The organism is Bacillus sp. JHAA, assembly GCF_036961585.1.
Taxonomy (GTDB): Bacteria; Bacillota; Bacilli; order Bacillales; family Bacillaceae; genus Bacillus; species Bacillus velezensis.
The window spans coordinates 57672-114583 of sequence record NZ_JBAMDE010000005.1 but is presented as its reverse complement, the minus strand read 5'-3'; the positions used below and the strand labels follow the sequence as shown (position 1 = coordinate 114583).

The following is a 56912-nucleotide window of genomic DNA, read 5'->3' as shown; positions in this document are numbered from 1 at the left end:
GTGAGAGCCCTAATTGGGCTGGAAGGGTTGATTCCATATCAGCTGAAATGACAAATGTTAAAGTGCAAGTGCGCCTTTCAAATTCTAAGACGCAAAAGTTGGGGCCAAGTGTATTAACAAACAATATTCAATCTTGCTATTAGAAATGTAGAGTTCTTATCAAAGAGAGCAATGCGACTGGATCTTTTGTAAAGTGTCAAAAAGGTAATTGATCGAGAAATTCTGGTGAAAAATGAAAAAGAGTCCATTAAGATGCAATGTCTGGAGTCAATTCATCATTTGACAGAAGAGAGCCGGCAAAAGTCGATATTGCGTTTGATTTTGTACATAGAAAGACGGCATAAAAAGAAATGGTTAGCTAAAAAAAGGCAAAGAGTCAACGCTCTTTACCATCAGGTGTTTTCCTTAAGCGGTCTGCAATATGCTTAATTAAACTCAGCGCAGCAGTCACTAATCCAATAACTAAAACAATTTCAAGTAAGAGGATAAATCCAAAATTTAAACCGCGACTTTCAAAGTAATCACCAGTAAAAAAGAGCAATTGATAAATTCCAAGCATTAGCACAATAAAGGAAGCGCCTATAATCGCCAGAGACTTTTTAGAGAACTCCTTAGTATGGTTAAAATTATAAACCAATAAGAACAAAAATAGACAAGCCATGGCGATCTTATGAGTCAATGAATCACTTGCTGAGAACCCTTGCACAAGTAAGGAGATAATTAATCCGGTCATTCCGATTATTTTGTTCAATATATCACCTGCTTTGTATAAGTATGACCTTAGATATCAGCTTACCAATTAAAGGTGATATTCTCAACATAATGCAGTTTAAACTTAACTTAAAATCGTAATTTTAAGAACAAATTTAGAGTGGATCATGACATGCTGTTTATTATGCTGTAAACAAACGCAACAATAAATAATGGATAAGAGATAACAGCAATAAACTAGGGAATGTCATATTGAACAGCAATAATGTCTTCAAACCTCACCTCATCCGCTGATCTTTTCTGTTGACGATGTGTTAAAGCTGATGAGCGCTCAATGGGATACTTAGTGAAGAAGTAACGTTCATTGACGGAGGCTCTATATATGAAGCATTCCTGCTCCAAGGTTTATTTGACGATTCAGATGATGAAAAAGACACATTTATATTTTCAAAGGCTGAATGATAATTAGAGAGTAATTGAAAAAGACCACAGGACCGGATACCAAGAACATATTTTTGAATTACTGAGTACCGTTAAAATGGTGATGGATGAACTCAACAAAGTCAAATATAAGATTAGCAAATAAGCATCTTGAGTATTATTCAGTTTAAGCACAAGTCTGCATTATTATTTTAAACAAATATTTTAAAAATAAAAAAGAGAGGGAAACCCTCTCAATGCATTAATAATTGTAGTCCCAGTAAACATCGACATTAACTGTTACTTGGGCTGAAGTGTCATTATTATGAGCTCGGATATACAATTGTTTTCCTGTGATGCTTGATGTGTTGACGCTAAATACTTTGTAAAATTGTTCTCTTGAATAATTTCCTCCGCTCGGTCTAACAGTAGAAACTACAGTTCCATCTGACTTTACTAATTCATACGTCACATCCGCAGAGGCACTGCCCGTTGCGCCTGATTCTTGGAATCCCATCAGAGAGATCTTGGTTACATTGTTTGGTGTGAAGCTGCTGACTACAGTCTTCCATGAGTCTGGCCCTGTTCTAGCTAGATTGACTTTGCCTACACCGTTTTTGCGATCTGTGCCAGTTTTTAAAACATGGAAGCTATCAGTATTTGTTAAGGCTTCAAGATTACTGTGAGGCAGGGAAGCTGGCTCACTTTTAGCAGCAGCGTTCGCTGAAGCAGCTGCACCAGTAAGACCGATAGTTGAAACTAATAAAGCAATTGCTGTTTTTTTCATTAAAAGCATCTCCCTTGGTTTAGGTATGTAATACAACTATATTATAACAATTAATTTTGAAATAAATGGAGAATGTTGTGAATATATGGTGAATTTTCTGAATGGAGTGTAAATTTCTTCGGTGAAAATTTTAAGGAGGCGGTTAGTTGGAAACAAAAGATACAAGAATGATGGGTAAAGAAGGAGATAAAGATTTCGGAATTGCGGAATATTTGTGTTGACGAGGCTGCTGCTGCATTAAAGAAGTACGGGTAAATGAACTGATAATATGGAAGGAATGAACACTTGATGAACCGAAAATATCGAAGGCAGGTCTGAGGAAATTCGCAAAAGGGTGGATATAGCTGCGGATTTTGAATGGTTTAGAGAGCCAGAGAATAAAGTTTATGTCGTACATATAAATGATTTCCTTATGTATAAGAACATAGCTGAAAATCAATTAACACATACCTATATAAAAAGTAAAGCAAGTACAAAACACCGATTTCATCTTTGATGAAATCGGTACTGAACGCTGGATAAAGAAAAAAGTTAACCATACATTTGAACAAGCTTGCGAGGCTTTGATAAAGAAAGAACAGTCAAGAGACGAACCATTACATACATATAATACTCCTGTGAAAGCGGGGGTGTAGTTTTGGAACCTTACCAACGTTATGAGGAATTGAAGAAGAAAACAATAAAGGTTGTCCATAAAGATAATTACAGTATCCGCTATATAGAACAGGATGAAGCCAGTAATGACTTAGATGAATTTTATAAACAATTTGCTCAGCATTTATTGGAGGCTGCTTTGGAAAGGAGTGCAGAGTAAGCTTCTTTTTTTAATTGGTTAGTAGTAAGTATCTTAATAAACGGCTTTATCGGTACTGATATTAATCACATGTGTCACCTCTTGCAGCAAAGCGGCTTCTGCGACATTTTGTCCGCCGATAAGGTTGGTTTGAATGGCTTCAAAGGGATTATCCTCACATGTCGGAACCTGCTTCAGCGCAGCTGTGTGAAAGACAATATCAACACCTTTCATCACTTGGTTGACTCTTCTGTAGTCACGAACATCGCCGAGCACAAACGACAGTCTTTGTTCATCCGCGTATTTTTGTTTCATCACATATTGTTTGCTGTCATCTTTGCTGAACACAATGACTTCTTTAGGGGTTAAGAGCAAAAGGCGTTTTACTATTTGGCTTCCGATTGATCCTGTCCCGCCTGTGACGAGAACAGTTTTATCGTGAAAAAACGGTTGTAGCTCTACTGCTTGCTGTTTAGGCATGGCTTATCCTCCAACTCTCGTTTCTCTACCATGCATCATATGTTGAACAATTTCAGCGAGTTAATGAAAGAAACCAATAAATCAAAAATTAGAGAAAAACATTAATCTGATGCGCTTTCATATCGCTTTACCCGATTAATAGACTAGAAATCACAAATAAAACATTATACTAAACGTTCATTTTAAATATTTGCTCACGTCAATTTTTTCTCTTCATAAATTCTCACATGCGGACAATCTTCACAAAAACTTAACACTGACATTCCTGTATGTATTTTACAATTAAAGTACACTTTCATAAAAGGAGGAAGGAAAATGAATCATTCAAAAACACTTTTGTTAACCGCGGCAGCCGGATTGATGCTCACATGCGGTGCGGTTTCTTCCCAGGCCAAGCATAAGCTGTCTGATCCTTATCATTTTACCGTGAATGCGGCGGCGGAAACGGAACCGGTTGATACAGCAGGTGATGCAGCTGATGATCCTGCGATTTGGCTGGACCCCAAGAATCCTCAGAACAGCAAATTGATCACAACCAATAAAAAATCAGGCTTAGTCGTGTACAGCCTAGAGGGAAAGATGCTTCATTCCTATCCTACCGGGAAGCTGAACAATGTTGATATCCGCTATGATTTTCCGTTGAACGGAAAAAAAGTCGATATTGCGGCGGCATCCAATCGGTCTGAAGGAAAGAATACCATTGAGATTTACGCCATTGACGGGAAAAACGGCACATTACAAAGCATTACGAACCCAGACCGCCCGATTGCGTCAGCAATTGATGAAGTATACGGTTTCAGCTTGTACCACAGTCAAAAAACAGGAAAATATTACGCGATGGTGACAGGGAAAGAAGGCGAATTTGAACAATACGAATTAAATGCTGATAAAAATGGATACATATCCGGCAAAAAGGTAAGGGCGTTTAAAATGAATTCTCAGACAGAAGGGATGGCAGCAGACGATGAATACGGCAGTCTTTATATCGCAGAAGAAGATGAGGCCATCTGGAAGTTCAGCGCTGAGCCGGACGGCGGCAGTAACGGAACGGTTATCGATCGTGCCGACGGCAGGCATTTAACCCCTGATATTGAAGGACTGACGATTTACTACGCTGCTGACGGGAAAGGTTATTTGCTTGCATCAAGCCAGGGTAACAGCAGCTACGCGATTTATGAAAGACAGGGACAGAACAAATATGTTGCGGACTTTCAGATAACAGACGGGCCTGAGACAGACGGCACAAGCGATACAGACGGAATTGACGTTCTGGGTTTCGGGCTGGGACCTGAATATCCGTTCGGCCTTTTTGTCGCACAGGACGGAGAAAATATAGATCACGGCCAAAAGGCCAATCAAAATTTTAAAATGGTGCCATGGGAAAGAATCGCTGATAAAATCGGCTTTCACCCGCAGGTCAATAAACAGGTTGACCCGAGAAAACTGACTGACAGAAGCGGAAAATAAACATGAAAAAAGCAGCTTATCCAAGCTGCTTTTTGATGTGAAGAGCGTTTCATGAGAAAGTCTTGGAACGGATAGCCGCAAGCACAGCCGGAATCTGGTCATACGTGTACGCCGGTACTGTCTCTTGATAATTAAGCGCCGCGGTTTGTTTACGTTCACCCGGGTTTGTCATATAAAAATGGATCTTATCCGCAAAATCCGCAAGCCCGCTGTAAGAAACAAAGGATGAAAACGGGGGCGCGGGAGAAAGGTCTGTCAGCTGAAAGGCCTGACAAGCCGCAATGTCTAAGCTTCTCGTATTTAAACTGATATTTTCGATGCCGCGTACGTTCTGATTGAGCGCAAACCGATAAGAACGGTGAGGGTTTAAGACCACGTCTGCACTGTTGTAATATAATGCGGCACGTTCGGGTGCAATCCATTCATCCATTACGAGCACATTTTGCTGCCTGGCGATTTTTTTAGGCAGATGTCTGCGCCATCCCTTCCCGATGATACGAAGCGTATACGGAAGCTTCGCCGCTGCTTTCACCAGTTCAACGCGGTTCGGGTACGGGTATCCGATCAGAAGCAGATTTGTGTGAAGAGAAGCTTCAGCAGGTTGTTTCTTAAAAAGCCGCTGATTAACGGGGATCGGGACATAATATACGTGCTGTAAGCCCATTTGCCGGTAAGCATCAAGCGCGTTTTGTTCTATCGTTAAAATGGCATCGGCGAAAGGGGCGATTGTCATGCTCACATCGAAATAAAAAGGATCTTCCGTCATCCATAGATAAACGGGAATCTGTTCTGTCTTCAGCCATTGAAGCCATTCAGACGGAATACGGTCTCCCGTCATCATCAGACTGATGTCTGGTTTGAATGCCCGTATACTGCGGATGGTATCTTCCTCAAACTCAGAAACAGAAAAAAAGCGGACGGAAGACTGTAAAAAGCCTTCCTCGATCCAGCGGTCAAAATACGTGTATATGCCTTTATATCCTGAACGGATATATAAAACGTTCATATGCTGTTACGAAGTGAACGTGACACTTTCAACTTTGTCGACGTCAAGCAATGTTGTAGCAGAGCCTGCCGGTGTAACGGAATTTTCCTGCGTAACAAAAACGATTCCGTGAATTTCGTCAAAGGCAACAAATTGAACCGGGCCGATCATGTCTCCTGAATCCATCACAATGCTGATGACAGTGCCGGGCTGAATTCTTGCAAAAATCCATCTCGCCGCTAATGAAATACCGCTTCCCAATACAGATTGTGCGCTGAGACTGTCTTTCACCGCTGCTTCATCTACTTTTGCATCAATTGCCGCTTCCAATAATTCTTTTACGCTGTTTTTCACGTTATCTCCTCCATCTGTACCGCCAGATAAAGCGCTGTTGTCAAATACAGGGGCTAAAAGAGTTTTCAATAAGTTCTTTTTAAGCTCCAAACGATCTTCGCTCATGCGGACATACACCTCCTTTAACAATTTCAACCTCACGTTTATTCATATTCCTGATTGAAGAGATTGGTATAAGTCGAATGCCGTTTTGCTTGTGTTTTTTTCAATATTTAATCAAACAGCTGAATTTTCGAATCAGGCTTTGTTTGCCTATGCGGTTTGTAAGAGTATGACATACGTTGTATAGATTAAAAAATGAAGGAGAGGAATACTTTGGATTCAGAAGAAACTGTAAAACACGGGGGTTTTGAGGAGGACTTTCAGCTCGTACTGCTTCTTCTTCTTTTGTTATCCCGTCAGCCGTCCGGAGATCATTCAGATTTGCGGCGTCAGCTTGTAATGGCAAAAGAGCTTGGGGTTCCTGTATCACGCGTCAATCTGATTAACGGCAGCACACTGCAAAACGTAATTGTCAAAGAAGTGCTGTCAGATTTGGCCGTTTTTCAAAATCCGCTCAATAATACGAGATCAAACGTCGCGATTTCAAGCATCGTCAGCTGGGGTGCTTTTTAATAACGGATATCAGGCTCTGTCTCTTTCGGAGCCGTTTTTTATGTTTTACAGAAGGGGTGATGGGATGGAAAAGAAGATCTCAATTATCTTAACGAGTTACAACAAACCGGATCTTGTGAAACAGGCGATTGAAAGTGTTTTGCATCAAACCTACAGCAATTGGGAGCTGTTTGTAATGGATGATCATTCAAATGAAGAAACCTCGGCTGCCATCAGTACGTATATAAAAGATCCTCGCATATATTATGACAACAGTTTTATCAATCCTGCCGAACGGCTGAAGTCCACCCGGTATGCCGTTTTGATTAATGATGCGCTTTCACGGGCTAAAGGCGAATACATCACTTATTTGACAGACGACACCGTATTTCATCCGGATAGGCTCAGCCGCATGGCGGAAGCGCTTAATCAATACAGCGAGTTTGATGCCGTCTATTCCAGCCAGAAGGTGATACATGTAAACGGGCGCGGAACAGAACAATTCCACTTCTATCGTTTTGCTGAAGAGGTGCTAGATCAGGCCGCTTTTCTCGTTGACCACTGTTCAGTGATGCACCGGAGATCATTGCTTGAGCGTGTGAAAGAGAAGTTCGGCAGCTTTTGGGACGAAGATGTTATGCATTGGAATCACGGAGACTCTGTTTTTTGGAGCAGGCTCAACACATTTACATCATTTCTGCCGATAAAAGAAGTGTTGGATACGACCTATAAAACACCCCACTCATTTCAAAACACGTATCAATCGCTTCCGTCTGTCCTGATCGACGGATCCTTTGTAAAGGGGACGGATCAGAAAGTATATCAGCTTGACCGAAATAAAAGGAAGCCTGTAAACGAGCGCTGGCATTCGTTATATGAAGGCCGAACCGTCGTCATTCCGGATCCGTTTTTATTTCAATATGAGGAAGAGAACTCCGTCAGTATTCCGAATTTTCAGCTCGTCAGGGATCAGTTTCATGTTTATTTTATAGAAGACGGGGAGAAAAGGCTGGTTGATCATAGCGCATTTCGCTTTTACCGATTTAAACGGCATGACATCCCGGCTTTAGAGCGGGCCGAAATACAATCGCTTCCGGACGGTCCGCCGATCAGCCGGGGGACATCGGGCTGTATTCAACATCTGCCCGGGAGAATGCTGTTTCGCATTGAACGGGAATTTTATGTTTATTTGAGAGGGGTTCTCCATCCGATCAGTCATGACGTAGCGAAACGCTTTTTTGCGAATCAGAAGGCGATACCCATTTCCTTTCAGCAAATTAAACAATTACCAATTGGAATGCCGTTCTATCCGGTGTACGATGAAATTATGAGAAATCTCAATATAACAAAAGGTTGAGGGATGCAGTTGGATGTGTAAGGAAAAGGAGAGCTTTTATGACCGATCAATTTGATAAAACCGAGAAGCAGTATATAGAGCTTACTTCCGGCATTCAGAGGTTCGAGCATTTCAGTGTATATACGGACCCTTTTTTGCCGCAGATTTTTTCGCATAACTTTGTTCAGCTGCACCGTACATTTCCGTTAGACAAACTGCTGCCGTTTTTTTCGTCCGTTCCGGGCATGCTTCAAGCCAATTATATTCATGTGAAAGCGGCTCCGGAGCACGCGTTTCCGCTTCTTCTGAAACAAAATCTGGTAAAGCAGGGCTGCGTAGTGGAAGATGAGCTGTTTTTTGCAAGGAAACTGGAAAATGGGGACCTGCAGGCCGGACACCCGCTCACTGCTTGGGGGACGGAAAAAAGCCTCGCCGACGGGTCGTCTATTATGAACATCTATGATGCCCTTTACATTGGCGAGGCGGCGGCCGAACAAAAGCTTGAGCGGAAATATCCTTTGTATAAGGACGGAACGGTTATGCTTGTCGTGTGCTACAGCGACGCCTCGCAAACGATTCCGATCGGCTGCGGAGAGCTTTTCATCAACAAAGCAGATAAAACCGCAAAAATAGAAGAAGTCGCAATTCTGGACCAATTCCAACGAAAAGGCTACGGATCGATATTGATGAATGAGCTGATGGCGGCGGCAAAGCTGAACGGCATGGAAACCGTATACCTTGTGACGTCCGGGATGGACGGTGTAAACCGCTTTTATGAAAAACTCGGCTTCAAAAGATTTCGGCGCGTGCATACAATTTTTCATTATTTTCTTACATAGTTGGGCATTCGCATAAACCAATTGGGAGTTGGCCCGCATACAATGCCGTATATCGTAAGAAGAAAGGATGATTTGCGCATGTACGGATACGGATATGGCTACGGTTGCGGCAGTTTTGGCTATGGTTACGGGCACGGCGGCTGCGGAGGCGGAACCAGCACTTTTGTGCTGATCGTGGTATTGTTTATTTTATTAATCATCGTCGGTGCGGCTTTTATTTGTTAGACTGAAAAAAATCCTATATTGAAAATCAGCCTGCAGAGAACATCACTTTCTGCAGGCTTTTTGTTATACCCATGCTGAAAAATCAGCTTGAAAAACATTTTAATACATATTACCTTTCTGGAGAAGGGGGCGAAAATGTGAACATAACGATTGAAGAATTACCTGAATCCAGAATTGCTTACTTCCGAAACATCGGAGAGTATGGCGGAAAGCAAAACAATGAACTGATGGAGTCATTTAAAAACTGGGCGCAATTGAATGGTCTGCTTTGTCATTCTGTCATTTTAGGAATTCCGCAAGATCATCCGAATCGTACTCCTAAAGAGAAATGCCGCTATGATGTTTGTCTTGTTATCAATCAAGACCATGTGCCTGAACCAGCCCGGATTGGTACATTTTCCGGAGGGAAGTACGCTGTTTTCTTGCTTGATCATACAAAAGAGGCAGTCAGTGGATTTTGGAACACTGTTTTTTCTGAGATCGAAAAAAATAATTTATCAATCAGAGAGCAGCCCATTATCGAAAGGTATACTTTACAAAAGGTGAATCATCATTTGTGTGAAATATTGATTCCCATACGGTAAAGAAGACGGGAATTTTCCGCCTTCTGCTTATACTGATTCAGATCAAAAATGATGGATGATGAGCTGAGCAAAGAATAAAATCAACAATAGGAATAGAATTTCCAGAACGCTCTTCAGGCTGTCGGGACATCTCCGGCAGCCTGTTTTACAGAAAGGTATTTTCTGCAAAAAACTTTCTGAAGGATAAGAATGCGGTTATTCATCTGTTCATACAATGAAGCAAATGGGTTTTCGAGGTGGAAAGATATGGGGAGCTATTTAATCAAACCGGAGCTTGACGGGAATTATCCGTCAGTCAGTCATGGAAAGGGATCATATGTGTATGATCAGGAGGGGAACAAGTATCTTGACGGAGCATCGGGGGCGGTCACTTGCAATATCGGCCACGGCACGGAGGATATTATACAAGCTTTAAAAGAGCAGCTTGACTCCGTTTCGTTTGTGTATCGCTCGCAATTCACCAGTACTCCGGCAGAAGAACTCGCTTTATTTCTGGCGGATCATCTGCCGGGCGGGCTGAATTGGTCATTTTTTGTAAACAGCGGCTCAGAGGCAGTCGAAACAGCGATGAAAATGGCCGTTCAATATTGGCAGGAAAAAGGGCAATACCAAAAATCCGTCTTTCTATCAAGATGGGGCAGTTACCACGGCATTACTTTGGGAGCGCTTTCATTATCGGGGTTCTACGAACGGAGATACCGCTTCACCCAGTTGCTCGAACGGTTTCCTGCCGTTTCAGCGCCTAATATGTATCGTTCAGAGCTGCAGGGAGAGGAATTTGTGAAAGCTGCGGCGGCTGAACTGGAAACGGCTGTTCAGCGGATCGGTCCCTCATTTATCGCGGGATTTGTCGCAGAACCGATTGTCGGAGCAGCCGGGGCGGCCATCACTCCGCCGGCAGGTTATTATGAAGCGCTTGAGGATGTCTGCCGCCGGTACGGTATTTTGTTTATCGCGGATGAAGTCATGACGGGGCTCGGGAGAACAGGGCGGATGCTTGCTTCTGAGCATTGGAGGATCGCACCTGATATCGCGGTGCTCGGAAAAGGGTTAGGCGCCGGTTACGCTCCGATAGCGGCAGCCGTTGCGTCTGATGACATCATTGAAACGATCAAGCGGGGCTCCGGGGTCATTATGAGCGGACATACGTACAGTGCCAACCCATACTGTGCTAGAGCGGCGCTTGAAGTGCTTCGCTATGTTAAGAAACACGAGCTGCTTCGGCAGTCAGAGGAGAAAGGCGTAATGCTGAAGCGGAAATTAGAAGAAATCAAAGAGCGCAGCGGGGTGATTGGGGATGTCCGCGGTAAAGGCCTCCTGATCGGGGTTGAATTCGTTAAGGATAAAACGACGAAGGACGTTTTTTCGAAAAAACAGGCCTTCACCGAAAAAATCATTAAAGCGGCAAAAAAACGGGGCCTGCTTATTTACCCTGCAAAGCCCGGTATTGACAGCGGAGAAGGAGACGCCGTCATCATCGCCCCGCCGTTCACAATTTCATATGCCGAGCTGGATGAGCTGTCAGATCTATTTTCCCAGGCCGCAGAAGAAGTTGAAAAAATGATGAAGAAGGATTGAGCTGATATGTCTATTTTTCATAAAAAAATCGATATTCATGAAGCAATTGCCGATGTCAAGGACGAATCTGTCATTATGTTCGGCGGTTTTGGGGGAGTGGGTTCACCTCCGTCATTAATCGAAGCGATTTTGGAAAGCGGCGTTAAAGAGCTGACCGTCATCTGCAATGATGCCGGATTTCCGGAAATCGGCATCGGCCCGCTTATCGTTCATAAGCGGGTAAAAAGGCTGATCGCTTCCCATATCGGCTCAAATCCTGTCGCGGGCAGACAAATGACTGACGGAGCGCTTGAGGTGGAATTTTCGCCGCAAGGGACGCTTGCTGAACGGATTCGCGCAGGCGGAGCGGGGCTAGGCGGTATTTTAACTGATATCGGCATTGATAACGCAACCGTTTGTGAAAACAAAGAAACCGTAACGATTGACGGAAAGTCCTATTTAGTTGAAAAAGCGCTGACGGCTGATTTCGCTTTTGTGTCGGCACATACTGCTGATGAATTCGGGAATCTGACGTTTGACAAAACGGCGCGCAACATGAACCCTCTGATGGCTGCGGCGGCCGAAAGAACATTTGCTGAGGCGGCAGAGATTGTGCCTGCCGGCGAACTTGACAGCGAGCATATTGTAACGCCGGGCGTTTTCGTGGAGGGTGTCGTGCAAAGTGAAGGAGTGAAGTGGAAATGGGCTTGGGAATAGCGGAAAGAGAGAGTATCGCGAGGCGGGCCGCCAGTGAAGTTACCTCAGGTATGATTGTCAACCTGGGGATCGGCATTCCTTCTTTAGTGCCGAACTTTCTGCCGGCCGGCATGGAGGTCATGCTGCAGGCGGAAAACGGCGTCCTCGGGATCGGCGGCAGTCCGGAGCGCGGAGAGGAGGATGAGCTTTTATGCAATGCGGCCGGGTTTCCTGTCAGTACAGTTAAGGGTGCTTCCTATTTTGATTCAGCTCTGTCTTTTGCCATGATCAGAAAAGGGCTGATAGATATTACCATTTTAGGCGCGCTCCAAGTCAGCAGGACAGGTGATCTCGCCAATTGGCTCGTGCCGGGAAAAAAAGTGCCCGGAATGGGCGGGGCGATGGAGCTTGCCCAAGGCGCGAAAAAAGTGGTTGTCGTCATGAGCCACACCGATCAGAAAGGCCGGCCGAAGCTGGTCGAAAGCTGTTCATTGCCGCTTACAGCAGCGGGCTGTGCAGATCTCATCATTACAGAGAAAGCCGTCATCAGCATAGATGATGGGGCTTTTGTTCTTGAGGAACTGCTGAATGGCACGACCATAGACGATGTCATTCAAACAACGGATGCCGAGATCAGATTGGGAGAATGTTTTCTTAAAAGGGGGCCTGTCCATGGATCAATTAGAAAAGAAAGTCACTGAGTGGGCGGAAGAAAACACAGCAAAAGCGGTAAGCTTGCTGAAACGGCTGATCGGGGAAAAAAGCACGTTCGGCCATGAATTTAACGCACAGGCAGTCGTTTTAGAAAAACTGAGACAGTTTGACATGGATATTGATGTATGGGAGCCGAGTGTCAAACATTTGAAAGAGCATCCTTATTTTGTATCGGAACGCGAAGACTTCCATGAAAGCCCGAATATCACAGCCGTAAAGAAAGGGGCCGGGGGCGGAAGATCACTGATACTGAACGGACATATTGATGTTGTCCCGGAAGGAAATCCCGCCGCATGGACGTATGAACCGTTTACCGCTGTTGAAAAGGACGGCAAAGTTTACGGCCGCGGGTCAACGGATATGAAAGGCGGCAATACAGCTCTCTTGTTTGCGTTAGAAGCGCTTGAAGCCTGCGGGATTACGTTAAAAGGAGATGTCCTGTTTCAAAGTGTCGTAGATGAAGAGTGCGGCGGCGCGGGAACGCTGTCGGCTGTTATGAGGGGCTACAAGGCTGACGGGGCGCTTATTCCCGAACCGACTAATTTAAAGCTATTTGTTAAGCAGCAAGGGTCTATGTGGTTCCGCATTACGGTAAGGGGATTGTCCGCACACGGCGGCACCCGCTATGAAGGGGTGAGCGCCATTGAAAAAAGCCTGCATGTCATCACAGCCCTTAAAGAGCTTGAACACGTCCGCAACGCCCGTATCACAGACCCGCTTTATCGGGACGTTCCGATTCCGGTTCCCATTAATATCGGCACCGTCCAAGGGGGAACGTGGCCATCATCGGTAGCTGACCGTGTGGTGATAGAAGGCAGGTGCGGAATAGCGCCGGATGAAACGCCCGAAGCAGTAAAAGAAGAGCTCGCAAGCTGGCTGAAAGATTTGGAGTACCGGGATGAGTGGTTTAAACACCACCCGGCGGAAATAGAATGGTTTGGGGCTCAGTGGCTTCCGAATGATCTCCCGGATGAGGATCCGCTGATTTCCGCTCTGGAATCTTCTTTTGAGAAAATGAAAGGGGCAAAACCGGTTCGTGAAGCGTCCCCGTGGGGTACGGACGGAGGGCTTTTGCAGCACGCGGGACAGACGCCGGTCATCGTCTTCGGGCCGGGAGAAGTCAAGGCGGCGCATCAGGCGAATGAATACATTGAAATCCGGGCGTTAATCGATGCCGTCAAAATCATTTCTCTTTTTATCATGGAATGGTGCGGGGTGGCAGATGGGGGTGACGGAGCTGATAAAGGAACTGAGGGCTGAAAAGGGAGCGGCCGAGATTGATGCAGACCGTTTCAATGAGCGGCTCAGAGTCATTCGTTATGACGGACAGATCACGGCGCTTATTCCGGCCGTTTTGGCAGAAGCAAAGCAAGAAGGAGCCCAAAAGGTAATTTTCTTTGCCAAGCGCGGCGATGAGCCGGAATTTGTCAAGCATCTTTTTATTGTTGAGGGTGTCATAGACGGGTATTACAACGGGCATGAGGCTGTTGTGATGGTGCGCTATTTATCAGAGGAACGGAGACGGTCAGATTCATATGTATCAGAAGATTCGACTGTTGACCGTTTATATGAGACACCGCGGCGGGGACTGACTCAGACAGAAAGCGCGCTGATGTTCAGAAAAGCGGACGAAGATGATGCAGACCGTTTAACGCACTTATATAAACATGTTTTTCTTACCTATCCGACTCCTGTCTTTAATCCCCTTTATATTAAAAAAACAATGAGAGAAAACACCATCTATTATGCCGCATTCGATCAGGATCGTCTTATTGGGGCGGCAAGCGCAGATATCAATCCGGTATTGGGGCACGCTGAAATGACCGATTGCGCGGTTCTGTCAGATTACAGGGGGAACTCCGTAACGGCACACTTGTTTAAAGCGTTGGAGCAGGAACTCGCGGGCCGGGGAATCATCCATCTTTTTTCCTTGGCCCGTGCAGCGTCTTACGGGATGAATGCCGTTTTGTATCATGCCGGATACGGCTACAGAGGCAGGCTTGTGAACAACTGCCGCATTTCAGAAGGGCTCGAAAATATGAATATATGGTGCAAGACTTTACGTTTGGCCATTCATAAGGAGGAATTCGTTTGACAAACAAATGGTTTCAGCCGAAGCGTCATTGGAAGGAGATTGAATTGTGGAAAGATGTGCCGGAAGACAAGTGGAATGATTGGCTGTGGCAGCTCACCCATACTGTAAGAACCGTCGATGACCTGAAAAAAGTCATTCATTTGACCGAAGAGGAAGAAGAAGGCGTCAGGATGTCTGTAAAAACCATTCCCCTGAACATTACGCCTTATTATGCTTCTTTAATGGATCCCGATAACCCGAGATGTCCGATCCGCATGCAGTCCGTGCCGCTGTCAGAAGAAATGCACAAAACGAAATATGACCTTGAAGATCCGCTGTTTGAAGATGAAGATTCACCGGTTCCCGGGCTTACGCACCGCTATCCCGACCGCGTTCTTTTTCTGGTGACAAATCAATGCTCGATGTATTGCCGATATTGCACAAGAAGGCGTTTTTCCGGACAGATCGGAATGGGGGTGCCGAAAAAACAGCTCGATGCGGCAATCGCTTACATCCGGGAAACGCCGGAAATCCGTGACTGCCTGATTTCCGGCGGAGACGGGCTTTTAATCAACGATCAGATTCTGGAATATATTTTAAAAAACCTGCGTGACATTCCCCACCTTGAAATTATCCGGATCGGAACGAGAGCGCCCGTCGTATTTCCGCAGCGGATAACAGATAACCTTTGTCAGATTTTGAAAAAATATCATCCGGTCTGGCTGAACACTCATTTTAATACGAGCATCGAACTGACGGAAGAATCGGTTGCGGCGTGTGAAAAGCTCGTTAACGCAGGTGTTCCGGTCGGTAACCAGGCCGTTATTTTAGCAGGTATTAACGATTCGGTGCCGATTATGAAAAAACTCATGCATGATTTAGTGAAAATCCGCGTGCGTCCGTATTATATTTATCAATGTGATTTGTCAGAGGGGATCGGCCATTTCAGAGCGCCTGTGTCAAAAGGGCTGGAAATCATTGAAGGACTGAGGGGCCACACAACGGGCTTTGCCGTGCCGACCTTTGTCGTCGACGCCCCGGGCGGAGGCGGTAAAATCGCCCTGCAGCCGAACTACTTGCTCTCCCAAAGTCCGGAGAAAGTTGTGATCAGAAACTTCGAAGGGGTGATTACATCTTATCCCGAGCCGGAAAACTATATCCCGAATCAAGCCGACGACTATTTTGAATCTGTTTTTCCGGGAACGATGGCCAAACACGAGCCGGTCGGACTGAGCGCCATTTTCGCGGACAAAGAGGTTTCGTTCACACCGGAAAATGTATCGAGGATCGACAGGAGGAAAACGTTTACATCAAACCCTGATCATGAAACGCTGAAAGACCGCAGGGAAAAGAGAGATGAATTGAAAGAAAAGAAATTTATTGCACAGCAAAAGAAAGAGCAAAAAGCAGGATCGGAAGTCGGAGGTGAGTCGCCGTGAAGCCATGCGAGTGGTGCGGCAATCAGAAGGCGTCAGCTAGTCAGGCGGCTGTGTACTGGGAGCTTCCTGACGGTACGAGGGCCATAGAAATTACAGAAACACCCGCATTCGCCTGTTCCTCCTGCGGCATGACTTATCAGGAGGAAGCGGTCATAGCGGAAATCGAAAATCAGCTTTTTTTAGTCGAAGCAAAAAAATTACCGGAAACACTCACATATCAAGAGCTGATGGAGACAGAACGGATCTTGAAACGAAATTATTTTGACTTCTCCTAGTCTTCTTTTGTTGTAATTTCACACTTGAATTGTATAATAGTACAACAAAAGACAGTCATCAGGAGGGGAAACCCATGAAATCCTTTTATCACTATTTGATGAAATACAGGCATCCCAAGCCGCAGGACGCAATCAGCCAGTTTGCGAATCAGGCATACGAAGATCACGGCTTTCCGAAAACGTCAAGCGATTATCACGAGCTCAGTTCTTATTTAGAACTGAGCGCCGACTATTTAGAAACGATGGCGACATTTGATGAAGCTTGGGAAAAATATGAGACCGAGGTGCATCACGCCTGACGAAAAACCGCACATTGTGCGGTTTTTTTCTGTTGCAAATATGCAGCCTGAATTGAATCTCCATACACCTTCGATGATTTGTTTCACGGCAAATCTTGAACATCACGGCGGTGATATTGTCAACATGCCTTCGGGCCGGGTATTTACCTTTGCGTCATAGAGAAAAAAACAAAGACTCATAAAAAATAGAAGCTTTTTGTCTCAGCATTGTTACTGCTCATTCGATCGAGAGCGGAATGTCATCGGACGCTTCTGTTACGGTAAGTGAAAAAACGCACAAGCATGTTGCGGTTTTTGCCATTTTGAACAGGTACAGAAATAGATATTTCCTGTGGTTTTCATGCCCATGCGAAATGATGGCGGCCGGCATACGATAGCGTATGACAGTCCGCGGCAAGGGGGAGACAGCATGAAGCCAGATAAACCGAAATTTCAAGTGGGAGACATCGTGGTCGTCGTGATGTACGGAACCGTCGGCACCATTACGAAGGTTCATCAAATTGATAAACATTATCTTTACGAAGTCAATCATAATGAAGTGCTTTATTTTGAATCGTCCATCCAGCTTTATAAAGATTATGAGGGCGTGATCGTCGATATGGAAAAATTGGATATTGAATATGAATTTCTGATCGGCGACGTAGTATATGTAAAGGACTACGGAAAGGAATTATTCCGTGTCATCGGCCACAGAACTGAAATATGGAGATATTTAGAGGATGGCTGGGAGGATATTATTTATGAGCTGACTCGGCTGAAAGACGGAGAGTGGCTTGAAACGGAGGAAGAGGATCTCACGCTGGTTCTGAGAAAATATGAAATGGATCAGTTTGTACATCAGCTGCTGTTTGTCCACTATGTTGGGGAAGCATCTCATGAGATCGGCGAGGATACCGTCGCGTCTGCTCTTCTTCAGTTTGAAGGCGATGCTGATGATCCCGATGCCCTGCATGTGCTGGCGGTATCGATTGTAGATGAGCTGCTTGATATTTATAACGATTATAAGATTCTTTATCATTTGTTCGGTGACGAAGAATATAAAGATATGATGAATTTTGTGCTGGAAAGCCTGCGGGAGCATTTCAGCTAGCCGGCAAAAAAACGGACGGTGACATATAAAAACCAGGGCAGACAGCCGGCAAAGATTACAAACGACATTCCTTTCAGCACTTTTTCCAATACGATATCAAATCCATCTCCGTCCAATAAAGCCATCATTTTCGTCATCATCTTTTCTCCCTCCGGGGCTTGTTTTTTAAAAGTATATGAGCGGACAAAACGTTTAGAACTTTCGGGTATAATTTGAACGGTTTTTTCATAAAACATAAAAAAGGAGGCGGTGTTTGCATGAAAGAAATAGATCTTGTGATTGACACAGAAGAAATAGCTGATTATTTTTACAGTCAGCTTGCTATGCGCGGGTACATACCGAGTGAAGAGGAAATCTTCGAAATAGCCGACATCACCTTTGATTATTTATTAGAAAAATGTATGATAGACGAAGAGCTTGATGAAGACTGAAACTGCGGAACCGAAGTGAAAAAGCTTCGGTTTTTTCAATCAGCTCGGGAGAATGAAACATGGGGGGAAAACGTTGTACAAGCCAGCAAGTCTTTTCGCATTGTTTATTCTGCTCGCAGCAGCGATCCGGATAGAAGCCGTCCAGGTTTTTGATGAGCGTCTCATAGAAGCGGCTGTCAGGATCAGGGCTCCCTGGCTGAATGAATTGATGTTATGGATAACGGAGCTCGGCACGACCGCGGTGCTTTTGCCGCTTCTTCTTTTGACAGGCGCGGCTCTGTATATGTACAAAAAAACGCCGGATGTTGTTTTTTTGCCGCTTCTCTTTCTCATTGAACGGATTGTAAACATAAAAATAAAAGAATTGATTGAAAGAGCCAGACCCGCTTTTGAACCGCTCGTCCATGAAACCTCATACAGTTTTCCGAGCGGCCACTCCATGAATTCGGCAGTGATGTATCCCGTCATCGCTTACTTTTTGATCAAGCATGTTCCGTTTTTCACGAAAAGAAAACGGGCCGTCACCGTTTTTACCGGGGTTCTCGTCATTCTGATCGGATTCAGCAGAATTTATTTGGGCGCGCATTTTCCGACGGATGTGCTTGCCGGATTCAGTCTCGGACTTTGCCTCGTTTCGCTTTTTGCGCTCTTTGACGAAAAGTATCATCCGTTTCGACAAAAATAGAGACAGGAGAAATGAGAAAAAACGCTAATACTATTAAGAAATAAGAGGGAGGGATCTTGATGCTGTTATCGCTGCCCGTGTTTAAAAAAAAGATTTGCGCCTATGATGTGACGATTTTTCAAACACCCCGCTACGGCGAGAAAAAGGGATACAGGGTCGTCTATCGGACAGAGCTGGCCGCTGACAATCATCAAGACGCACTGGAAAGGGCATTTTCTGTTTTTAATGTGCCTGATACGGTCCCAAACGACTATCAAGCCAGATTCATAGCGACCGGAGATGTCATACTCATAGACGAAGGAAGAAAAGGAAAGACCTATTACAGGCTTAACCCTGCGGGATGGAGCAAAATTAACCGGCTGCTCGTCCAGCCGAGGTAAGACGGGGCCGGCTGAATCTTCAGCCGGCTTCCGTATTGTCTGGGAAAGACAGTGTTAAGGCTTCCGTTTAGCGGCGGAATGCTCTTTTCCATGCGCTTCATCAGCTGCAATGACGTCTGAAACGGGCACGTGATTGTTCTTTTTCTGGCCGGTCACCCGGTTGCGCTGTTTTTTGCCCATTATGTTCACTCCTTTTTCTTTAGGCTTGTCATCCCGCATATTCTGCCCAAGATCGCCCTGATCATGCTGATGATTGTCTCTTACCGTTATTCAGTGTACAATGGGTGGGAGTTTGAATAGGCAGGAGGAAAAGGAAATGAGTGTACATATAAACGCAGAAAAAGGCCAAATTGCGGATACAGTGCTTTTGCCGGGAGATCCGCTCCGAGCGAAATTTATTGCGGAAACTTATCTTGAAAATGTGGAATGCTATAATGAAGTCAGAGGAATGTACGGATTTACGGGTACATATAACGGCAAAAAAGTATCAGTCCAAGGCACCGGCATGGGTGTTCCGTCTATCTCTATTTATGTGAATGAACTGATTCAAAGCTATGATGTTCAAAACTTAATCAGAGTCGGCTCATGCGGAGCCATCCGTAATGACGTGAAGGTGCGTGACGTGATTTTGGCTATGACGTCTTCAACTGATTCACAGATGAACCGTGTCGCCTTCGGCAGTGTAGATTATGCTCCTTGCGCAGACTTCGAACTGCTTCATAAAGCGTACCAGGAAGCGCAAAAAAACAATCTTCCCGTAGCGGTCGGAAGCGTATTCACCGCCGATCAGTTTTACAATGAAGACTCCCAAATCGAAAAGCTTGCCAGATACGGCGTTCTCGGCGTAGAGATGGAAACGACTGCTTTATATACGCTTGCCGCTAAATACGGCAAAAAAGCGCTGTCTATCCTGACTGTAAGCGATCACGTATTAACGGGAGAAGAAACAACGGCAGAAGAGCGTCAAACGACTTTTCATGATATGATTAAACTGGCGCTGCATACTGTATCGTAAACTTGAGATGAGGGTTATGCTGATTAAAGCAGCCCTCTTCTTTATGCATCGCCCTGATTCAAAAAAAGAAAGGTAAGTGTAAAATGAAGAAATCCACTAAATGGTTCTCGCTCGCTGCCGCTCTCAGCGTAACCGCAATCGTGGGAACCGGCTGCAGCATTTCAGGCGGCGACAGCCACAAGGACACAAAAACAGCAGCTGAAACAAAACAATCAGATGACACATCAAGCAAAAAAACAACGAAGGCAGAAAACAGCGATTTTGTATTGGAGAGCAAATATTTTAATGATATTAAAGAAGTGAACGGGCTTGAGACCATTCAAAACCCGACAAATACACTTGCGCTCGTGAATAAGACATACACGCTGCCGGGAGATTATAAACCGAATGATCTCGTGATCCCGAAAGTCGAATTTTCTTTTACTGAGAAAATCGAGAAACGATATATCCGCAAACCTGCCGCCGATGCTTTGGCGGAACTATTCAGCGCCGGGAAAAAAGAAGGTTATGACCTGGTTGCCGTTTCAGGATACCGCTCTTATGACAGACAGAAAGTTATTTTCGATAATGAAGTCAGTCTGAAAGGTGAAAAAAAGGCGAAAGAAGCCGTCGCATATCCAGGGCAAAGCGAACACCAGACGGGGCTTGCCATGGACATTTCCAGCAAAAGCAACGGATATGAGCTGAATGAAGCGTTCGGAAACACGGCGGACGGCAAATGGGTGAAAGACCATGCGTATGAATACGGCTTTATCATCCGCTATCCTAAAGGCAAAGAAAATGTCACAAAGTATGAGTATGAACCATGGCATTTACGCTATGTAGGCAAAAAAGCGGCAAAAGCCATCCATGACCATCAATTAACGCTTGAAGAATATTTTAATGAAGTAAAGAAAGTGTAATAAGAAGAAGCCCGCTTGAAAAATAGAAAGCGGGCTTTCTTTATTACCAGAAGAGTAAACCTCCAAGCGCAAATCCGGTAATTAAACCAAGGCCGATACCGTAGGCTGCTCCCCAGCCTCCCCAGCCTCCCCAATAGCCGAACCCGTATCCTCTGTGACGGCCGCCGACAGGGGCGATATACACTTTGCTGTTAGTCACCCGTACGATTCTTCCGACGTGGACTCTGCCGTTTCGTTCTGTAATTCTTGCTACTTTTCCTTGGTGCTGCCGGCAAAGATGATAATAGTTTTGCATCTTTTCTCCTCCTATCCAACCTATCTTTCTATGTCAGCTTATGATAGAGTGCGGTAAAAAGGTTGGACGAAAACAGGAGGACAATCGCCGTTTTACTTGTAAGCGACAAAAGCGCAGTGTCCCATATATTCACGGTACGTCTGCATAAGCTCGTAATGAGCCGTCAGCGTATCGTAGTGAACCGGCTGAATAACGGGCGATAAATCCATTTCTGTAGTCGGCTCCTGCGCATTGTTTTCAAAGACAGCGGGAATGAAATCCGCTTTCTGAAAGCCTTGCTTAAGCAATCTCTGTTTCCATGCCGTTTCATCCTGCAATACGGTAAAACCGTAGAAGTCTTTTATCTGCGTGATGGCGTTTTCCGGCATGGGCTTTTGTAAAGCAGCTTCAATGCCGATCAGCATACCCCCGGGTTTAAGGACCCGCAGGATTTCAGACAGCGATGAATCAAGATTTGAAAAGGTGAGAACTGATTCGGAAAGAACGGCGGAAAATTGATTTTCAGCAAACGGAAGCCGCTCAAGCTCCGCCAAATAGCCCGGAATGGTTAAGCCTTCAGCGGCAAATCGTTTTGCTGCTTTTTCAAGCATAAGGGGATCCTTATCAACACAGGTGACGGGGTACAGCAGGTGGCCGAGATAAGCGGCCGTCTGTCCCGTTCCGCAGCCGGCGTCAAGAATCGGTTCGCCAGGAGGAGGAGCCGCTTTTGTGAGAACGGCTTTGGAAAAAGCGAGCCCGCCGGGGTGAGCCCCTCCGACTCCGAATAAGGACAGCATTTCTAAATATTTGCTCAAAGGCCGAATCCTCCTTTTTTCCTCAGCATATGTTGAGAGAAAAGCATAGGTTTGGGTAAACGGGAAAGAAGGGCGCCTCACGTTTGAAGTTGACGAATGAGCGTTCGTCTATGATAATAATGTAAGAATAAAAAGGTGGTGTTTTCTTGAAGCGGCAATTTAAACTGTTTTTTATTATATTGATCACCGCGGTCGCAGCCTCGGCGCTTACGCTGTTTATCACGGGCAATACGACCATTTTCGGACAAGGCTCGGCTGCTTTGACGAACAGCAAATTTGAGAAATTCAATAAAGCCTACGAGCAGATTAAAAGTGATTACTATCAAAAAACAGATGACAGCAAATTAGTAGACGGAGCGATAAAAGGCATGATCAGTTCCCTGGATGATCCATATTCTTCTTATATGGACCCGCAGGAAGGAAAGTCTTTTGAAGAAACCATTTCCGCTTCGTTTGAAGGCATCGGCGCACAAGTGGAAGAAAAGGACGGCAGCATCCTGATCGTATCGCCGATTAAAGGGTCACCCGCGGAAAAAGCGGGGGTTAAACCGAATGACCAGATCTTGAAGGTCAACGGCAAAAGCGTTAAAGGCCTTAATGTAAACGAAGCCGTCGCATTAATCCGCGGCAAAAAGGGAACAAACGTCAAGCTTGTGCTGCACAGAGCGGGTGTCGGCGATCTGAACCTGTCGATCAAACGTGACACCATTCCGGTTGAAACGGTGTACTCTGAAATGAAAAAAGGAGACATCGGCGAAATCCAAATCACATCCTTCTCCGAATCGACGGCAAAAGAGCTGAATTCAGCCATTGACAGCCTCGAAAAACAAGGAGCGAAAGGATACATTCTCGATTTAAGGGGCAACCCGGGCGGACTGATGGATGAAGCCATCAAAATGAGCAACATGTTTATCGATAAAGGGAAAAATATCATGCAGGTCGAATACAAAGACGGCACGAAAGAAGTCATGAAAGCGACGAAAGAGCGAAAAGTGACAAAACCGACAGTCGTCCTCGTCAATGACGGCACCGCGAGCGCCGCGGAAATCATGTCGGCTGCGCTGCATGAATCATCGGGCATTCCGCTGATCGGCGAGAAAACGTTCGGAAAAGGAACCGTGCAGACGGCAAAAGATTACAGCGACGGTTCTACCGTTAAACTGACAATCGCTAAATGGCTGACAGCGGACGGAGAGTGGATTCATAAAAAAGGCATCAAACCGCAATATCAGGTTAAGCTTCCTGAATATGCGAACCTGCCGTATTTAGATGCGAAAAAAACATACAAATACGGGGATTCCGGAACCACCGTCACCAATGCGCAAAAAATGCTGAAAGCGCTGGGGTACAGCGTGAAAGTAAACGGCACGTATGATAAAGCATTTGAACAAGCCGTTAAACAATTCCAAGCAAAAGAGAAACTGAAACAAACAGGCATTATAAAGGGAGACACAACGGCAAAATTGATGACGGATCTGCAAAAACAGCTTGCGGACAACGATACACAAATGAAAAAAGCCGTTGAAACATTAAATAAGAATATGAAATAGTAAAAAACACCCGATGCGCCGCTCGCGCATTGGGTGTTTTCTGTTTGCGAAAAGCCCGTCTTATGTCGTTTCCTGTTCAAAAAGGTGGCTGTTCGCCTGAATGAAAAACTGTGATTGCTCATAGTGATAGGTGACTTTTGAGAAGTCAAACGGCTGGCCGTTGGTTAAATGAAAAATCGTTTCAACACAAAGCTTAGGCGCTCCTGTAAACAGACCTAAGTACTCCGCTTCTTCCTCATTTAACATCCCCGCGTACAGATATAAATCTGAAAAACCGCGCTTTAACCCGAGACCTTCTCTAATATAATCAAATATTGATTCTGCCACGATCTCTTTATTCAAATACGTAATAATCGATTTGTTGTAAAATGACTCTTCGATACACAATGTCAGCCCATCAATATATCGGATTCGCTTGACATAATACACGTCGCCGTCAGGCGGCATATTCAGATTTTGGGCAGCCTCAGGCGTGGGTTTTCTCACTTCCAGCGCTAATAATTTGGAAGTGACATTAAAATCTTCAAGTGATTCTTTAAATCCCTGATTAGAAAGCAGACTGATATACCCTTTTCTTTTATTCCGTCTGACAAAAATGCCGCTTCCCCTCACTTGAAACACAATCCCCTTTTTTTCTAATAAATCTAAGGACTTGGTGATCGTGCTTTTGCTCACGTTAAACCGGCTCATTAAGGTTTGCAGCACAGGCAGTTTATCCCCTTGCTGCAGCTGATGTTCTTCTATGTATTTTTCAATATCTATCGCGATTTGCTGGTATTTTAACATATACATTCCTCATTCATTTATTGTCCCGCTTCTTCCAGAATTATAGCATAATCGTTTTTAAAAGCCATTTCGTAAATTAACTATAATTGTTTATGTATTGATAAATTATACCGGTACAATTATAATGTAAACGTATAATATGAAAATAAAGGCAGGCATTCTTCTGCACTTGCGAAGCGGATGCTTGAAGCGGCTGCAGTGCATTTATTCGGCATGCAAGCGGCAGTCAAATAAAGGAGGATATAAACGATGGGGACATTGCCAAAAGATTTTTTATGGGGAGGCGCTCTGGCCGCCCACCAATTTGAAGGGGGATGGAATAAAGGCGGCAAGGGGCCGAGTGTAGTAGACGTCATGACGGCAGGCGCGCATGGTGTGCCCCGGAAAATAACAGATACAATTGAAGAGCGGGAATTTTATCCGAATCATGAAGCGATCGATTTTTATCATCGTTATAAAGAGGACATCGCATTATTCAGCGAGCTGGGCCTGAAATGTTTAAGAACGTCCATCGGCTGGAGCAGAATTTTTCCTAAAGGTGATGAAGCCGAGCCCAATGAGGAAGGATTGGCTTTTTACGACCGGGTGTTTGATGAATTGCTGAAACATGGGATTGAACCGGTAATCACGTTGTCACATTTTGAGATGCCGCTGCATTTGGCGAGAGAATACGGCGGTTTCAGAAACAGAAAAACAGTCGGACTTTTTGTAAAATTCGCTGAAGTGTGTTTTGAACGCTATAAACATAAGGTGAAGTATTGGATGACGTTTAACGAAATCAATAATAAGATGGATGTGAATAATCCGATCTTTTTATGGACGAACTCGGGCGTCGCCGTCAAAGAAAACGAAAACGCAAAAGAAGTCATGTATCAGGCCGGCCATCACGAACTGCTGGCAAGCGCATTGGCTGTTTCGAAGGGAAGAGACATCAATCCTGAGTTCAGGATCGGCGCGATGGTATCACATGTTCCGATTTACCCGTACTCATCTCACCCCGACGATGTGATGCTGGCTGAAGAAACGATGAGACAGCGTTTTTTCTTCCCGGACGTGCAGGTTCGCGGATATTATCCAAGCTATGCGTTAAAAGAGTTTGAAAGAGAAGGCTATCAGATACACTTTGAAGACGGTGATGAAGAGATTTTGAAAAACGGCCGAGTGGACTACCTCGGATTCAGCTATTACATGTCTACAACCGTAAAAAGTGATGTATCAAACGATAATACCGGAGATGTCGTAAACGGAGGATTGCCAAACGGCGTGGAAAATCCTTATATTACAGCGAGTGATTGGGGCTGGGCGATTGACCCGACCGGTTTACGGTACACATTAAACCGCTTATACGACCGCTACCAGATTCCATTATTTATCGTGGAAAACGGATTCGGCGCCATCGACACATTAGAAGAGGACGGTTCAATTCATGACACTTCAAGAATTGAATATTTATCGTCACATATAAATGCTTTGAAAAAAGCAATCACATATGATGGTGTGGATGTAATGGGCTATACACCATGGGGAATTATTGATATCGTGTCATTTACAACCGGAGAAATGAAAAAACGCTACGGCATGATTTATGTTGATCGGGATAATGAAGGCAACGGTTCAATGAGGCGGCTTAAGAAAGACTCATTTGAATGGTATAAAAAAGTGATTGAAACAAACGGCTCATATGTATCTTAAAGGTGTAAAAAGGGAAGGCTTCACCGTTGTGTGAAGCCGGCTTTTTATCAGTAATTTCGAAAGCGTATTCATTCGAGTGGGAAGGAGGTGAGTGTCCGGCTTTTCATTTACAGATCGCTTATAAAAATAAGGAAAGGGATGGTGGTTCATGTTTTTTAAAAAAGGTCTGCACATGACGCTGGTTTTTCTTATGTTTTTCTTTTTCATATCAAGCAGCATGGAAACCGAAGTGTATGCGGCTGATCGGAAGGCTTCAGACAAAAACAAAGTAAGGGTGTGGTTCAGTTCTGAAAAAGATCCGGCTTCCCGTACGTGGTATGACGGGCCGCTGGAAGTGAAATACGCCTTAGACGAACAAACACCGCTTACATTGACAAAAAAGAAGGCTTCTGACTCCGCCGCTGTGTATATTGATCCGTCGCGCCGCTATCAAAATGTGTTAGGCGTAGGATCGTCCCTGGAAGAATCCACAATCCATAATTTATCAAAAATGACACCCGCAAAAAGAAAGGAAGTGCTGAAAAAACTCGTTGATCCCAAAGATGGTATCGGAATGGACGTTATGCGCATAACGATCGGGACATCTGATTTTACGGCACAGGAATTTTATACGTATGACGATATGCCTGAAGGCCAAACAGATCCTAAGCTCCGTCATTTCTCGATCCAAAAGGATATTGATTTACACATTACAGCAACCATCAAGGAAGCGCTGGCGATAAATCCGGAACTGAAAATCATTGCCTCACCGTGGAGTCCGCCGGCTTGGATGAAAACGAATGAAAACCTCAAGCGGGGAAAGCTGAAAGATAAATATATCGGCGCACTGGCCGTTTACTTCCGCAAATTTATTGAGGCGTACGAAAAGCAAGGAATTCCGATTTATGCCATGACCCTTCAAAATGAACCTTTGCTGGAAATCGACTATCCGAGCATGTATATGCCGCCGTCTCAGCAGCGCAAACTGGCACTGGCCTTAAAAAAAGAAATGAAACAACATGTAATTGACACGAAAATTTGGATTTATGATCACAATGCGAGCGGGGCGTGGAACTATATTCCGCCGATTTTAGATGATAAAAAAGGAAACCGTGCCGCAGACGGTATCGCTTTTCACGATTATGACGGTGACCTTTCCGTCATGTCGGAAATCGGAAAGAGATATCCTGATAAATCTATTCACTTAACGGAGCGGTCTGTCTGGGGGACGGCAGGGGCGGACCGGATCGCGCAGTATTTCCGCAACGGCGCGTCGAGCTACAATGCGTGGGTGACGATGCTCGACAGTCAAATCAAGACGCATCATTGGATAGGCACCCCAGACCCGACGCTGTTTATTCAGGATGCTAAAAACCCTGACCGCTATTGGAATATCCCGATCTTTCATATGACAGGCAACTTTTCAAAATTTATCGACCGGGGAGCAAAGCGGATAGAAAGTAATTACGGCTCCAAAAACACAGTCTCGAATGTATCGTTCCTTAATCCTGATCAATCCATTGTGACAGTCATAATCAACCAGACATCCGCCGATCAAAAATTCCATGTCGTTTCAGAAAATCGGCAGTTTGAAGCTGTCATCCCGGCTAAAACTGTGGCTACCTACAAATGGAAGTGAAAAAAGTAAAAAACCGGCACATTTACGTGCCGGCTTCTTTCTGTTAAGCGCCTTTTTGGTTCAGTTGATCAGAAGGCGCTTTATTGAATAAACCGTCTTTGACGGCGTTTGAAGCCGCTTTTTTTACAAAAAACGGGTTAAGGATAATAACGGCTGCCATGTTAGCGGTCAAACCCCAAAAGCCTTCATATATACCGTGGGCGGATTGGGTGATATTTACCGTGAATGTCACGATAAGACCGACGAGAAGACCGATAATTGTCGCTTCTTTCGTTTGATTCTTCCAAAACAGACTGACGGCGATAGCCGGAAAGATCTGAACCATGCCGGAAACACCGAGAAGCTGAAGGGTAACGAGCGCAGTCGGGAACAGCATGCCGAATAAAAGCGCGAGTCCGATGACGACAAATACCATTGAACGGGTGATCATCGTCAGCTTGCTTGGTGACACATTCGGGTGAATCAAATCCCGATATAAGTTATTCGCAAATAAGTTTGATGCTCCGATGGCCATGATAGAGCAGGGAATCAATGACGCAAGGGCAATCGTGGAGTAAGCAAAGCCCTGCGCGACTCCGCCGTAAGACGTTTGAATCAGCTTCAATAAAGCAAGCCGCGGATTGGTATCTTCCGGCAGGACAAGAAACGCGATAAAGCCGAGAAAAATAACAAGAATCAAAACAATATTATAAAGCGGCAGAAACATGCTGTTTTTGCGGACGGCATCTGCGCTTTTTGCCGTAAATACGCCGGTTGCCGCATGCGCCCACATAAAGAGCGCCAGCGCAGATACGATGGAAGCTGTGATAAACCAAGGAATTCCTTTCGGCCCCGAGTCCGGGATCGTCAGCATTTGCGGCGCTTTTTCAGCCAAAGTGTGAATCATCGGCGTCCAGCCGTGAAAATGGATCAGCGGGAGTGACACGACCATAAACAGCATAATCACCCACACGAGAATGTCTTTAATAATCGCCGTAAACGTCGGCCCTTTAATTCCGCTGAAAAAAGTATACAGCGCTACAAGAATAAAAGAGATGATGACGACCATATTGACATTAATGACACCCGTTCCGGCCACCTGAAGCGTATCTTGAATTCCGCTCAGCTGGAGACAAATATAAGGAATGAGCATAAGAACGCCGACAATGGCGACAAGACTGGCCAAAAGTTTACTGTCAAAACGCTCACGGGCATAATCGGCAAGCGTCGTTAATTTGTGTATTTTTGCCACCTTCCACAGCTTCGGCAAGAAGAAATAAGCGATAAAATACGCCAAAACAGAATACGGGATTGCAAAAAAAGCAACGCTTCCCCCTGTGTAGGCTGTGCTTGTTAAGCCTAAAAACGTATAAGCCGTATAGAGATCCGCGCCGACTAAAAACCAGACGAGGAGCCCCCCGAACCGTCTGCCGCCGACAGACCATTCCTCAACAGAAGTGCGTGATGATTTGTCTCTCCCGGCTATAAAGCCGATACAGACAACGGTTAAAACGATGACGGCTGTAATGATCAATGCTGTTATATTTGCGGGCATCAGTCCAGTCCTCCTTGTTTCTTCTGCAGCCTATAAATAAGAAACGAACATAATGGAGTGACTGCGATCCATAAAAGCAGCCAGAAATGAAAAAAAGGCAGCCCGATAATGATCGGATGAACCCGATTAGCGACTGACAGCAGGGCCAGCTGGCTGAAAGGGATTAAGATGAGAACGAAAATTAGTGCTTTTCTGACCATTTACTTTCCTCCTGAAACTTGATAATGCTCCTTATCATAGCAGGTGTCAGATAAGATCACAAGATATTTTTCAGAAAAAAAAGAATTCTATTACTTTTTTAACTGAAACACTTTAGTTGCATCTTCATTCATATTAAATTAAAATAGTTAATATCTCGAAATCAAGATATTTAGGAGTGAATACATTGAATACGCAAGGATTGCACCATGTTACCGCATTTGCAAAAGATCCTGCTGAAAATCTTCGGTTTTATACTGAAGTGCTGGGTTTGCGGCTCGTTAAAAAAACCGTTAATTTTGACGACCCGGCCACTTATCACTTTTATTTCGGCAACCAAAACGGAGAGCCGGGCACGATCATTACATTTTTTCCTTTTCAGGGAAGCCGCCCGGGAACCGTGGGAAAAGGGCAGGCCGGAAGAATTTATTTCTCCGTGCCGAGAGGAGCACTCGCGTTTTGGAAGCGCCGGCTTGAAGAAAATGGCTTGTCTGTAAAAGAACAGATCATGCTGTCTGAACAAGTCCTTCTCTTTAATGATACAGAAGACCTGCCGCTTGCCATAATGGAAGATGAAAGAAGCGGACAGAGTGAATGGACTCCTGCGGGCATTACTGAAAAAGAAGCGATCACAGGCATGAGAGGTGTTCTTCTGTACTCGTACCGTCCTGAAGCAACCATTAAATTTCTCATAGAACGCTTCGGTTATTCAAAGACAGGAGAAGAACATCAGATTGTCAGGCTGCAATCGGAGGCGCGGATCGGACATATTATAGATGTTGATCTCGCGCCGAAAGAAGCAGGTATCGGCGGTTACGGGACGGTTCATCATGTCGCTTTCCGCACTAGCGAAAAAGAGCAGGCGGAATGGAAGGATATTCTTGCTGATTCTCATCTTGCTTCATCTGACATTCTTGACAGGTCTTACTTTACTTCAATCTATTTCAGAGAAAGCGGCGGCATTTTATTTGAAATGGCAACCGATGAACCGGGGTTTATGACGGATGAATCCTTTGAAAATCTCGGAACAGAGCTGAAGCTTCCGGAATGGCTGGAAGAGCATCGCAGCCAGATTACAGCTGTTCTGCCCAAAATGGAGAAAGGAGAATGATGATGAAACATGTGTTTGAACAGGGAACGTCAGAAAATGTTCTGCTGCTTTTGCACGGAACAGGAGGAAATGAACATGATCTTCTGTCGCTCGGACGTTTTATCGATCCGAACGCAAGTCTGCTCGGTGTCAGAGGATCAGTGTCGGAAAACGGCATGCCCCGTTTTTTTAAGCGGCTGAAAGAAGGCGTATTTGACGAGAAAGATTTAATTGAACGGACGGAAGAATTAAAGAATTTTATTGATGAAGCGGCGCAAATGTACGGATTCAGCAGAGAAAACGTGATTGCTGCCGGCTATTCAAACGGCGCCAATATTGCAGCAAGTCTTTTGTTACATTATAAAGATGTACTGAAAGGAGCGGTTCTGCATCATCCGATGGTGCCGATACGCGGAGTGAAGCTGCCTGATATGGAAGGGCTGCCTGTGTTTATCGGTGCGGGAAAACGCGATCCTCTATGTACAAAAGAAGAATCGGAGGAGCTTTATCAGTATCTGATAGATGCCCATGCATCCGTTTCTCTTGTTTGGCAGGAGGGCGGTCATCAGCTCACACAGCAGGAAGCAGAGCAGGCACGAACCTGGTACAGTGAGCGATTCCTATAAAAAACCCTTAGTCTGCTTAAGCGGACTAAGGGTTTCTTTCATCTTACAGCCAAGTTGACACTTTAGATACAGGCAGCCGGTTGCTTTTATGCGCCGGTTTAACGGCTTTACCGATTGAAATCAGCATGACGGGCACGAAACGCTCGCTCACGTCGAATTCCTTAACGAATTGCTCTTTATTGAATCCGCCGATCGCGCAAGTGTCGTAGCCTTTTGCTTTAGCGGCAAGCATCAGCTGCATCGCTGCTAAAGAAGCGTTTAAAAATGCTGAATCACGGGCAAACTGATCATTTTGGTATGCACCGTTAATCTGGCCTAAAAGCGTTTGTTTAATCTCTTCTGTGATATTGCCTTGCTCAGCCAGTTCAGCATAAACGTCTTCACCATTTTCATTTGCTTTTAAGTCGCCTAATACGGCAATAACTGCTGATGAATCAATAATCTGTTTTTGATTAAAAGCAACCGGAAGCAGGGCAGCTTTTGCTTCATCACTGTGAAAGACTTGAAAATGCCAATGCTGAAGGTTCCAGGCGGAAGGCGCTTGCGTTGTGATTTCAAGGAGTTCTGTTAATTCCTCTTTTGTAATGACCGCGTCTTTATCGTATTCTTTAACAGATGCGCGTTCTTTTAAAACGTCTAATACGGATGTCATCATGTTTCCTCCTTCGGATAAACGTGTTATCATAATAGAAAAGTTAGAAGCTTACTAAATGTAACTCGAAAACTAATTTTAATGGATCACAAAAAACTTGTCAATTCAGATGAAGGGATGAACTCACGTGGGATATACAATGTGTCCTAAAATGGAATCCGCTTTTTCTCTTTTGGGAAAGCGCTGGAACGGCCTCATTATCCATGTACTGATGGACGGGCCGAAACGATTTAAAGATATGACCGAAACGATACCGACAATCAGCCAAAAAATGCTCGCGGAGCGGCTCAAAGAGCTGGAACAAAATGAAATTGTCGAGCGTCAGGTGCTGCCTGAAACACCTGTCAAAGTCATTTATAAACTGACTGATAAAGGCATGGCCCTGCAAGCCGTTTTTCAGGAAATGCAAAAATGGGCAGACAGTTTTTGCGAGCCCGGGGGATCTGCCAACGACACATGTGATGAATAACAAAGGCTGCCCAAGGCAGCCTTTTCTTAATGATCATGTTTACCCGTCATAAAAACCATTAATATCAAAATTGTTCAGATTGAGGTTCAAGCCTTTTAATTGCTTTAATAAAGCATCGAATGTAAGGAAATGATCATTTTTACATTCCGCCGGGACATCATTTGGAGAAAATAGTTTCATTCCTCCCTCAATCCACTGTTTCCGGTATAACTGAAATGCCGCTTCAATTAAATGATCAGGCGTTACAATAAACCCTAAGCTTACGTCATGGTCCTCTCTGTAGCCGAATTCAAACCCGCAGCAGGGGCAAATATCAATGTTTTTTGATATTCGCCGTTATAAACGGGATTTGTCTCTAATCCTTTAAATCCGCAAAAAAGGATATAACTCACTAACCAACATACATCCCTCTTTTATTCAGTTTGCAATCATTCAGAACAAGCGGGGAGGCCTTTTACAGTTTCCCGGTTAAAAACTGAGCCTCACCAAGCCCGAAGCTCCAATCGGCGTTCCCGTTTTCTGTAATGGAAATCATGATGTCCTCGGGTGATATGCCGCATTCTGTTTTAAGCTGATCAGCCATCAGTTGATATAACGTTTCTTTTTGATGTTCGGTGCGCGCTTTGCTGACAATGCTGATGATGACAAGATCTTTGCTTCTTTTGAAACCGAGCCCGGTATCTTCAATGATAAGCTCATGAGGCCGATGCTGGTGAACGATCTGATAACGGTCCGTTACAGGGACGTCAAAAGCTTTAACCATGGCGTAATGGGCGGTATCCAGTAATTTTTTTAATGCTGCGTCATCCCGGCCTTCAATAACGTCAAAACGAAGTAATGGCATATTTTATTCCCCCTGATGGTTTTTTATCATGTCGCAACTTGTAAAAAAGTATAACAGTTAATCAAAATGTAATCAAATTATAACCAAAATATTTATACATTAATGCAATATCACAGAAAGGCACATGTTGTTACAATCGCCCAATCAATTTCCTCATTTTATGAATACGCTTAAGAATAGGCAGACATAAAGGAGGAAAAACATGTACCCTCGTCATGCATTGTATCGCGGGAATTTCGGTCCTGCCGGATTTCCGGCGAGAAGTCCTTTTTTGTTCGGCGCTCCTTTATTCGGCGGATTTTTAGGCGGTCTTCTCGGAGGCGTGATTGCCACAGGTTTCACAAGACCCCGCTATCCGTACGGGTTCGCCGGTTACGGATACGGAGGCGTCCCATACGGCGGTTTTGGGCCGGGAGCCGGCGGTTATCCGCCATTTTATTAAAGAAAAAACGGCCTGCATCGCGCGGGCCGTTTTTTTATCTTAAAATCTCCACTTCCGATAGATTGTAGTCTTCCTGTTTTGAAAACATAACTTCAATCATCCCGTCTTTATAGACTGCTTTTGTTCCTTTCCGTTTGACGAGGCTCGGAAGGACGATTTCTTTTTTTCCTTCTCCCAGACTGCTGTTCTCTACAACGAGGCTGTGTGACGTATGCTTAATCCTGATACGGTCGAGTTCCTCTTGTTCGGCGGGAATTTTCGCAAAAACATGATCGGATGTTTCAAACAGGTCAATTTCCGGCTTGGGCGGTTCCGCTTCGACCGACTCGGCATTTTTGGACATGGGATCGCGAAAAGGGAACTGTCCGGCATAACCGGCGCCGAATACGCTTTCCATCACTCGGTTGACATATGTCTCGACATCTTTCGGATCAGCATTTTTAAACGTTTCTTTAGAGAACTGATTTTGGAAGGGAAAATATTTGTTCCAATCAAACACGGCATCTCACCCTTTCTTAACGGACAACATAGTATATGCCCGCCGGAAGCTTCCCGTGATATAATATAATCTGTTTACAGAAAGGAAGGGGAAGGCCGTGCAAGGGAATAACGCAAGAAAAGGAATCATTTATACCGCTTGTTCTTTCGCCATGTGGGGGCTGTTTCCGGTCTACTGGAAACTTCTTGAACAAATACCCGCATTGGACATTTTAGCTCACCGGATTTTATGGTCATTTGTTTTCATGTGTGTGCTTTTAACTGTGCTTAAGAAGTGGAAAACCGGATGGCGTGAACTGCGTCTTTTGAAATCGGAAGGGGGCCTGCTGGCGCTTTTTTTCGCTTCCGTTTTAATTTCCGTTAATTGGTTTGTGTACATATGGGCCGTCAATCACGGCTTTTTGCTTGAAGCAAGTCTCGGGTACTACATTAATCCGCTCGTTTCCGTTCTTTTGGGCATCCTATTCTTAAAAGAAAAGCTTAACAAGATGCAAACAGCAGCCGTTTCTATTGCCGGGGCGGCCGTGATCATATCTGCGTTTCAATATGGCGCGGTTCCTTATATCGCATTGCTGCTTGCATTCAGCTTTGGTCTGTACGGCTTATGTAAAAAAAGAACCCGCATGTCCAGCACGATCGGACTGACGCTGGAGACGCTTTTGATTACCCCGGCTGCACTTATTTATTTAGGATATACAGCTGACGGGAGCACTTCCGGGTCCTTGGGGGCAGGAACATGGGCGCTCCTATTTTTCGCAGGCGTATTTACGGCCCTGCCGCTGTTGCTGTTTGCAGAGGGGGCAAAGCGTCTGCCGCTGTATCAAGTCGGCATTTTGCAATATATAGCGCCGACCATTACCCTTATGCTCGGCGTATTTGTGTATCATGAACCGTTTTCCGGGCAAAAAGCGTTTACCTTCATTTGTATATGGGCAGCATTGCTTTTGTTTACCTTTTCACAGATAAAATGGAAGCGGCCGATAAAAAGCCGCTAAGCCTTTCGCTTTCCAGCGATAGCTTAAATTATGTATAATCATTACGAGTATGTAAAGGAGCTGTACAATGGGCACTGATAAAGACATAGCAAAAGCCTATCAGGCACTGTGGAATAACCGCACTCTCCCGGCTTCAACTCTTGAAGAAGCGGAGAAGGCAATTGATCTTGAACTGCTTGATCAAAGAACACATCCGAGGCTCCGGAAGTCACCCGAGGAAAAGTTTGCTCTGGCGGTGCAGCGAATTGTAGATTCCCGGCTGCGGCCGATTGAGAAATATGAATTGGTTGAACTACATACGAAGCGTTTGCAATTTTTAAAAGAAGAAAGAGGGGAGCAGCTATGAAAGCGATCATAAAAGAAGATGTGCAAACTTCTTTAGAGCGATATGCCGATCGTCCTGTATATATCCATTTGGAAACAACGACCGGTTCTTATTCAGCGCATCTGAATGAGAAAAACATGACGGTTGTAGCCTATATACGCAATGCAAAAGTGACGTACCATCAGGCGAAAATCAAAGGAAACGGCCCGTACCGCGTCGGTTTGAAAACGGAAGAAGGCTGGATTTACGCAGAAGGTCTGACTGAATATACAGTAGATGACGAAGACCGCTTGTTAATGGCAGGGCATCTGCCGGGCGGAAAATTGGCGATTTCGCTTCAAATCAGCGAAAAGCCGTTTACAGTTTAAAGAAAAGGGTGAAAATCATGAAAGAACATGTACTCGTCATCCTGCCTCACCCTGATGATGAATCATACGGAGTGGCAGGGCTGATTGCTTTACACAGACAAAAAGATATTCCCGTTACGTATGCATGCGCAACGCTTGGCGAAATGGGCCGGAACATGGGAGATCCTTTTTTCGCGAACCGTGAAACACTGCCGCTGTTAAGAAAACAAGAGCTGATCGACGCATGCAAAGCAATGGACGTTACTGACCTGAGAATGCTCGGGCTTCGTGATAAAACACTTGAATTTGAAGATGACGAGTGGCTCGCGGATATGATGGAAGAGATTATCGACGATGTAAAACCGAGTCTGATTGTCACATTCTACCCGGAGCACGGCGTCCATCCGGATCATGATGCATGCGGCGAAGCGGTTATCAGAGCGCTTTACAGAAAGAAAAAAGAGGACCGCCCGCGCACGCTTTGCATGGCAATCACCCGCAACAGGGAGGAAGCCGTCGGCAAGCCTGATGTCATTCTTGATATTAAAGAGGTTGCCGATATTAAAATGAATGCCTTAAAAGCGCACCGCACCCAAACGGAAGGCATGCTGAGAGAGCTGGAAGAAAAAATAAAAAATAACGAGCCGGTTCTTCAGACATGGTTTGAAGAAGAAGTGTATTGGACATATCCGTGGAAAGACTGATAAAAAAAGGGATAAGGCTGAAATGCCTTATCCCTTTTTTTGTGTCAGATCGGAAGCGATCGCTTCTGCAAGCGAAGACCTTATTGATAAATTTGAAAAACTCAGTCCCAGCTGCACTGCGGTTTGGGCGATTTCAGGACGGATTCCGGATAATGTCGCTTTCACGCCGAGCATTCCGAGTGATTCAATTAAGGTGAAAAGCTGTTGGGCAACCATCGTATCAATCATGGCTACACCTGATAAATCAATGTACAGCTGCGTGATGCGCTTCTCTGAACACTGGTGCAGCGTATTCTCCAAGATCATTTTTGCTCTTGCCGTGTCAATATCCCCGATCAGCGGCAGCAGTCCGACATTGTCAAAAAGCACAATTACCGGCGAGCTCAGCTCGGTAATCAATTCTTTTTGCGCTTCAAGCTGAATGTTTGTGTTTTTATACATTTCTTCTATGAAAATATGAATCACCACATCAAACGATTTAATCAGCGTATGGAATATATCTTCGGCATCTTCTTCTGTCACGGTGTCTGAATGAAGTCTGGTAAACTGCTTGACATGGCCGACATACAAATCACGAACTCTGATAAACTCGCGAATAATATAATGGATGGGAGTTTTTAAATGTTCTTCATCCCGTGCGGCTTCGAACGCCCACTTTTCCAATGCCGCTGTATATACTTCCTTCTCTTCAGAAAAAATCCGATTGAGCTGATAATTAAACGCCAGATTTTGTTTTTTCAGATTCGTGAGTACAGCCGGGTCAGTAGAAGCATAAACAGAATCAGGATCCGTATCATGAAGGGTATCAAACCATGTCTGACTGATGTCCTCCGCCCGTTCAGTTAAATAATCGTACAGCAGTTTATGTTTTGGCATTGCTGCTCCTCCTTTATGAAATCATTTTTTTTACATAATGTTTTTGCAGTTTCATCAGTCTGAAGAATAAACCGGCAGCTCCTGCGGCAAGTCCTGCAATTAACCCGATCCAGTAGCCGTATGCCCCGAGGCCCGTATAAGTGCCGACTGCGTAACCGACCGGAAGCCCGATAATCCAATACGACACAAAAGCCGCGCCGAGTGTATAGTTGACATCCTTATATCCTCTCAGAGCGCCTTGTATCGGAGCTGCTACGGCATCAGAAAGCTGGAAAAACAGCGCATAGATTAAAAAGTGCTGTGTCAACATGAGCACAGCCGGATCGGATGTATACATTCCGGCGATTTGCGGTCTGAACAGCAAAATGAAAGCCGCCGTGCATAAAGAAAAACTAAGCGCCATCACGATCCCGATATAGCTGTATGAGCGGGCATCTCTATAGCGATTTGCGCCTGCTTCAAAGCCGACCAAAATGGTCATGGCCATGGATACGCTGAGCGGCAGCATATACAAGAGGGAAGCAAAATTCATTGCCGCTTGGTGGGCTGCAATCGTCACCGTCTGAAAATGGCTCATAAGCAGTGTGACAGCCGCAAAAATGCTCGTTTCAAAAAATACCGCAAAACCGATAGGCAATCCGATTTTCAAAAGCTTTCTGCATTCAGACGGAGAAAAACGGTACAGTTTCCGAAATACAGAGTACCCGGCAAACGGCTCAAATCTGCAGACGATAAAAAAGCTGATGGCGCAAATACACCAGTAAGTCAGGGCGGAAGCGAGCCCCGCCCCGACTCCTCCCAATGCCGGCATGTTGAATTTCCCGAAAATAAATACATAATTTAAAACAAAATTAATAGGCAATGAGCAAAGCGTAATAAGCATAGTGACTCGCGTTTTGCCGAGTGCATCAATAAACGAGCGCAAAACGGTGTACACAAACAAAGGAAAAATACCGAGGGATAAAAATCCTAAAAAGTGTTTGGCGATCGTCCGGACACGAGGTTCCAGGCCCAAATGTCCCAAGATCATATCAACGGTGAAAAAGCCGATCAGGATAACCGCCGCACTGAGAACGGCCGCTACATAAACGGCCTGGATGACGGAAAACGGCACTTCCTTTTGTCTGCCGGCTCCAAACAGCTGTGAAACAACGGGCGTAACGGCCATTAATATTCCTGCCAGGCCCGTATAAACCGGCGTCCACAGGCTTGAACCAATTGCAACCCCGGCTAAATCGGCAGCGCTCACTTTCCCTGACATCACCGTATCCAAAAAGGTGATCAGGGAAAGGCCCGCCTGTGTGATTAAAATCGGAATGAAGATATGTAACAGCTGTCTGACCTTTTGGCCGATCGTGTTCGTTTCTCTCAAGTTAGGTTCCCCGTTTCTTTATTTTAACGAGAGAAATTATAACATTTTATGTATAAAAAGCAATGAAAGCCGGCCTACTCTTTTTTGTCCGGTTTCGGCTTTTTAAACATCTTGGCATAAATGAATGAAAGTGAAATGACCCCTAAAAAGGTGCAGATATATTGCATCAGCCGTGCGAATTCCATATGATGTGCGCCTCCTTTCATGATTATGGTGCACACAGCGGCGCATATCCATGCGCGCGATGCAGAAAATAAGGGAAAGGAGCTGATGTGACATGCGCCACACTCAAATGACGGAAAGCGCGTTTACCGCTGCCGTTCAAACGTATTTGAAACAAATTACAGAGGATGCCGGAATGATACTGCGGACATTGAATGAAAAAGACCAATGCCTTCTTTGCGAATTAGATGAACTGGGACATACGTTTCAGGAAATGCAGGCTGTCGCTTCGTCGTTTTACCTGCAGTCATATATCGAACATTTTACGCCTTCCTATACAGAGCTGGCGAGGGCCGTGCAGCATCTGGCGGAAGAAAAACACGGAGCGCTGATTGTGATTGAACGTGCAGATCCGCTGGACGGAATGATACAAAAAGGGACCAGCCTGCATGCCGAGATCAGTGCAGCTTTAATTGAGAGTATTTTTTATCCCGGCAATCCGCTTCACGACGGAGCCGTATTGGTCAGAGAAAACCGGGTTGTATCAGCAGCCAATGTGCTTCCGCTCACAACAAAACATGTCGATCTCAAATACGGGACGCGCCACAGGGCCGCGATGGGACTTTCGGCCGTGACTGATGCACTCGTGCTCGTTGTTTCAGAAGAAACGGGAAAAATGTCCTTTGCTAAAGACGGCGGACTGTATCCGCTTGTTTCGCCGCGGGCGCCTCATACGAAATAATAAGAAAATGGGAATATTGTACCCATTTAATATTAATAAGGTGAACATCTTTACCTTTTTCTGTATTGATGTTATCGTTTAAATATACATAAAATTTAAAAGAATAGGGAGTGGAAAGATGGCAAATGTATTGATGATCGGCTTTCCGGGAGAAGGGCATATCAATCCGTCTTTAGGCGTCGTAAAAGAACTGAAGGCAAAAGGGGAACATGTCGTATATTACGGCGTGAAGGAATATGAGAACAAAATCGCGTCAAGCGGAGCGGAATTCCGTGAATATGAAGATTTCCGTAAAGATGAATTCGGAAAAAACGCAACGGGTGATGAACAGCGGGACGCTACCGAGTTTTTGCTATTAATGATTGAGACTTCCAAAAAAGCCGCACTCCGTATTCTTGAGGAAGTAAAAGATGAATCCTACGACTACATCCTGTATGATCATCATTTTCTGGCAGGAAGGCTCGTGAGAAACCAGCTGAAACTGCCGGCATATTCACTTTGTACGACATTTGCAATGAATGAGGCATTTATTAAAGAAGTGTTTTCAAATACAAACCTTGTATCAGAGGAATCATCTCATTATCCGGCTTATACCGAAGCGGTCAGCCGGCTCAATGAAGAATTCAGCGCAGACATTAAAACGCCGTATGATATTTTCTCAAATGACGGCAGAAAAACCATCGTATTTACTTCAAGAGCGTTTCAGCCGAAAGAAGAAGAGTTTGGCGATTCTTATCTCTTTGTCGGTCCGTCCATAACCGAAAGGGCGGCGGCTCAAGATTTCCCGTTTGAACAGCTTGAAGGAGAAAAAGTCCTGTTTATTTCCATGGGTACGATTTTTAACAATCAGAAGGAATTGTTTAATAAATGCTTAAAAGCGGTCAGAAACTTTAACGGAAAAGCCGTCATGTCAATCGGCAAACATCTTGATCCGGCGGAGCTTGATGAAATTCCTGAGAATGTCATTGTCAAGCCTTATGTTCCGCAGCTTGAGATCCTGAAGAGAGCGGACTTATTTATCACTCACGGCGGAATGAACAGTACGAGCGAAGGGCTTTACTACAAAACCCCGATGATCGTCATTCCGATGGGCGCAGATCAGTTCGCCGTCGGAAGCCAAGTGGAAAAGACGGGCGCGGGCAAAATGTTTAAAAAAGAAGATGTAACAGCGGAACTGCTTACTGAAGCAATAAAAGAATTGAGCGAAAATCCTGAATATCAGACAAAAGCTTCTGAAATCGGAGAATCCCTGAAAGCGGCCGGCGGAGCACAGCGTGCAGCGGAATTGATAGCAGAAGACGTGAAAACTGCCGAGACCCGGGTTCTGTAATCAGCCCTCACCCGCTTCCTTTAAAGGAAGCGGGCTTTTTTTGATTGTTTTTCGGGAGGATTTTTCACGCCGTAAAGAGAATTGTATGAAAAACAGACAAGAAAGGTGGAATGTCGCGGAAAAAAGCCATGTTATGAAAATGATTCCAAAGTCTTTTGTGAAATGTTCTCAATTTATGTAAAATGTGTGGCATTGGTGATGATCTAAGGCCAAATGAATCGGAATTAATGTCGACTTCTGAATGAATCCTGCATAACAGGCGGCGTCCAAAGAAAAGGAACGTCCCTTTCAGCAATGATAAATAGGAGGTTTTTCGTTATATGAAGAAAAAAATCGCAGCCGGACTGGCTGTATCTGCAGTAATGACTTCAACCTTCGCCGTGCATCCCGCTGAAGCAAAAACCATTCAAGTAAAAAGCGGCGACTCTCTTTGGAAGCTTTCCCGGCAATATCATACAAGTATTTCAGCCCTGCAGGCGGAAAATAAACTGAAATCAACGATACTCCACCCAGGACAGCGGCTGCACATTCCCGACGGCAGCGGCACACATAAAACGGGGCAAAAGGGAAAACGAAGCACGGGTGCCTACACAGTTACATACGGAGACTCGTTATGGGTGATCGCAAAAAAATACAAAATGAGCGTTTCTGAGCTGAGAAGCCTGAACCGTTTGAGTTCAGATGTCATCTATCCTGGCCAGAAACTGAAAATTAAAGGGTCTGCCGGCGGCACGGACGGAGGCGGCAGACAGACAAAGCCTGATAAAGGCGCATCAGGGACTTACACTGTGAAGCCGGGTGACTCGCTGTGGAAAATCGCCAATCAAACCGGGATCACCATCGCCGAACTGAAAAAGCTGAATCAATTAACATCAGACATGCTGTATCCGAATCAAGTGTTAAAGATCAAAGGTTCTTCACATAACGGAAACAGCGGCACAACACCGCCATCTCATTCAAACCCTTCTGAGAAGCCATCCACTTACAAAGTAAAAGCAGGCGATTCCCTCTGGAAAATTGCTAATCGGTTCGGCATCACCGCTCAGTTCATCAGAGAAAAAAATAAATTGACAACTGATGTGCTTCAAATCGGACAAGTTCTGGTGATTAACGGAACGGGAAAAACAGAAGATCCTGTGCGGCAGCCGGATAACAAACCGGCAAAACCAAACAAGCCGAATACTCCCGAACCTCCGGTGACAGGGTCAAAGATTGACAGAATGATAGGCGAGGCGAAAAAACATGTCGGCGTGCCTTACCGCTGGGGAGGCAATACGCCTGCGGGCTTCGATTGCAGCGGTTACATCTATTACCTTTTAAATAAGGTAAGCTCTGTTTCCCGTCTGAGCACAGCCGGATATTGGAATACGATGAAACATATCAGCCAGCCGTCAGCAGGCGACTTTGTCTTTTTTACGACATATAAAGCGGGCCCTTCTCATATGGGGATGTATTTAGGCGGAGGAGATTTTATTCACGCAAGCTCCTCCGGGGTTGAAGTTTCAAACTTAAGCAATCCGTATTGGAAAAAAGCTTATTTAGGAGCGCGCAGTTATTTTTAAAAAAAGCCTTTCGGGGCTTTTTTTGTTTACCATTTTCACGTTTTGACAAGACTGATGGGTAAAAAAATAAGGGGGAGGAAGCATGAATCGTCTCTTGCTTTTTCTCATGCTCGCATCAATTACGCTTTGCGGCTGCGGGGGGAGACCCGCTCCTGTTCCGCCCAAAAAACATGGGGAAAGCCGCGCATTGGAAGCATCTGCATACCGTGAGCATGCCGGACTCATCAATCAAAACGGAAAAACGATCGGATATATCGAAGTGAGGGAATCTGATGATGAAGGGTCAGACATTCATATATCAGCGGGGCATCTGCCGCCCGGCACTTCTCTCGGGTTTCATATTTATGAAAAAGGGACATGTCAGGCACCTGATTTCGAATCAGCCGGCGGTCCGTTCAACCCTTTGAACAAAGAACACGGCTTCAACAATCCGATGGGTCATCACGCCGGGGATCTCCCCAATCTTGAAGTGGGGGCTGATGGTAAAGTGGATGTCATTATGAACGCGCCGCAAACTTCATTAAAAGAAGGGAGCAGACTCAGCCTGCTCGACCGGGACGGAAGCGCGTTCGTCATTCATGAACATACGGACGATTATTTGACAAACCCGAGCGGAAATTCCGGAGCCAGAATCGCCTGCGCTCCCCTGACAAAAAGCGCCCGCAGGGAATGAGCCCTTTTGTATTGAGTATACAAGGGCTTTTTTAGTATACTCGGTTATGGAATACAAATGGAAAGGAAACATCACCTATGACTTCAGAATTACAGCACCTATCACTTCCGGAAGATATACAAAACAAACTGCAGGCTTATCAAAATCATCCCGTTTCCCAAGAATTCCGGGATTTAATCGGATCATCAGGCTATGAGGCCGAAGATAAAGCGATTGTATTCGATGCCGTCATTGCTTTGACAATGGGAAAAAATATCTTATTAAAAGGACCGACGGGTTCAGGGAAAACAAAATTGGCGGAAACGCTTTCGAACTATTTTCATAAACCGATGCACAGCGTCAACTGCTCCGTAGACCTCGATGCAGAAGCGCTTGTCGGCTATAAAACGATTGAAAATGAACAGGGACAGGCGACAATTGAATTCGTTCCCGGACCTGTAACAACCGCAATGAACGAGGGACATTTTTTATACATTGACGAAATCAATATGGCAAAGCCTGAAACCCTTCCGATTCTAAACGGCGTGCTAGATTACAGAAAAATGATGACAAATCCCTTTACAGGAGAAGTGATTAAGGCAAGCGAAGGATTCGGTGTTATCGCCGCGATTAATGAAGGCTACGTCGGCACCGTTCCGCTGAACGAAGCCCTTAAAAACCGTTTTGTCATCATTGATGTTCCGTATATTAAAGGAAGCCTCCTGAAGCAGGTGCTGACCTCTCAGTCTGTCTTAAAAGATGAGAAATTAATTGAGCGCTTTATGACGCTGTCTTCTGATTTAATCGCACAAGCGCATAACGGACAAGTGTCAGAAGAAGCGGCGTCCATCAGGGCTCTCATTGATACGTGCGACTTGGCTGCGTACATCCCGCCGAAACGGGCGATTGAAAGAGGCATCGTAGAAAAACTTGACGACGACAGGGAAAAAGCCGCTGTCAGAAATATTGCAGAAACGCTGTTCGAATGAGGGATATACAATGAAGTTTATCAAATTTAATGACAGCACGATTGATTCGTTTTTGTTCATGATGCTGACTGATCTGGCCAAAACACTGACCAGAAGCAGTGAAGTTGAAGTGGAATACGGCGTGCAGTCTTACTACAATCCCTTTGAAAAGAAAATTTACATGAGCCACTTTTGGAAAGACCGATCAGCCGGGGATATGGAAGCCGGCCTGAAAAGCGATGTCTATTTGCGCGCTGTCGGAACACGCAGCAGCTCATTTCGGGAATTTGCGGGGTTTTTAAATGACGTTCACCGGCATTTCACCCGCCAAAGCTTTGCCAAGCAGCTGTTTATGCTGCTTGAGGATATCAGAATTGAAGAGCTGATCAAAAAAGAACGGCCGGGAACGAAACGTGTTTTTCAGAAGCGGAGGGAGATGTACAGGAAATATTTCACGACGCAGCTGACATTGAATTTAGAACGGAGCATTTTCACCGACGCTTTGTATTGCGCGATGTTTGTCAAGCTGACGGCTGAGTCTCCGCTTGAAGGCATTCCTTCCATGCATGAACATATTGATATGATGATACCGTATATTGAACGTCAGCTCATCCGGGTGTATGAGGCGGATTCTACGGAACAAATCGCAAAAATAACGGAAGACCTCATGGAAGGCCTTGATGAAGTGCTTGAGAAAGATATGCTGAACACGTACTTTTTTCTGCCGGAACTTGATTACGAAAAAGCGGCTGAAGAGCCTTTATTCGAAAGTGTAAAAAAAGCGCCTTCGTTAAGTGACGATCTCACGCTCCCTGAGTCTTCCGACGGAGATGAAGAAATCCTTGAAGAGAAAATGAATACGTGGCACCGGGAAACCGAAGCGCCGTCAAAAAGTTTCCTTCAATTTGATATTGAGCACGGCGCGAAATCAGATCTTGGGAAAGACGCGGCCAGAGAAGGCGATGACGGTGACCAGGCGCTCGGCTCCGTTCAAGGTTCCGCACGTCAGACGAAAAGAGAGGATTACTCCAAACTGGAAGCGCTTGAATCCATTCAGGATGAACATGAGGGCGCGGGGCTGGCTGACGGAAAAGAAAACAAATTTGCCTTCCCGGTTTATCAAACGCCTCATAAAGCGTCTCCTGAAGAGGAGCAGTCTTATAAAGAACAGGCAAAAACGATAGAATCATATCAAAAACGCCTGAAGCAGATGATACAAAAAACACTTGAGCACAAAAAGACGCTCCCGCGGACCGACCTTCACGCAGGCCGGCTGAATCGCAAACTGATCCGCTATTTTACGGAGCGGAACCCGCGCCTTTTCTTTAAAAAGCAGGACCCGTCTTCAGACATTGACGCCGTTTTTACATTGCTTGTCGATTGTTCGGCCAGCATGTTCGACAAAATGGATGAAACAAAAAGAGGGATCGTTCTTTTTCATGAAGCCTTGAAATCAGTGTCCGTACCGCACCAGATCGTCGGATTTTGGGAGGATACGAACGAAGCGACCGAAACGAGCCAGCCGAATTTCTTCAATACCGTCATTCCGTTTGAAGAGTCGCTGCTGCAGGCGGCGGGTCCGCTGATCATGCAGCTTGCGCCTGAAGAAGATAACAGAGACGGATACGCCATCAGACAAATGACGAAACAGCTGATGCGGCGGAGTGAGGCGCAAAAATTTTTAATCGTGTTTTCAGACGGAGAGCCGGCAGCATTCGGATACGAACAAAACGGCATCGTCGATACGAGCGAGGCTGTCATCGAAGCGAGAAAAAAAGGGATAGAAGTCATAAATGTTTTTCTGTCCAATACTGCAATAGAGGAATCACAGATGAAAACCATTCAGGATATGTACGGAAAGTACAGTATTTTTGTTCCGGATGTCGATCAGCTGCCCGATGTGCTGTATCCGCTCTTGAAAAAACTGCTTCATAAAAGCATAGGATAGGCTTTTTCCTATGCTTTTTCGCTTTTTATTTTAAAATGATTTAATTTTTTCGGTATTGATCTGTTTTTTTTACTATTTTGTGAACAATCAAGGTAGAATCCAAACGCAATCAGTGGTAAAATATCCTTGGAAGCGTTTTTATTACATAATTTTGGGCACAGCGTTCAAAAGTTATTTCAAGATAGTGAATTGATCACTTGATTATCTAGGTTGGGGGTAATATTCAAATGTTTCAAAATAATATGAAACAAAGAATGAATTGGGAAGATTTTTACGGACCGAACCTCGGCTACGCACTGGAGCTGTACGACCAATATGCTGAAGATCCAGACAGCATTGATCCGGATCTGAAAGACATGTTTGACGAACTCGGCGCTCCGCCAAGCCAAATAAAAGAGGCATCGGGTACAAAGGAACAGGGACGCGTCACCGCAGATCTGATTCAAAAGATCGCAGCAGCAGTTAAACTTGCAGAAGATATTCGAACCTATGGCCATCTGAACGCTTCCGTCAATCCGCTCAGAAAGGATCCGAAAAAGAGCGAGCTCTTTCCGTTATCCGAGTACGGGCTTACAGAAGAAGAAATGAAAGCAATACCCGCGTCTGTCATCTGTAAAGACGCACCTGCCAATATAACAAACGGCTTAGAAGCCATCCAGCATTTACGCAATACCTATAAAAGAACCATCTCCTTCGAGTTTGACCATGTGCATGATTTCGAAGAGCGCGCATGGATTACAAAAATGGTCGAATCCGGAGAACTGTTCCGGAAAAATTCACCGGAAAAACTGTCAGCCGTTTTAGAAAGACTGACGGAAGTAGAAGGATTTGAACAATTTTTACACCGGACATTCGTCGGTCAGAAGCGTTTTTCAATTGAGGGATTAGACGCGCTTGTGCCGGTTCTTGACGACATTATCGCCCAGTCTGTGAAAGCGGGCACAACCAATGTCAATATCGGAATGGCGCATAGAGGCCGTTTAAATGTGCTTGCGCATGTGCTCGGCAAACCGTATGAGATTATTTTCTCAGAATTCCAGCACGCGCCGAATAAAGACCTTGTGCCGTCTGAAGGATCGACCGGCATCAGCTACGGCTGGACGGGCGATGTAAAATACCACCTCGGTGCAGACAGACAGCTTCAGGATGCTGAAACCAAAAGCGCGCGGATTACGCTTGCAAACAACCCGAGCCATTTGGAATTCATCAATCCGATTGTTGAAGGAAGCACGCGGGCGGCACAGGAAACAAGAACGCAAAAGGGGTACCCGGTTCAAGACGAAACAAAATCGCTCGCCATTTTAATTCACGGTGACGCAGCGTTTCCGGGAGAAGGCATTGTCGCCGAGACGCTGAACTTAAGCTCTCTGAAAGGCTATCAGGTCGGCGGGGCCATTCATATCATCGCCAATAATATGATCGGCTTTACAACTGAAAGCGATGAATCACGATCCACGAAATATGCCAGTGATTTGGCGAAGGGCTATGAAATTCCGATCGTTCACGTCAACGCGGATGATCCGGAAGCATGCCTGTCAGCCGTTAAATTTGCGGTTGAATACCGGAAGCGGTTCAATAAAGATTTCTTAATCGATTTAATCGGGTACAGACGGTACGGCCACAATGAAATGGATGAGCCGTCAACGACACAGCCGATGCTGTATGAAGCCGTCAGAAAACACCCGACTGTCAAGCGGATCTTTGCGGAAAAACTCGTAAGTGAAGGACTGATCAGCGAGGAAAAAGCGCAAAACATCGAAACGGCAGTGACAAAACGAATTGAAGACGCCTATAAAAAGGTGCCCGCCAAAAAAGAAGACGCCGTACGGGAAATTGAATTGCCGGAACCGGTGTCCAACGGTTTTCCAGACGTTGACACAGCCATTGATTTTGATGTTCTCCGCAAGCTGAACGGCGAACTTATCAACTGGCCGGAATCTTTTAACGTGTTCGGCAAGCTGAAAAGAATCCTGGAAAGACGTGCAAAAGCGTTTGATGATGACCGTAAAGTTGAATGGTCATTGGCTGAATCGCTTGCGTTTGCTTCCATTTTGAAAGACGGCACGCCGATCCGGCTGACCGGACAGGATTCAGAACGCGGAACGTTCGCTCAAAGAAACCTTGTGCTGCATGACAGCGAAACAGGAGAAGAATTTGTTGCCCTCCATCACTTAGACGACTGCGCTGCTTCATTTACGGTGCATAACAGCCCGCTCTCTGAAGGATCGGTTCTCGGCTTTGAATATGGATACAACGTGTATTCGCCTGAAACGCTTGTGATGTGGGAGGCGCAGTACGGGGACTTTGCTAATGCGGCTCAAGTCTATTTTGATCAATTCATATCTGCAGGACGGGCAAAATGGGGACAAAAATCAGGACTGGTCATGCTGCTGCCTCACGGTTACGAAGGGCAGGGCCCTGAACACTCCAGCGGCCGCGTCGAGCGGTTCCTGCAGCTGGCGGCGGAAAACAACTGGACGGTGGCCAACCTGACAAGTGCGGCTCAGTATTTCCACATTTTAAGAAGACAAGCGAAAATGCTGCTTCGTGAGGAAATCCGCCCGCTTGTGATCATGACGCCGAAGAGCCTGCTGCGCAACCCGAATACGGTATCTGAAGTGCAGGAACTGAGCGAAAGCCGATTCAAGCCTGTCTATGAGCAGTCCGGTCTTTCCCATGCTTACGAAAAAGTGACTCGCGTCGTATTATCAAGCGGAAAAGTGTCAATTGATATCAGCGATCACTTCAACAAAATGGAAGGCGATAAGGATTGGCTTCATATTGCCAGAATCGAACAGCTGTATCCGTTCCCGGCAAAAGATACGAAGGAGCTTTTCGCCAAACTGCCGAACCTGCAAGAGATCGTTTGGGTTCAGGAAGAGCCGCAGAACATGGGGGCATGGAGTTATATCAGCCCGTATCTGACGGAAATCGCGCCAAAAGGAGTAAATGTCCAATACATCGGCCGAAGAAGACGATCCAGTCCCGCAGAAGGAGATCCGACAGTCCACAAAAAAGAACAGGAACGCATTGTATCTGATAGCTTGACTCGCAAAAACTAAGGGGGAAATGAAAAAATGGCGGAAATTAAGGTACCTGAATTAGCAGAATCAATCTCAGAAGGAACGATAGCCCAATGGTTAAAGCAGCCCGGTGATTATGTAGAACAGGGTGAGTACTTGCTTGAACTGGAGACGGATAAAGTAAATGTTGAATTGACAGCAGAAGAATCGGGTGTTCTAAAAGAGGTATTGAAAGATTCGGGTGATACCGTCCAAGTAGGAGAAATTATCGGTACCATTACAGAAGGCGCTGGCGATAGTTCTGCACCCGCCCCTTCAGAAAGTGCTCCAGCCAATGAACAAACGAAAGAGGAAGCAAAAGCTGAACCTGCTGCACAAGAAGTCAGCCAGGAAGCACAATCAGAAGCGAAATCCAGAACGGTAGCGTCTCCGGCTGCACGCAAGCTGGCAAGGGAAAAAGGAATTGATCTATCACAAATTCCGACGGGAGACCCGCTCGGCCGCGTGCGCAAACAAGATGTGGAAGCTTATGAAAAACCGGCTTCAAAACCTGCGGCACAGCCGAAACAGCAGGCTCCAAAAACACAGCAAAGCTTTGACAAACCTGTCGAAGTGCAAAAAATGTCCCGCCGCAGACAGACGATCGCGAAACGATTGGTTGAAGTGCAGCAGACTTCTGCGATGCTGACTACATTTAACGAAGTTGATATGACGGCCGTTATGAATCTAAGAAAACGCCGTAAAGACCAATTCCTTGAGCAAAACGAAGTAAAACTCGGTTTCATGTCGTTCTTTACAAAAGCCGTCGTGGCTGCCTTGAAAAAATTCCCGCTCCTTAACGCTGAAATTCAAGGCGATGAGCTGATCGTGAAAAAATTCTATGACATCGGTATTGCTGTCGCGGCTGAAGAAGGGCTTGTCGTCCCAGTCGTGCGTGACGCTGACCGCCTGACGTTTGCCGGCATTGAAAGAGAGATCGGCGAACTTGCGAAGAAAGCGCGAAACAATAAATTAACATTAGGTGAGCTGCAAGGAGGCTCCTTCACGATCACAAACGGAGGTACATTCGGATCGCTTATGTCAACACCGATCCTAAACAGCCCTCAGGTTGGGATCTTAGGTATGCACAAAATTCAGCTGCGCCCAGTAGCGATTGATGCGGAGCGCTCTGAAAACCGTCCGATGATGTACATCGCTTTATCATACGATCACAGAATTGTAGATGGTAAAGAAGCGGTCGGATTCCTTGTCACCATTAAAAACCTGCTTGAAGATCCGGAACAGCTGTTGCTGGAAGGATAATTTGAGACAGACAAAAAGTACACTGCCCTTACAAGCAGTGTACTTTTTTTATTGAGAGAAGGGGAGAATTTATATGAAAAGCTGTCATCCGCTTGAGATCGAATTTGAATATAATGAAGAATTGCATTCTATCACTCCGGTACTTCTGCAAGACGAACATGACACGATATTAATAGACTGCGGATATCCCGGTTCTACAAACCATCTTCAACATGCTGCTGCCCGGCATGGAATGTCGCTTCATTCATTGACAAAAATCATTGTAACGCATCACGACATAGACCATATCGGTTCACTCGCTGCATTACACCGTTTGCACCCGGATGTCAGCGTGACAGTACATGAGCGTGAAGCGCCGTATATTGACGGCTCTAAAAAATCTTTACGGCTTGAGCAGGCTGAATCAACGTTTTGTTCATTGCCAGAGGATGCAAAACCATATGCAAAACAGTTCATCCGCTCGCTTCAATCAGTCGAATCGGCTCCAGTTCACCGGACAGTTACTGACGGCGAGCTGCTGCCTTGGTGCGGAGGCATTCGCGTTGTAGCCACGCCGGGTCATACACCCGGCCATATCAGTCTTTATCTGCCTGCCGAAAAAACTATGGTCACAGGTGATGCGGTCGTCATTGAAGACGGAAAGCTAAACCTTGCTAATCCCGGCTATACGTTACATATGGATGATGCGGTCCGTTCTGTGCAGCGGCTGCTCGATTACGATATCCGCCAATTGATTTGTTATCATGGAGGTTTATTTCAGGGGGATGTAAAAAAAGCGCTTTTGCGTCTGTTTCGTGATCTGCAGAATAAACAAGGATAGGAGCGGCAGCAGCCTATCCTATCCTTGTTCAGTTATGAAAACGGAATCTTTGCCGTTTCTTCTTCTTCTTCGGCGCTGTTTTTCTCTTTTTTCTTAGACCAGTAGGTGGCAAGAACAGACCCCGACAGATTGTGCCATATGCTGAAAATTGCGCTCGGCACGGCTGACAAAGGGGAGAAATGCGCTGTCGCAAGCGCTGCGCCCAGTCCGGAGTTTTGCATCCCGACTTCGATCGCAATCGCTTTTTGTGAAGCATAATCCATTTTGAACAGCTTTGCAGTCAGGAATCCTAACAAATATCCGATTCCGTTATGTAAGATGACGACAGACACAATCAGCAGTCCTGATTGAAGCAAATGCTCACGATTTACGCTGACGACAGAGGATACAATCGCTACGATGCCGATTACCGACACGAGAGGAAGCGCGTGCACGGCTTGTCCGACCTGTTTTTTGAAGAACAGCTTCACAATCACCCCGAGGACGATCGGCAAAAGCACGGCTTGCATAATGGAAACAAACAGTGAGCCGAAAGAAACGGGGAGCCACTCTTTCGCAAACAGCATAATAAGTGCCGGCGTTACAATAGGAGCAAGCAATGTTGAGATCGTGGTGACCGCAACAGAAAGCGCCGTATTGCCTTTCGCCAAAAACGTCATGACGTTTGATGCCGTACCGCCCGGACAGCATCCGACCAGAATGACGCCCGCGGCGATTTCTGCGGGGAGGCGGAGCCCGATTGATAAACAGAAAGCCGTAAGCGGCATAATCGTAAACTGGGCAGCGACTCCGATCACGACATGCCAAGGCTTTCTGATTAATTCTTTAAAATCGTTTGCTTGAAGAGTAAGCCCCATCCCAAACATAATAATACCAAGGAAAATCGTCATATAAGAACTGATCCAAGAAAACAAATCAGGGCAGGCGAATCCTAAACCGGCAAAGACGATAACCCACAAGCCAAAGGTTTGGCCCGCAAACCCGCTTATTTTTTTCAGCCATTCCATAAACACAGCTCCTTTTACATTCAATCAGTCAGAAAATATGACTGACTTTTCTGTATTCCATTATAAATAATTTTCTGAATAATTCAATATTAAATATAAGTTTTCAATAAAATTATTATGTAAACTAACATCTTCTTGACTATTCAGACATATATTCTTACAATTGATTTTTATACTGAAATGAATTGGGAGTGCTGAAGTGAAAGAAGCTAATCAATGGTCATCTAAGCTGGGATTTATTTTAGCTACGGCCGGCTCTGCAATCGGGCTCGGCGCAATATGGAAGTTCCCTTACGTAGCGGGAACCAGCGGAGGCGGCGCTTTTCTGCTTGTTTTTATTTTATTTACTGTTTTAATCGGACTGCCGCTTTTGCTTGCTGAATTTATTATCGGCAGAAAAACACAAAAAAACGCCGTTGAATCCTATAAGGCGCTCGCGCCGGGGAAAAAGTGGCACTGGATCGGATATCTCGGAATTATTACGTGTTTTATTCTATTATCCTTCTACAGCGTAGTGGGGGGATGGATATTAATCTACATTATAAAAGGCTTTACGGGCGGCTTATCGCTTTCTTCGGGATTTGATACGTTATTTATCGATACCATTTCAAATCCTTATGCAGCCGTTTTCGGTCAGCTGCTGTTTATCGTGCTGACGATTTTAGTTGTGGCAAAAGGGGTGAGCAGCGGCATTGAAAAAGTGAGCCAGGTGTTGATGCCGGCTCTGTTTATTCTGTTTATTCTCTTAATGATCCGCTCCGTTACGCTGCATGATGCAGCAAAAGGATTAAAATTCTTTTTTATGCCTGATTTTGGCGCGATGGATGCCAATACCATTTTATATGCGATGGGACAATCATTTTTCTCGTTAAGCGTCGGAGTGTCCGTAATGGTTACATACAGCGCATATTTAGAAAAAGAAGAAAATATTGTTCAATCCGCCGTATCGGTGACGGTATTAAATGTACTTGTTGCTGTGATGGCGGGAGTGGCAATTTTTCCGGCGGTGTTTGCATTCGGCCTCAAGCCGGATCAAGGCCCGCAGCTTTTATTTAACGTGCTGCCGACCGTCTTTAACCAAATGCCGTTGGGCATCGTGTTTTTGCTCGCCTTTTTGCTGCTGTTTTTATTTGCGACGCTGACATCGGCTTTTTCAATGCTTGAAATTTTAGTTGCTGTTTTGTCAAAAGGCGATTCGGCAAAACGGAAGCGTTATGCATGGATCGGGGGACTTGCTATATTTATTGTCGGGGTCCCTTCGGCGCTGTCGTACGGAATTTTGAGTGATGTTTCTATTTTTCACCGCAGTATTTTTGACGCTGCGGATTTTCTGGTCAGCAATGTCTTAATGCCGCTGGGCGCGCTTTTAATTGCCGTTTTCGTACCGTTGAAAATCCCGAAACAGATGCTGTTTGACGAACTGAAAAGCGGTTCCGGTATAAAACGAAAATGGTTTGCAGTCTGGCTCCTATTAATCCGTTATGTGGCTCCTGTAGCCATTATTATCGTTTTTCTGCACGTCCTTGGTATTTTTTAAACCAAAAGAAGCAGGCCCCCGTTCAAGACGGGGGCTTTTTTAATAAAGCGGCCATATCACGCGGTGCGCTTGCTCGAACCGTTTCTCCGCCTCCCGCCAATCAACGACATTCCACCATTGATCCACGTAAGCCGCTCGGTCGTTTTTATATTGTAAGTAATAAGCGTGTTCCCACACATCCAGCGGAAGCAAAGGAATGACGTCCCACTGGCTGTAGAGCTGATGCTTCTCAGCGGCCAAAATCTCCAGCCGCCCGGCGCGCGGCGCCCAGACTAGGATAGCCCAGCCGACTCCTTCGACTTTTTTCGCCGCTTGAGAAAATTGCTCTTTAAAAGCGGAGTAGCTTCCGAATGACACATCAATCATTTGAAAGAGCGCCCCCGTCGGCCGTCTTTTTCCGTTTGGATTCATCGAAAACCAGAAAATACTGTGCAAATAATGGCCCGCGCCGTGAAACGCCAATTGCCGCTCCCAATGCGCCACTAAGTCGTACTGTTTCGTCTGTCTCGCTTTTTTGAGCTCCAGTTCTGCTTTATTCAGACCGTCAACATAGCTCTGATGGTGTTTGGTATGGTGAAGTTTCATAATCTCTCTTGAAATATACGGTTCCAATGCGGAATAACTGTAAGGCAGTTTAGGGAGGACATGCTTGCCGATCGGCACATAAGCTCTGCGCTCATCGGGCTCTTCGGGTTCAGTAATGTCCCGGTAAAGTGCCGATGCCTGTTCGTACCATTCCGCCTCCGTTAATCCATCATCCTGAAGGGTGTGAAAAATCCGGTCGATTTGTGCCGCGAAGCGATCGAACCGACCTTGCTGAATAACTTGTTCCTTCAAGGTTTCACACCAATTCAGCATCTCGGTTTGATAAGCGTGCCGTTTCATTTTTCTTCCTCCTTTTCACTCATTTTCATAAAAGTGCTGAGCGCAAGCAAAGAAAACACATACGGGTAGCTGTGATACCTGATGTAAAACTGTTTCGGCAGGCCGATTCCGGTCGGATAGCTGAAAGCGGCGCCTTCGTAATGCCTGTTTTCAATAAGAAAAGATATGCCTTTTGTGACGGCTTGATGATGAGTTTTTTCGTATTGCAGCAAAGCTTCGGCCGCCCAAGCCGTCTGGACAAGCGTCCCGTAAGAAAGCGGAACATAGGTTTTCTCTTCTGCGCTTTTACAGGATTCCCCCCAGCTTCCGTCCTCGTTTTGAATGGACTTCAGCCAGCGGATCGCTTTTTTCACGGCCGGGTGGTTTTGGCTCACGCCGCAAGCCTTCATTCCTGTCAGCGCTGCCCATGTGCCGTAAATATAGCAGACACCCCATCTGCCGTACCACGATCCGTCCTCTTCTTGATGGCGGATCAGCCATTGGACGGCCTTTTCAATCTGAGGGTGATCAGAAGAAAGCCCCGCTTCTCCTAAACAGTGCAGCACCCGTCCGGTTAAGTCGCTTGTTGAGGGATCGATGGCAGCTTCCTCAGCCGATTCCAGCGGCAGCAGGCGGACCAGCGGATGATTGACATTTTTCTCAAAAGCAGAGAAGCCGCCGTCACTGTTTTGCATGGACAAAAGCCAGCTCAGTCCGCGTTCCCATGAGGCGGGATAAAGTTTTCGCGGAATGGCTTTGAGCACTGCGGCTGTGTCATCACAATCGGGATTATTTGTATTGATGTTTGAAAAACCCCATCCTCCCGGTTCAGCATGCGGGTTGTGAACGGCCCAATCAGCGACTTTCGTCTGCTGCCGTTCACGCAGAAACCGGGCGGCGCTGGTTATCATCTGATCGTTATCTGAGATGCCGCTTTTCATAAGCGCATAGTTGAGAAGCGCCGTATCCCAAACGGTCGACGTTGAATTTTCCAGGTACGGTATATCGCCGCAAGACGTGAGCAAAGCTTTCGTGCCGGCAAGTGCTTTTCTGATAACGGGGGAGTGGCGCGATACACCTAGAGCGAGCAGGCCGTACACCATAAAAATAGTGGCGCTCGCATAGCTGTATAATGTGCCGTCTTCTTCAATCCGGTCAAGCATATACGTTTTGGCCGTACGCAGACCGAGCTGGTGAAAAGCGGCAGGAATCTGCAAAAGCCGCTTCCAGTGCGCGAAAAGAGAAGAGAGGTCTCTGTTCTCATCCTGATCGGAACGAAGCCATGTAAACGGATTTTTAGTCATATGCCGATCTAAATGCGCGAGAGACGGAACGTTGGGATTTTTCAGCGAAAATCTTTTGTTAAGCGTCACGGCCATCGGTACAAAATGAATACGGGCGTATGTACTGAACTGGTAAAAATGCAGCGGGAAGGATGGGGGAATGACTAAGAAAGATAATGGCAGATGCAGCGCGGGCCATGGATAAAGGCCGTTTGCCGCAAGCATCCACTTTGTCATGAAGTGTACGTTGCGCAAGCCGCCATTTGAGATGATAAAGCGTTCGGCCTGAATCATATGCGCCTCAGAACGGCTATATAAACCGGAAGCCAGCAAGCCGGCATAGCCCTGTACAGTGGCGGTCACATTTCCTTTCCGGTCATCAGGATAGTTGGCAAAAGTTCCGTCCGGGCGCTGTTTAGCGCGAATGCCTTCTGCAAGCTCAGCGATCAGTTCTTTATCATTGTCTCCAAGAGAAGTGAGGAGGAGGATCAGAAAGGCGTTTGTCAAAATCGGTCCTTCAAAACAAAATGACCATGAGCCGTTCGCATTTTGCGTTTCTCTTAATAGAGAGATGGTTTTCTTTTGGCGGCTTTTGACGTTTTCATGAATTGTGCTCACACTCGCTCAACTCCTTCAGAAGCATATATATTCATATGTAAAAGTCGGCATGACAAAAGAAAGAAACTGCTGACAGGCAGCAGTTTCTTGTTTGATTTAATCTTCCAGATTGATCCAGACGCTTTTCACTTCTGTATAATTATTCAGCGCGTAAGAGCCCATTTCCCGCCCGAGGCCGGATTGCTTATAGCCGCCGAAAGGAGATGCCGCATCGAAAACATTGTAGCAGTTGACCCAAACGGTGCCGGCTTGGAG

Annotated in this window: 63 protein-coding genes and 4 pseudogenes (2 of these 67 cut by a window edge); 45 read left to right on the top strand and 22 right to left on the bottom strand. The window is 45.5% G+C overall.

Going from position 1 to position 56912, the window contains the following annotated elements:
• Positions 1-143: pseudogene (locus tag V7728_RS13065) on the top strand (hypothetical protein) (it extends 313 nt beyond the left edge of the window).
• 138 nt (positions 144-281) lie between these two features.
• Positions 282-360, top strand: a pseudogene (locus tag V7728_RS20520) (hypothetical protein); the annotation flags it as partial.
• Between the two features lie 16 nt (positions 361-376).
• Here V7728_RS20520 and V7728_RS13060 read toward each other — a convergent pair.
• The gene (locus V7728_RS13060) at positions 377-751 is read right to left on the bottom strand and encodes a YoqO family protein (protein WP_015240044.1); all 375 of its coding nucleotides are present in this window, start codon (positions 749-751) and stop codon (positions 377-379) included.
• A gap of 642 nt (positions 752-1393) precedes the next feature.
• Entirely contained in the window at positions 1394-1918 is a 525-nt protein-coding gene (locus V7728_RS13055; protein WP_025284882.1) for a hypothetical protein, read from the bottom strand.
• Between the two features lie 361 nt (positions 1919-2279).
• On the opposite strand from V7728_RS13055, the pseudogene V7728_RS13050 reads away from it, so the two are divergent.
• Together V7728_RS13050 and sprB are read left to right on the top strand one after the other, a co-directional pair.
• Positions 2280-2553, top strand: a pseudogene (locus V7728_RS13050) (hypothetical protein); the annotation flags it as partial.
• Between the two features lie 2 nt (positions 2554-2555).
• The gene (sprB, locus tag V7728_RS13045; RefSeq protein WP_003153662.1) at positions 2556-2732 is read left to right on the top strand and encodes a recombination directionality factor SprB; all 177 of its coding nucleotides are present in this window, start codon (positions 2556-2558) and stop codon (positions 2730-2732) included.
• Positions 2733-2765: 33 nt separating this feature from the next.
• Here sprB and V7728_RS13040 read toward each other — a convergent pair whose 3' ends face one another.
• Positions 2766-3191 (bottom strand): SDR family NAD(P)-dependent oxidoreductase, encoded by a 426-nt coding sequence (locus tag V7728_RS13040; RefSeq protein WP_003153663.1) that lies wholly within the window; start codon positions 3189-3191, stop codon positions 2766-2768.
• A 315-nt stretch (positions 3192-3506) separates the two neighbouring features.
• Between V7728_RS13040 and phyC the strand changes: the two genes are divergently transcribed.
• The gene (gene phyC / locus V7728_RS13035) at positions 3507-4658 is read left to right on the top strand and encodes a 3-phytase (protein WP_094031784.1); all 1152 of its coding nucleotides are present in this window, start codon (positions 3507-3509) and stop codon (positions 4656-4658) included.
• 49 nt (positions 4659-4707) lie between these two features.
• On the opposite strand, the gene V7728_RS13030 is transcribed toward phyC, so the two are convergent.
• Both V7728_RS13030 and V7728_RS13025 read right to left on the bottom strand, forming a co-directional pair.
• Complete coding sequence (locus V7728_RS13030) at positions 4708-5664, bottom strand: CgeB family protein (RefSeq protein WP_099566851.1); 957 nt, start codon at positions 5662-5664, stop codon at positions 4708-4710.
• A 6-nt stretch (positions 5665-5670) separates the two neighbouring features.
• Positions 5671-6102, bottom strand: a complete 432-nt coding sequence (locus V7728_RS13025) for a hypothetical protein (protein ID WP_012117783.1) — start codon at positions 6100-6102, stop codon at positions 5671-5673.
• Positions 6103-6312: 210 nt separating this feature from the next.
• On the opposite strand from V7728_RS13025, the gene cgeC reads away from it, so the two are divergent.
• The 14 genes from cgeC to V7728_RS12955 all read left to right on the top strand — a co-directional run bounded on the left by cgeC (position 6313) and on the right by V7728_RS12955 (position 17719).
• Positions 6313-6612: a spore maturation protein CgeC gene (gene cgeC / locus V7728_RS13020; protein WP_059368415.1), complete on the top strand. Its 300-nt coding sequence runs from the start codon at positions 6313-6315 to the stop codon at positions 6610-6612.
• Between the two features lie 64 nt (positions 6613-6676).
• Positions 6677-7948 (top strand): glycosyltransferase family 2 protein, encoded by a 1272-nt coding sequence (locus V7728_RS13015; RefSeq protein WP_099566849.1) that lies wholly within the window; start codon positions 6677-6679, stop codon positions 7946-7948.
• Between the two features lie 38 nt (positions 7949-7986).
• Positions 7987-8766: a GNAT family N-acetyltransferase gene (locus V7728_RS13010; RefSeq protein ID WP_080130164.1), complete on the top strand. Its 780-nt coding sequence runs from the start codon at positions 7987-7989 to the stop codon at positions 8764-8766.
• Positions 8767-8844: 78 nt separating this feature from the next.
• Positions 8845-8991, top strand: a complete 147-nt coding sequence (locus V7728_RS13005; RefSeq protein WP_014418145.1) for a YjcZ family sporulation protein — start codon at positions 8845-8847, stop codon at positions 8989-8991.
• A gap of 137 nt (positions 8992-9128) precedes the next feature.
• Positions 9129-9575: an AraC family transcriptional regulator gene (locus V7728_RS13000; protein ID WP_025284877.1), complete on the top strand. Its 447-nt coding sequence runs from the start codon at positions 9129-9131 to the stop codon at positions 9573-9575.
• Positions 9576-9821: 246 nt separating this feature from the next.
• Positions 9822-11153 carry an aspartate aminotransferase family protein gene (locus V7728_RS12995; RefSeq protein WP_099566848.1) on the top strand — a complete coding sequence of 444 codons (1332 nt, stop codon included), beginning with the start codon at positions 9822-9824 and terminating at the stop codon, positions 11151-11153.
• Between the two features lie 6 nt (positions 11154-11159).
• Complete coding sequence (locus tag V7728_RS12990) at positions 11160-11849, top strand: CoA transferase subunit A (protein WP_015240035.1); 690 nt, start codon at positions 11160-11162, stop codon at positions 11847-11849.
• On the top strand, positions 11834-12529 hold the full coding sequence (locus V7728_RS12985; protein WP_015240034.1) for a 3-oxoacid CoA-transferase subunit B: 696 nt from the start codon (positions 11834-11836) through the stop codon (positions 12527-12529). The genes V7728_RS12990 and V7728_RS12985 overlap by 16 nt, the downstream gene beginning before the upstream one ends.
• Complete coding sequence (locus V7728_RS12980; protein ID WP_373467079.1) at positions 12501-13802, top strand: peptidase; 1302 nt, start codon at positions 12501-12503, stop codon at positions 13800-13802. Before V7728_RS12985 ends, V7728_RS12980 begins: the two co-directional genes overlap by 29 nt.
• Complete coding sequence (ablB, locus tag V7728_RS12975; RefSeq protein WP_099566847.1) at positions 13765-14637, top strand: putative beta-lysine N-acetyltransferase; 873 nt, start codon at positions 13765-13767, stop codon at positions 14635-14637. The genes V7728_RS12980 and ablB overlap by 38 nt, the downstream gene beginning before the upstream one ends.
• Entirely contained in the window at positions 14634-16055 is a 1422-nt protein-coding gene (gene ablA / locus V7728_RS12970; RefSeq protein WP_082998638.1) for a lysine 2,3-aminomutase, read from the top strand. Before ablB ends, ablA begins: the two co-directional genes overlap by 4 nt.
• Complete coding sequence (locus V7728_RS12965; RefSeq protein WP_099566846.1) at positions 16052-16330, top strand: YokU family protein; 279 nt, start codon at positions 16052-16054, stop codon at positions 16328-16330. The genes ablA and V7728_RS12965 overlap by 4 nt, the downstream gene beginning before the upstream one ends.
• A 74-nt stretch (positions 16331-16404) precedes the next feature.
• Positions 16405-16629: a YozE family protein gene (locus V7728_RS12960; RefSeq protein WP_007407941.1), complete on the top strand. Its 225-nt coding sequence runs from the start codon at positions 16405-16407 to the stop codon at positions 16627-16629.
• Positions 16630-17038: 409 nt separating this feature from the next.
• On the top strand, positions 17039-17719 hold the full coding sequence (locus V7728_RS12955; protein ID WP_003153690.1) for a hypothetical protein: 681 nt from the start codon (positions 17039-17041) through the stop codon (positions 17717-17719).
• Here V7728_RS12955 and V7728_RS12950 read toward each other — a convergent pair.
• The gene (locus V7728_RS12950) at positions 17716-17859 is read right to left on the bottom strand and encodes a hypothetical protein (RefSeq protein ID WP_012117771.1); all 144 of its coding nucleotides are present in this window, start codon (positions 17857-17859) and stop codon (positions 17716-17718) included. The genes V7728_RS12955 and V7728_RS12950 overlap by 4 nt on opposite strands.
• Positions 17860-17976: 117 nt before the next feature.
• On the opposite strand from V7728_RS12950, the gene V7728_RS12945 reads away from it, so the two are divergent.
• The 3 genes from V7728_RS12945 to V7728_RS12935 all read left to right on the top strand — a co-directional run bounded on the left by V7728_RS12945 (position 17977) and on the right by V7728_RS12935 (position 19215).
• Positions 17977-18150 (top strand): YozD family protein, encoded by a 174-nt coding sequence (locus V7728_RS12945; protein ID WP_003153696.1) that lies wholly within the window; start codon positions 17977-17979, stop codon positions 18148-18150.
• Between the two features lie 73 nt (positions 18151-18223).
• Entirely contained in the window at positions 18224-18835 is a 612-nt protein-coding gene (locus V7728_RS12940) for a phosphatase PAP2 family protein (RefSeq protein WP_099566845.1), read from the top strand.
• 59 nt (positions 18836-18894) lie between these two features.
• A complete protein-coding gene (locus tag V7728_RS12935) occupies positions 18895-19215 on the top strand; it encodes a YodL domain-containing protein (protein ID WP_012117769.1) in 321 nt (106 codons plus the stop codon).
• Positions 19216-19269: 54 nt separating this feature from the next.
• On the opposite strand, the gene V7728_RS12930 is transcribed toward V7728_RS12935, so the two are convergent.
• Positions 19270-19395, bottom strand: coding sequence for a hypothetical protein (locus V7728_RS12930; protein ID WP_003153701.1), 126 nt, complete (start codon positions 19393-19395; stop codon positions 19270-19272).
• A 136-nt stretch (positions 19396-19531) separates the two neighbouring features.
• Between V7728_RS12930 and deoD the strand changes: the two genes are divergently transcribed.
• Complete coding sequence (gene deoD, locus V7728_RS12925) at positions 19532-20230, top strand: purine-nucleoside phosphorylase (protein WP_003153702.1); 699 nt, start codon at positions 19532-19534, stop codon at positions 20228-20230.
• 83 nt (positions 20231-20313) lie between these two features.
• Positions 20314-21132 carry a M15 family metallopeptidase gene (locus tag V7728_RS12920; protein ID WP_007407945.1) on the top strand — a complete coding sequence of 273 codons (819 nt, stop codon included), beginning with the start codon at positions 20314-20316 and terminating at the stop codon, positions 21130-21132.
• Positions 21133-21175: 43 nt separating this feature from the next.
• On the opposite strand, the gene V7728_RS12915 is transcribed toward V7728_RS12920, so the two are convergent.
• Both V7728_RS12915 and V7728_RS12910 read right to left on the bottom strand, forming a co-directional pair.
• Complete coding sequence (locus V7728_RS12915) at positions 21176-21427, bottom strand: hypothetical protein (protein ID WP_007612011.1); 252 nt, start codon at positions 21425-21427, stop codon at positions 21176-21178.
• A gap of 92 nt (positions 21428-21519) precedes the next feature.
• On the bottom strand, positions 21520-22221 hold the full coding sequence (locus tag V7728_RS12910) for a class I SAM-dependent methyltransferase (RefSeq protein ID WP_099566844.1): 702 nt from the start codon (positions 22219-22221) through the stop codon (positions 21520-21522).
• A 146-nt stretch (positions 22222-22367) separates the two neighbouring features.
• Between V7728_RS12910 and ctpA the strand changes: the two genes are divergently transcribed.
• Positions 22368-23771, top strand: coding sequence for a carboxy-terminal processing protease CtpA (ctpA, locus tag V7728_RS12905; protein ID WP_039254848.1), 1404 nt, complete (start codon positions 22368-22370; stop codon positions 23769-23771).
• Between the two features lie 60 nt (positions 23772-23831).
• On the opposite strand, the gene V7728_RS12900 is transcribed toward ctpA, so the two are convergent.
• On the bottom strand, positions 23832-24557 hold the full coding sequence (locus tag V7728_RS12900; protein WP_007407949.1) for a GntR family transcriptional regulator: 726 nt from the start codon (positions 24555-24557) through the stop codon (positions 23832-23834).
• Between the two features lie 249 nt (positions 24558-24806).
• Between V7728_RS12900 and bglA the strand changes: the two genes are divergently transcribed.
• Positions 24807-26249: a 6-phospho-beta-glucosidase BglA gene (gene bglA / locus V7728_RS12895; RefSeq protein WP_099566843.1), complete on the top strand. Its 1443-nt coding sequence runs from the start codon at positions 24807-24809 to the stop codon at positions 26247-26249.
• Between the two features lie 148 nt (positions 26250-26397).
• A complete protein-coding gene (locus V7728_RS12890) occupies positions 26398-27867 on the top strand; it encodes a glycoside hydrolase family 30 protein (RefSeq protein ID WP_099566842.1) in 1470 nt (489 codons plus the stop codon).
• A 43-nt stretch (positions 27868-27910) separates the two neighbouring features.
• Here the strand turns inward: V7728_RS12890 and V7728_RS12885 are convergent, their stop codons facing one another.
• Positions 27911-29401: a sodium:solute symporter family protein gene (locus tag V7728_RS12885; protein ID WP_012117763.1), complete on the bottom strand. Its 1491-nt coding sequence runs from the start codon at positions 29399-29401 to the stop codon at positions 27911-27913.
• Positions 29401-29601, bottom strand: coding sequence for a DUF3311 domain-containing protein (locus V7728_RS12880; RefSeq protein ID WP_003153716.1), 201 nt, complete (start codon positions 29599-29601; stop codon positions 29401-29403). Before V7728_RS12880 ends, V7728_RS12885 begins: the two co-directional genes overlap by 1 nt.
• A 185-nt stretch (positions 29602-29786) precedes the next feature.
• Between V7728_RS12880 and V7728_RS12875 the strand changes: the two genes are divergently transcribed.
• Together V7728_RS12875 and V7728_RS12870 are read left to right on the top strand one after the other, a co-directional pair.
• Positions 29787-30710 (top strand): ring-cleaving dioxygenase, encoded by a 924-nt coding sequence (locus V7728_RS12875; RefSeq protein WP_099566841.1) that lies wholly within the window; start codon positions 29787-29789, stop codon positions 30708-30710.
• A 2-nt stretch (positions 30711-30712) separates the two neighbouring features.
• Positions 30713-31315: an alpha/beta hydrolase gene (locus V7728_RS12870; RefSeq protein WP_099566840.1), complete on the top strand. Its 603-nt coding sequence runs from the start codon at positions 30713-30715 to the stop codon at positions 31313-31315.
• Between the two features lie 43 nt (positions 31316-31358).
• Here the strand turns inward: V7728_RS12870 and V7728_RS12865 are convergent, their stop codons facing one another.
• Positions 31359-31967 carry a nitroreductase family protein gene (locus V7728_RS12865; protein WP_003153727.1) on the bottom strand — a complete coding sequence of 203 codons (609 nt, stop codon included), beginning with the start codon at positions 31965-31967 and terminating at the stop codon, positions 31359-31361.
• 127 nt (positions 31968-32094) lie between these two features.
• Between V7728_RS12865 and V7728_RS12860 the strand changes: the two genes are divergently transcribed.
• Positions 32095-32436 (top strand): winged helix-turn-helix transcriptional regulator, encoded by a 342-nt coding sequence (locus V7728_RS12860; RefSeq protein ID WP_003153729.1) that lies wholly within the window; start codon positions 32095-32097, stop codon positions 32434-32436.
• Positions 32437-32475: 39 nt separating this feature from the next.
• Here the strand turns inward: V7728_RS12860 and V7728_RS12855 are convergent.
• Positions 32476-32828: pseudogene (locus tag V7728_RS12855) on the bottom strand (hypothetical protein).
• Positions 32829-32890: 62 nt separating this feature from the next.
• Positions 32891-33280, bottom strand: coding sequence for a tautomerase family protein (locus V7728_RS12850; RefSeq protein WP_015240015.1), 390 nt, complete (start codon positions 33278-33280; stop codon positions 32891-32893).
• Positions 33281-33482: 202 nt separating this feature from the next.
• On the opposite strand from V7728_RS12850, the gene V7728_RS12845 reads away from it, so the two are divergent.
• The gene (locus V7728_RS12845; protein ID WP_003153736.1) at positions 33483-33722 is read left to right on the top strand and encodes a hypothetical protein; all 240 of its coding nucleotides are present in this window, start codon (positions 33483-33485) and stop codon (positions 33720-33722) included.
• Between the two features lie 34 nt (positions 33723-33756).
• Here the strand turns inward: V7728_RS12845 and V7728_RS12840 are convergent, their stop codons facing one another.
• Positions 33757-34221 carry a spore gernimation protein GerT gene (locus V7728_RS12840; protein WP_099566839.1) on the bottom strand — a complete coding sequence of 155 codons (465 nt, stop codon included), beginning with the start codon at positions 34219-34221 and terminating at the stop codon, positions 33757-33759.
• A 97-nt stretch (positions 34222-34318) separates the two neighbouring features.
• Between V7728_RS12840 and rarD the strand changes: the two genes are divergently transcribed.
• From rarD to bshB2, 4 genes are all read left to right on the top strand, one after another.
• The gene (gene rarD / locus V7728_RS12835) at positions 34319-35215 is read left to right on the top strand and encodes an EamA family transporter RarD (protein WP_012117756.1); all 897 of its coding nucleotides are present in this window, start codon (positions 34319-34321) and stop codon (positions 35213-35215) included.
• A 67-nt stretch (positions 35216-35282) separates the two neighbouring features.
• Positions 35283-35561, top strand: coding sequence for a hypothetical protein (locus V7728_RS12830; protein ID WP_003153742.1), 279 nt, complete (start codon positions 35283-35285; stop codon positions 35559-35561).
• The gene (locus V7728_RS12825; protein ID WP_007611980.1) at positions 35558-35908 is read left to right on the top strand and encodes a YojF family protein; all 351 of its coding nucleotides are present in this window, start codon (positions 35558-35560) and stop codon (positions 35906-35908) included. Before V7728_RS12830 ends, V7728_RS12825 begins: the two co-directional genes overlap by 4 nt.
• Positions 35909-35925: 17 nt before the next feature.
• Positions 35926-36591: a bacillithiol biosynthesis deacetylase BshB2 gene (gene bshB2, locus V7728_RS12820; RefSeq protein ID WP_007407961.1), complete on the top strand. Its 666-nt coding sequence runs from the start codon at positions 35926-35928 to the stop codon at positions 36589-36591.
• Between the two features lie 27 nt (positions 36592-36618).
• On the opposite strand, the gene V7728_RS12815 is transcribed toward bshB2, so the two are convergent.
• Positions 36619-37467 carry an STAS domain-containing protein gene (locus V7728_RS12815; RefSeq protein WP_099566838.1) on the bottom strand — a complete coding sequence of 283 codons (849 nt, stop codon included), beginning with the start codon at positions 37465-37467 and terminating at the stop codon, positions 36619-36621.
• 13 nt (positions 37468-37480) lie between these two features.
• Positions 37481-38839 carry an MATE family efflux transporter gene (locus tag V7728_RS12810; RefSeq protein WP_015240013.1) on the bottom strand — a complete coding sequence of 453 codons (1359 nt, stop codon included), beginning with the start codon at positions 38837-38839 and terminating at the stop codon, positions 37481-37483.
• 277 nt (positions 38840-39116) lie between these two features.
• Between V7728_RS12810 and cdaS the strand changes: the two genes are divergently transcribed.
• The 9 genes from cdaS to V7728_RS12765 all read left to right on the top strand — a co-directional run bounded on the left by cdaS (position 39117) and on the right by V7728_RS12765 (position 51348).
• Positions 39117-39743, top strand: coding sequence for a sporulation-specific diadenylate cyclase CdaS (gene cdaS / locus V7728_RS12805; RefSeq protein WP_099566837.1), 627 nt, complete (start codon positions 39117-39119; stop codon positions 39741-39743).
• 118 nt (positions 39744-39861) lie between these two features.
• Positions 39862-41073, top strand: coding sequence for a macrolide family glycosyltransferase (locus V7728_RS12800; RefSeq protein ID WP_099566836.1), 1212 nt, complete (start codon positions 39862-39864; stop codon positions 41071-41073).
• 320 nt (positions 41074-41393) lie between these two features.
• Entirely contained in the window at positions 41394-42635 is a 1242-nt protein-coding gene (locus V7728_RS12795; protein ID WP_080130179.1) for a C40 family peptidase, read from the top strand.
• A gap of 82 nt (positions 42636-42717) precedes the next feature.
• On the top strand, positions 42718-43308 hold the full coding sequence (locus V7728_RS12790) for a superoxide dismutase family protein (RefSeq protein WP_007407968.1): 591 nt from the start codon (positions 42718-42720) through the stop codon (positions 43306-43308).
• A 77-nt stretch (positions 43309-43385) separates the two neighbouring features.
• A complete protein-coding gene (locus tag V7728_RS12785) occupies positions 43386-44276 on the top strand; it encodes an AAA family ATPase (RefSeq protein ID WP_003153758.1) in 891 nt (296 codons plus the stop codon).
• 10 nt (positions 44277-44286) lie between these two features.
• Positions 44287-46203, top strand: coding sequence for a vWA domain-containing protein (locus tag V7728_RS12780; RefSeq protein ID WP_012117751.1), 1917 nt, complete (start codon positions 44287-44289; stop codon positions 46201-46203).
• Between the two features lie 227 nt (positions 46204-46430).
• Positions 46431-49265: a 2-oxoglutarate dehydrogenase E1 component gene (gene sucA / locus V7728_RS12775; RefSeq protein ID WP_015240008.1), complete on the top strand. Its 2835-nt coding sequence runs from the start codon at positions 46431-46433 to the stop codon at positions 49263-49265.
• A gap of 15 nt (positions 49266-49280) precedes the next feature.
• Positions 49281-50528 (top strand): 2-oxoglutarate dehydrogenase complex dihydrolipoyllysine-residue succinyltransferase, encoded by a 1248-nt coding sequence (gene odhB, locus V7728_RS12770; RefSeq protein WP_082998593.1) that lies wholly within the window; start codon positions 49281-49283, stop codon positions 50526-50528.
• Between the two features lie 73 nt (positions 50529-50601).
• Positions 50602-51348, top strand: a complete 747-nt coding sequence (locus tag V7728_RS12765) for an MBL fold metallo-hydrolase (protein ID WP_082998592.1) — start codon at positions 50602-50604, stop codon at positions 51346-51348.
• Positions 51349-51380: 32 nt separating this feature from the next.
• On the opposite strand, the gene V7728_RS12760 is transcribed toward V7728_RS12765, so the two are convergent.
• Complete coding sequence (locus V7728_RS12760; protein WP_082998591.1) at positions 51381-52355, bottom strand: bile acid:sodium symporter family transporter; 975 nt, start codon at positions 52353-52355, stop codon at positions 51381-51383.
• A gap of 199 nt (positions 52356-52554) precedes the next feature.
• On the opposite strand from V7728_RS12760, the gene V7728_RS12755 reads away from it, so the two are divergent.
• Positions 52555-53892 (top strand): sodium-dependent transporter, encoded by a 1338-nt coding sequence (locus tag V7728_RS12755; protein ID WP_007407975.1) that lies wholly within the window; start codon positions 52555-52557, stop codon positions 53890-53892.
• A 39-nt stretch (positions 53893-53931) separates the two neighbouring features.
• Here V7728_RS12755 and V7728_RS12750 read toward each other — a convergent pair whose 3' ends face one another.
• From V7728_RS12750 to V7728_RS12740, 3 genes are all read right to left on the bottom strand, one after another.
• On the bottom strand, positions 53932-54777 hold the full coding sequence (locus V7728_RS12750) for a superoxide dismutase (RefSeq protein WP_007611962.1): 846 nt from the start codon (positions 54775-54777) through the stop codon (positions 53932-53934).
• Positions 54774-56657 (bottom strand): terpene cyclase/mutase family protein, encoded by a 1884-nt coding sequence (locus V7728_RS12745; RefSeq protein ID WP_099566835.1) that lies wholly within the window; start codon positions 56655-56657, stop codon positions 54774-54776. Before V7728_RS12745 ends, V7728_RS12750 begins: the two co-directional genes overlap by 4 nt.
• Positions 56658-56753: 96 nt before the next feature.
• On the bottom strand, positions 56754-56912 hold the 3' end of the coding sequence (locus tag V7728_RS12740; RefSeq protein ID WP_024085472.1) for an aldehyde dehydrogenase family protein. The gene runs 1329 nt beyond the window's last position; 159 of the gene's 1488 nt are visible here — the last part of the coding sequence; its start codon lies beyond the right edge, outside the window; the stop codon is at positions 56754-56756.

Coding starts and splice junctions, on each gene's coding strand:
- V7728_RS13040 (WP_003153663.1), bottom strand. CDS start 3,191: ATGCCTAAACAGCAAGCAGTAGAGCTACAACCGTTTTTTCACGATAAA.
- V7728_RS12760 (WP_082998591.1), bottom strand. CDS start 52,355: ATGGAATGGCTGAAAAAAATAAGCGGGTTTGCGGGCCAAACCTTTGGC.
- V7728_RS13025 (WP_012117783.1), bottom strand. CDS start 6,102: ATGAGCGAAGATCGTTTGGAGCTTAAAAAGAACTTATTGAAAACTCTT.
- V7728_RS12780 (WP_012117751.1), top strand. CDS start 44,287: ATGAAGTTTATCAAATTTAATGACAGCACGATTGATTCGTTTTTGTTC.
- V7728_RS12750 (WP_007611962.1), bottom strand. CDS start 54,777: ATGAAACGGCACGCTTATCAAACCGAGATGCTGAATTGGTGTGAAACC.
- V7728_RS12915 (WP_007612011.1), bottom strand. CDS start 21,427: ATGCAAAACTATTATCATCTTTGCCGGCAGCACCAAGGAAAAGTAGCA.
- V7728_RS12880 (WP_003153716.1), bottom strand. CDS start 29,601: ATGGTCAGAAAAGCACTAATTTTCGTTCTCATCTTAATCCCTTTCAGC.
- V7728_RS12920 (WP_007407945.1), top strand. CDS start 20,314: ATGAAGAAATCCACTAAATGGTTCTCGCTCGCTGCCGCTCTCAGCGTA.
- V7728_RS12795 (WP_080130179.1), top strand. CDS start 41,394: ATGAAGAAAAAAATCGCAGCCGGACTGGCTGTATCTGCAGTAATGACT.
- V7728_RS12790 (WP_007407968.1), top strand. CDS start 42,718: ATGAATCGTCTCTTGCTTTTTCTCATGCTCGCATCAATTACGCTTTGC.
- V7728_RS12830 (WP_003153742.1), top strand. CDS start 35,283: ATGGGCACTGATAAAGACATAGCAAAAGCCTATCAGGCACTGTGGAAT.
- V7728_RS12885 (WP_012117763.1), bottom strand. CDS start 29,401: ATGCCCGCAAATATAACAGCATTGATCATTACAGCCGTCATCGTTTTA.
- cdaS (WP_099566837.1), top strand. CDS start 39,117: ATGCGCCACACTCAAATGACGGAAAGCGCGTTTACCGCTGCCGTTCAA.
- bglA (WP_099566843.1), top strand. CDS start 24,807: ATGGGGACATTGCCAAAAGATTTTTTATGGGGAGGCGCTCTGGCCGCC.
- V7728_RS12850 (WP_015240015.1), bottom strand. CDS start 33,280: ATGCCATTACTTCGTTTTGACGTTATTGAAGGCCGGGATGACGCAGCA.
- phyC (WP_094031784.1), top strand. CDS start 3,507: ATGAATCATTCAAAAACACTTTTGTTAACCGCGGCAGCCGGATTGATG.
- V7728_RS12960 (WP_007407941.1), top strand. CDS start 16,405: ATGAAATCCTTTTATCACTATTTGATGAAATACAGGCATCCCAAGCCG.
- V7728_RS12930 (WP_003153701.1), bottom strand. CDS start 19,395: ATGGGCAAAAAACAGCGCAACCGGGTGACCGGCCAGAAAAAGAACAAT.
- V7728_RS12980 (WP_373467079.1), top strand. CDS start 12,501: ATGGATCAATTAGAAAAGAAAGTCACTGAGTGGGCGGAAGAAAACACA.
- V7728_RS12995 (WP_099566848.1), top strand. CDS start 9,822: ATGGGGAGCTATTTAATCAAACCGGAGCTTGACGGGAATTATCCGTCA.
- V7728_RS12825 (WP_007611980.1), top strand. CDS start 35,558: ATGAAAGCGATCATAAAAGAAGATGTGCAAACTTCTTTAGAGCGATAT.
- bshB2 (WP_007407961.1), top strand. CDS start 35,926: ATGAAAGAACATGTACTCGTCATCCTGCCTCACCCTGATGATGAATCA.
- V7728_RS12945 (WP_003153696.1), top strand. CDS start 17,977: ATGAAAGAAATAGATCTTGTGATTGACACAGAAGAAATAGCTGATTAT.
- V7728_RS12985 (WP_015240034.1), top strand. CDS start 11,834: ATGGGCTTGGGAATAGCGGAAAGAGAGAGTATCGCGAGGCGGGCCGCC.
- V7728_RS13030 (WP_099566851.1), bottom strand. CDS start 5,664: ATGAACGTTTTATATATCCGTTCAGGATATAAAGGCATATACACGTAT.
- V7728_RS13005 (WP_014418145.1), top strand. CDS start 8,845: ATGTACGGATACGGATATGGCTACGGTTGCGGCAGTTTTGGCTATGGT.
- V7728_RS12865 (WP_003153727.1), bottom strand. CDS start 31,967: ATGACATCCGTATTAGACGTTTTAAAAGAACGCGCATCTGTTAAAGAA.
- V7728_RS12870 (WP_099566840.1), top strand. CDS start 30,713: ATGAAACATGTGTTTGAACAGGGAACGTCAGAAAATGTTCTGCTGCTT.
- V7728_RS12785 (WP_003153758.1), top strand. CDS start 43,386: ATGACTTCAGAATTACAGCACCTATCACTTCCGGAAGATATACAAAAC.
- V7728_RS13010 (WP_080130164.1), top strand. CDS start 7,987: ATGACCGATCAATTTGATAAAACCGAGAAGCAGTATATAGAGCTTACT.
- ablB (WP_099566847.1), top strand. CDS start 13,765: ATGGGGGTGACGGAGCTGATAAAGGAACTGAGGGCTGAAAAGGGAGCG.
- V7728_RS12800 (WP_099566836.1), top strand. CDS start 39,862: ATGGCAAATGTATTGATGATCGGCTTTCCGGGAGAAGGGCATATCAAT.
- V7728_RS13055 (WP_025284882.1), bottom strand. CDS start 1,918: ATGAAAAAAACAGCAATTGCTTTATTAGTTTCAACTATCGGTCTTACT.
- deoD (WP_003153702.1), top strand. CDS start 19,532: ATGAGTGTACATATAAACGCAGAAAAAGGCCAAATTGCGGATACAGTG.
- V7728_RS12950 (WP_012117771.1), bottom strand. CDS start 17,859: ATGATGACGAAAATGATGGCTTTATTGGACGGAGATGGATTTGATATC.
- V7728_RS12845 (WP_003153736.1), top strand. CDS start 33,483: ATGTACCCTCGTCATGCATTGTATCGCGGGAATTTCGGTCCTGCCGGA.
- V7728_RS12815 (WP_099566838.1), bottom strand. CDS start 37,467: ATGCCAAAACATAAACTGCTGTACGATTATTTAACTGAACGGGCGGAG.
- V7728_RS13015 (WP_099566849.1), top strand. CDS start 6,677: ATGGAAAAGAAGATCTCAATTATCTTAACGAGTTACAACAAACCGGAT.
- V7728_RS12890 (WP_099566842.1), top strand. CDS start 26,398: ATGTTTTTTAAAAAAGGTCTGCACATGACGCTGGTTTTTCTTATGTTT.
- V7728_RS12900 (WP_007407949.1), bottom strand. CDS start 24,557: ATGTTAAAATACCAGCAAATCGCGATAGATATTGAAAAATACATAGAA.
- V7728_RS12935 (WP_012117769.1), top strand. CDS start 18,895: ATGCTGTTATCGCTGCCCGTGTTTAAAAAAAAGATTTGCGCCTATGAT.
- sucA (WP_015240008.1), top strand. CDS start 46,431: ATGTTTCAAAATAATATGAAACAAAGAATGAATTGGGAAGATTTTTAC.
- V7728_RS12955 (WP_003153690.1), top strand. CDS start 17,039: ATGAAGCCAGATAAACCGAAATTTCAAGTGGGAGACATCGTGGTCGTC.
- odhB (WP_082998593.1), top strand. CDS start 49,281: ATGGCGGAAATTAAGGTACCTGAATTAGCAGAATCAATCTCAGAAGGA.
- V7728_RS12990 (WP_015240035.1), top strand. CDS start 11,160: ATGTCTATTTTTCATAAAAAAATCGATATTCATGAAGCAATTGCCGAT.
- V7728_RS12765 (WP_082998592.1), top strand. CDS start 50,602: ATGAAAAGCTGTCATCCGCTTGAGATCGAATTTGAATATAATGAAGAA.